General features: G+C 66.5%; 57 protein-coding genes and 1 riboswitch (2 of these 58 only partly in view). Of the genes, 34 read left to right on the top strand and 23 right to left on the bottom strand.

The features are described 5' to 3' along the window. Positions 1-341 carry the end of a pyridoxal phosphate-dependent aminotransferase gene (locus AB0I14_RS00610; protein ID WP_358014368.1) on the top strand. The gene continues 862 nt to the left of window position 1, outside the view, so the window shows 341 of its 1,203 coding nt (coding positions 863-1,203); its start codon lies off the left edge, out of view; its stop codon occupies positions 339-341. A gap of 66 nt (positions 342-407) precedes the next feature. Here the strand turns inward: AB0I14_RS00610 and AB0I14_RS00615 are convergent, their stop codons facing one another. Continuing rightward, on the bottom strand, positions 408-1,460 hold the full coding sequence (locus AB0I14_RS00615) for a hypothetical protein (RefSeq protein WP_358014371.1): 1,053 nt from the start codon (positions 1,458-1,460) through the stop codon (positions 408-410). Positions 1,461-1,789: 329 nt separating this feature from the next. On the opposite strand from AB0I14_RS00615, the gene AB0I14_RS00620 reads away from it, so the two are divergent. From AB0I14_RS00620 to AB0I14_RS00645, 6 genes are all read left to right on the top strand, one after another. Next, complete coding sequence (locus AB0I14_RS00620) at positions 1,790-3,199, top strand: ABC transporter substrate-binding protein (RefSeq protein WP_358014374.1); 1,410 nt, start codon at positions 1,790-1,792, stop codon at positions 3,197-3,199. A 3-nt stretch (positions 3,200-3,202) separates the two neighbouring features. Beyond that, a complete protein-coding gene (locus AB0I14_RS00625; protein ID WP_358014377.1) occupies positions 3,203-4,126 on the top strand; it encodes an ABC transporter permease in 924 nt (307 codons plus the stop codon). After that, positions 4,119-5,006: an ABC transporter permease gene (locus tag AB0I14_RS00630; protein WP_358014380.1), complete on the top strand. Its 888-nt coding sequence runs from the start codon at positions 4,119-4,121 to the stop codon at positions 5,004-5,006. Before AB0I14_RS00625 ends, AB0I14_RS00630 begins: the two co-directional genes overlap by 8 nt. Further along, positions 5,003-6,007: an ABC transporter ATP-binding protein gene (locus AB0I14_RS00635; protein ID WP_358014384.1), complete on the top strand. Its 1,005-nt coding sequence runs from the start codon at positions 5,003-5,005 to the stop codon at positions 6,005-6,007. Before AB0I14_RS00630 ends, AB0I14_RS00635 begins: the two co-directional genes overlap by 4 nt. Beyond that, the gene (locus AB0I14_RS00640; RefSeq protein WP_358014387.1) at positions 5,997-7,031 is read left to right on the top strand and encodes an oligopeptide/dipeptide ABC transporter ATP-binding protein; all 1,035 of its coding nucleotides are present in this window, start codon (positions 5,997-5,999) and stop codon (positions 7,029-7,031) included. Before AB0I14_RS00635 ends, AB0I14_RS00640 begins: the two co-directional genes overlap by 11 nt. Before the next feature lie 71 nt (positions 7,032-7,102). Then, positions 7,103-8,287 (top strand): amidohydrolase family protein, encoded by a 1,185-nt coding sequence (locus AB0I14_RS00645; protein WP_358014390.1) that lies wholly within the window; start codon positions 7,103-7,105, stop codon positions 8,285-8,287. A 189-nt stretch (positions 8,288-8,476) separates the two neighbouring features. Here AB0I14_RS00645 and AB0I14_RS00650 read toward each other — a convergent pair whose 3' ends face one another. The 3 genes from AB0I14_RS00650 to AB0I14_RS00660 are packed head-to-tail and all read right to left on the bottom strand — an operon-like array spanning position 8,477 to position 11,426. After that, positions 8,477-9,943, bottom strand: a complete 1,467-nt coding sequence (locus AB0I14_RS00650; RefSeq protein ID WP_358014393.1) for a PH domain-containing protein — start codon at positions 9,941-9,943, stop codon at positions 8,477-8,479. Next, positions 9,940-10,434 (bottom strand): PH domain-containing protein, encoded by a 495-nt coding sequence (locus tag AB0I14_RS00655; RefSeq protein WP_358014395.1) that lies wholly within the window; start codon positions 10,432-10,434, stop codon positions 9,940-9,942. The genes AB0I14_RS00650 and AB0I14_RS00655 overlap by 4 nt, the downstream gene beginning before the upstream one ends. Further along, positions 10,431-11,426, bottom strand: coding sequence for an HAD family hydrolase (locus AB0I14_RS00660; RefSeq protein ID WP_358014398.1), 996 nt, complete (start codon positions 11,424-11,426; stop codon positions 10,431-10,433). Before AB0I14_RS00660 ends, AB0I14_RS00655 begins: the two co-directional genes overlap by 4 nt. Positions 11,427-11,488: 62 nt before the next feature. On the opposite strand from AB0I14_RS00660, the gene AB0I14_RS00665 reads away from it, so the two are divergent. From AB0I14_RS00665 to AB0I14_RS00685, 5 genes are read left to right on the top strand one after another with little or no spacing between them, the layout of a single operon-like run. Next, positions 11,489-12,412, top strand: coding sequence for an SDR family NAD(P)-dependent oxidoreductase (locus AB0I14_RS00665; protein ID WP_358014400.1), 924 nt, complete (start codon positions 11,489-11,491; stop codon positions 12,410-12,412). A 2-nt stretch (positions 12,413-12,414) separates the two neighbouring features. Next, positions 12,415-13,602 carry a gephyrin-like molybdotransferase Glp gene (glp, locus tag AB0I14_RS00670; RefSeq protein WP_358016654.1) on the top strand — a complete coding sequence of 396 codons (1,188 nt, stop codon included), beginning with the start codon at positions 12,415-12,417 and terminating at the stop codon, positions 13,600-13,602. 35 nt (positions 13,603-13,637) lie between these two features. Then, the gene (locus AB0I14_RS00675; RefSeq protein ID WP_358014403.1) at positions 13,638-14,339 is read left to right on the top strand and encodes a phosphatidylserine decarboxylase; all 702 of its coding nucleotides are present in this window, start codon (positions 13,638-13,640) and stop codon (positions 14,337-14,339) included. After that, a complete protein-coding gene (gene pssA, locus AB0I14_RS00680) occupies positions 14,336-15,217 on the top strand; it encodes a CDP-diacylglycerol--serine O-phosphatidyltransferase (RefSeq protein ID WP_358014405.1) in 882 nt (293 codons plus the stop codon). The genes AB0I14_RS00675 and pssA overlap by 4 nt, the downstream gene beginning before the upstream one ends. Position 15,218: 1 nt before the next feature. Further along, positions 15,219-17,441, top strand: a complete 2,223-nt coding sequence (locus AB0I14_RS00685; RefSeq protein ID WP_358014408.1) for an AAA family ATPase — start codon at positions 15,219-15,221, stop codon at positions 17,439-17,441. A gap of 243 nt (positions 17,442-17,684) precedes the next feature. On the opposite strand, the gene AB0I14_RS00690 is transcribed toward AB0I14_RS00685, so the two are convergent. Both AB0I14_RS00690 and AB0I14_RS00695 read right to left on the bottom strand, forming a co-directional pair. Next, positions 17,685-18,140 (bottom strand): SRPBCC family protein, encoded by a 456-nt coding sequence (locus AB0I14_RS00690; protein WP_358014411.1) that lies wholly within the window; start codon positions 18,138-18,140, stop codon positions 17,685-17,687. 25 nt (positions 18,141-18,165) lie between these two features. Further along, the gene (locus AB0I14_RS00695) at positions 18,166-18,750 is read right to left on the bottom strand and encodes a TetR/AcrR family transcriptional regulator (RefSeq protein WP_358014414.1); all 585 of its coding nucleotides are present in this window, start codon (positions 18,748-18,750) and stop codon (positions 18,166-18,168) included. A gap of 21 nt (positions 18,751-18,771) precedes the next feature. Between AB0I14_RS00695 and AB0I14_RS00700 the strand changes: the two genes are divergently transcribed. Genes AB0I14_RS00700 through AB0I14_RS00710 form a run of 3 tightly spaced genes read left to right on the top strand, consistent with a single transcriptional unit; the run spans position 18,772 to position 20,162 of the window. Beyond that, positions 18,772-19,161, top strand: coding sequence for a hypothetical protein (locus AB0I14_RS00700; RefSeq protein WP_358014417.1), 390 nt, complete (start codon positions 18,772-18,774; stop codon positions 19,159-19,161). Next, entirely contained in the window at positions 19,158-19,652 is a 495-nt protein-coding gene (locus tag AB0I14_RS00705) for a hypothetical protein (protein ID WP_358014420.1), read from the top strand. Before AB0I14_RS00700 ends, AB0I14_RS00705 begins: the two co-directional genes overlap by 4 nt. 60 nt (positions 19,653-19,712) lie before the next feature. After that, positions 19,713-20,162: a DUF1707 domain-containing protein gene (locus AB0I14_RS00710; protein ID WP_358014423.1), complete on the top strand. Its 450-nt coding sequence runs from the start codon at positions 19,713-19,715 to the stop codon at positions 20,160-20,162. Between the two features lie 4 nt (positions 20,163-20,166). Here the strand turns inward: AB0I14_RS00710 and AB0I14_RS00715 are convergent, their stop codons facing one another. After that, the gene (locus AB0I14_RS00715; RefSeq protein ID WP_358014426.1) at positions 20,167-21,591 is read right to left on the bottom strand and encodes an FAD-dependent monooxygenase; all 1,425 of its coding nucleotides are present in this window, start codon (positions 21,589-21,591) and stop codon (positions 20,167-20,169) included. Positions 21,592-21,750: 159 nt separating this feature from the next. On the opposite strand from AB0I14_RS00715, the gene AB0I14_RS00720 reads away from it, so the two are divergent. The 7 genes from AB0I14_RS00720 (at position 21,751) to AB0I14_RS00750 (ending at position 28,883) form a co-directional block, all read left to right on the top strand. Next, positions 21,751-24,633 carry a Na+/H+ antiporter subunit A gene (locus tag AB0I14_RS00720; RefSeq protein ID WP_358014429.1) on the top strand — a complete coding sequence of 961 codons (2,883 nt, stop codon included), beginning with the start codon at positions 21,751-21,753 and terminating at the stop codon, positions 24,631-24,633. Beyond that, positions 24,630-25,109: a Na(+)/H(+) antiporter subunit C gene (locus tag AB0I14_RS00725; protein ID WP_358014431.1), complete on the top strand. Its 480-nt coding sequence runs from the start codon at positions 24,630-24,632 to the stop codon at positions 25,107-25,109. The genes AB0I14_RS00720 and AB0I14_RS00725 overlap by 4 nt, the downstream gene beginning before the upstream one ends. Then, the gene (locus AB0I14_RS00730) at positions 25,106-26,704 is read left to right on the top strand and encodes a Na+/H+ antiporter subunit D (RefSeq protein WP_358014434.1); all 1,599 of its coding nucleotides are present in this window, start codon (positions 25,106-25,108) and stop codon (positions 26,702-26,704) included. The genes AB0I14_RS00725 and AB0I14_RS00730 overlap by 4 nt, the downstream gene beginning before the upstream one ends. Before the next feature lie 101 nt (positions 26,705-26,805). Beyond that, on the top strand, positions 26,806-27,348 hold the full coding sequence (locus AB0I14_RS00735) for a Na+/H+ antiporter subunit E (RefSeq protein ID WP_358016656.1): 543 nt from the start codon (positions 26,806-26,808) through the stop codon (positions 27,346-27,348). Then, on the top strand, positions 27,345-27,644 hold the full coding sequence (locus tag AB0I14_RS00740) for a monovalent cation/H+ antiporter complex subunit F (protein ID WP_358014437.1): 300 nt from the start codon (positions 27,345-27,347) through the stop codon (positions 27,642-27,644). The genes AB0I14_RS00735 and AB0I14_RS00740 overlap by 4 nt, the downstream gene beginning before the upstream one ends. Then, entirely contained in the window at positions 27,641-27,994 is a 354-nt protein-coding gene (gene mnhG, locus AB0I14_RS00745) for a monovalent cation/H(+) antiporter subunit G (protein ID WP_358014440.1), read from the top strand. The genes AB0I14_RS00740 and mnhG overlap by 4 nt, the downstream gene beginning before the upstream one ends. After that, on the top strand, positions 27,981-28,883 hold the full coding sequence (locus AB0I14_RS00750) for an SAM-dependent methyltransferase (RefSeq protein ID WP_358014443.1): 903 nt from the start codon (positions 27,981-27,983) through the stop codon (positions 28,881-28,883). Before mnhG ends, AB0I14_RS00750 begins: the two co-directional genes overlap by 14 nt. A 46-nt stretch (positions 28,884-28,929) precedes the next feature. On the opposite strand, the gene AB0I14_RS00755 is transcribed toward AB0I14_RS00750, so the two are convergent. Both AB0I14_RS00755 and AB0I14_RS00760 read right to left on the bottom strand, forming a co-directional pair. Further along, entirely contained in the window at positions 28,930-29,733 is an 804-nt protein-coding gene (locus AB0I14_RS00755) for an alpha/beta hydrolase (RefSeq protein ID WP_358014446.1), read from the bottom strand. 54 nt (positions 29,734-29,787) lie between these two features. Further along, positions 29,788-30,012 carry a hypothetical protein gene (locus AB0I14_RS00760; protein WP_358014449.1) on the bottom strand — a complete coding sequence of 75 codons (225 nt, stop codon included), beginning with the start codon at positions 30,010-30,012 and terminating at the stop codon, positions 29,788-29,790. 152 nt (positions 30,013-30,164) lie between these two features. Between AB0I14_RS00760 and AB0I14_RS00765 the strand changes: the two genes are divergently transcribed. Together AB0I14_RS00765 and AB0I14_RS00770 are read left to right on the top strand one after the other, a co-directional pair. Next, positions 30,165-30,830, top strand: coding sequence for a phosphatase PAP2 family protein (locus AB0I14_RS00765; protein ID WP_358014451.1), 666 nt, complete (start codon positions 30,165-30,167; stop codon positions 30,828-30,830). After that, positions 30,830-32,245 (top strand): ATP-binding protein, encoded by a 1,416-nt coding sequence (locus tag AB0I14_RS00770; protein ID WP_358016659.1) that lies wholly within the window; start codon positions 30,830-30,832, stop codon positions 32,243-32,245. Before AB0I14_RS00765 ends, AB0I14_RS00770 begins: the two co-directional genes overlap by 1 nt. Here the strand turns inward: AB0I14_RS00770 and AB0I14_RS00775 are convergent. After that, positions 32,206-32,895 carry a response regulator transcription factor gene (locus AB0I14_RS00775; RefSeq protein ID WP_358014454.1) on the bottom strand — a complete coding sequence of 230 codons (690 nt, stop codon included), beginning with the start codon at positions 32,893-32,895 and terminating at the stop codon, positions 32,206-32,208. The two genes, AB0I14_RS00770 and AB0I14_RS00775, sit on opposite strands and share 40 nt — an antisense overlap. A gap of 21 nt (positions 32,896-32,916) precedes the next feature. After that, positions 32,917-33,543, bottom strand: a complete 627-nt coding sequence (locus AB0I14_RS00780; protein ID WP_358014457.1) for an LON peptidase substrate-binding domain-containing protein — start codon at positions 33,541-33,543, stop codon at positions 32,917-32,919. Positions 33,544-33,604: 61 nt separating this feature from the next. On the opposite strand from AB0I14_RS00780, the gene AB0I14_RS00785 reads away from it, so the two are divergent. After that, positions 33,605-34,606 carry an Lrp/AsnC family transcriptional regulator gene (locus AB0I14_RS00785; protein ID WP_358014460.1) on the top strand — a complete coding sequence of 334 codons (1,002 nt, stop codon included), beginning with the start codon at positions 33,605-33,607 and terminating at the stop codon, positions 34,604-34,606. Here AB0I14_RS00785 and AB0I14_RS00790 read toward each other — a convergent pair. Genes AB0I14_RS00790 through AB0I14_RS00810 form a run of 5 tightly spaced genes read right to left on the bottom strand, consistent with a single transcriptional unit; the run spans position 34,584 to position 37,670 of the window. Further along, a complete protein-coding gene (locus AB0I14_RS00790; protein WP_358014462.1) occupies positions 34,584-35,000 on the bottom strand; it encodes a hypothetical protein in 417 nt (138 codons plus the stop codon). The two genes, AB0I14_RS00785 and AB0I14_RS00790, sit on opposite strands and share 23 nt — an antisense overlap. A gap of 11 nt (positions 35,001-35,011) precedes the next feature. Beyond that, positions 35,012-36,139: a glutamate--cysteine ligase gene (locus AB0I14_RS00795; protein WP_358014465.1), complete on the bottom strand. Its 1,128-nt coding sequence runs from the start codon at positions 36,137-36,139 to the stop codon at positions 35,012-35,014. Then, positions 36,120-36,830 carry a superoxide dismutase family protein gene (locus AB0I14_RS00800; protein WP_358014468.1) on the bottom strand — a complete coding sequence of 237 codons (711 nt, stop codon included), beginning with the start codon at positions 36,828-36,830 and terminating at the stop codon, positions 36,120-36,122. The genes AB0I14_RS00795 and AB0I14_RS00800 overlap by 20 nt, the downstream gene beginning before the upstream one ends. 9 nt (positions 36,831-36,839) lie before the next feature. Further along, positions 36,840-37,310 (bottom strand): LytR C-terminal domain-containing protein, encoded by a 471-nt coding sequence (locus AB0I14_RS00805; protein ID WP_358014470.1) that lies wholly within the window; start codon positions 37,308-37,310, stop codon positions 36,840-36,842. A gap of 48 nt (positions 37,311-37,358) precedes the next feature. Continuing rightward, complete coding sequence (locus AB0I14_RS00810; protein WP_217154878.1) at positions 37,359-37,670, bottom strand: DUF3263 domain-containing protein; 312 nt, start codon at positions 37,668-37,670, stop codon at positions 37,359-37,361. 138 nt (positions 37,671-37,808) lie between these two features. Between AB0I14_RS00810 and AB0I14_RS00815 the strand changes: the two genes are divergently transcribed. Continuing rightward, positions 37,809-38,402, top strand: a complete 594-nt coding sequence (locus AB0I14_RS00815; RefSeq protein WP_358014473.1) for a peptide deformylase — start codon at positions 37,809-37,811, stop codon at positions 38,400-38,402. A 12-nt stretch (positions 38,403-38,414) separates the two neighbouring features. Continuing rightward, on the top strand, positions 38,415-39,320 hold the full coding sequence (locus AB0I14_RS00820) for a GNAT family N-acetyltransferase (RefSeq protein ID WP_358014476.1): 906 nt from the start codon (positions 38,415-38,417) through the stop codon (positions 39,318-39,320). On the opposite strand, the gene AB0I14_RS00825 is transcribed toward AB0I14_RS00820, so the two are convergent. From AB0I14_RS00825 to AB0I14_RS00835, 3 genes are all read right to left on the bottom strand, one after another. Next, positions 39,307-40,020 (bottom strand): SDR family oxidoreductase, encoded by a 714-nt coding sequence (locus tag AB0I14_RS00825; protein WP_358014478.1) that lies wholly within the window; start codon positions 40,018-40,020, stop codon positions 39,307-39,309. The genes AB0I14_RS00820 and AB0I14_RS00825 overlap by 14 nt on opposite strands. Positions 40,021-40,241: 221 nt before the next feature. Then, positions 40,242-43,139 (bottom strand): MMPL family transporter, encoded by a 2,898-nt coding sequence (locus AB0I14_RS00830; protein ID WP_358014481.1) that lies wholly within the window; start codon positions 43,137-43,139, stop codon positions 40,242-40,244. Next, positions 43,136-43,561: an MmpS family transport accessory protein gene (locus AB0I14_RS00835; RefSeq protein WP_358016662.1), complete on the bottom strand. Its 426-nt coding sequence runs from the start codon at positions 43,559-43,561 to the stop codon at positions 43,136-43,138. Before AB0I14_RS00835 ends, AB0I14_RS00830 begins: the two co-directional genes overlap by 4 nt. Before the next feature lie 338 nt (positions 43,562-43,899). Here AB0I14_RS00835 and AB0I14_RS00840 point away from each other — a divergent pair, with 338 nt between their 5' ends. The 6 genes from AB0I14_RS00840 to AB0I14_RS00865 are packed head-to-tail and all read left to right on the top strand — an operon-like array spanning position 43,900 to position 50,739. Next, positions 43,900-44,712, top strand: a complete 813-nt coding sequence (locus AB0I14_RS00840; RefSeq protein ID WP_358014484.1) for an exodeoxyribonuclease III — start codon at positions 43,900-43,902, stop codon at positions 44,710-44,712. Between the two features lie 51 nt (positions 44,713-44,763). Then, the gene (locus tag AB0I14_RS00845) at positions 44,764-46,332 is read left to right on the top strand and encodes a MoxR family ATPase (protein ID WP_358014486.1); all 1,569 of its coding nucleotides are present in this window, start codon (positions 44,764-44,766) and stop codon (positions 46,330-46,332) included. Then, positions 46,329-46,943, top strand: coding sequence for a hypothetical protein (locus AB0I14_RS00850; protein ID WP_358014489.1), 615 nt, complete (start codon positions 46,329-46,331; stop codon positions 46,941-46,943). The genes AB0I14_RS00845 and AB0I14_RS00850 overlap by 4 nt, the downstream gene beginning before the upstream one ends. Next, positions 46,940-48,802 (top strand): hypothetical protein, encoded by a 1,863-nt coding sequence (locus AB0I14_RS00855; protein ID WP_358014492.1) that lies wholly within the window; start codon positions 46,940-46,942, stop codon positions 48,800-48,802. The genes AB0I14_RS00850 and AB0I14_RS00855 overlap by 4 nt, the downstream gene beginning before the upstream one ends. Beyond that, positions 48,795-49,433 carry a hypothetical protein gene (locus AB0I14_RS00860; protein WP_358014495.1) on the top strand — a complete coding sequence of 213 codons (639 nt, stop codon included), beginning with the start codon at positions 48,795-48,797 and terminating at the stop codon, positions 49,431-49,433. Before AB0I14_RS00855 ends, AB0I14_RS00860 begins: the two co-directional genes overlap by 8 nt. Next, positions 49,426-50,739, top strand: a complete 1,314-nt coding sequence (locus AB0I14_RS00865; RefSeq protein WP_358014498.1) for a CoF synthetase — start codon at positions 49,426-49,428, stop codon at positions 50,737-50,739. The genes AB0I14_RS00860 and AB0I14_RS00865 overlap by 8 nt, the downstream gene beginning before the upstream one ends. Here the strand turns inward: AB0I14_RS00865 and AB0I14_RS00870 are convergent. From AB0I14_RS00870 to AB0I14_RS00885, 4 genes are read right to left on the bottom strand one after another with little or no spacing between them, the layout of a single operon-like run. Further along, the gene (locus AB0I14_RS00870; protein WP_358014501.1) at positions 50,720-51,457 is read right to left on the bottom strand and encodes a TIGR00730 family Rossman fold protein; all 738 of its coding nucleotides are present in this window, start codon (positions 51,455-51,457) and stop codon (positions 50,720-50,722) included. The two genes, AB0I14_RS00865 and AB0I14_RS00870, sit on opposite strands and share 20 nt — an antisense overlap. After that, positions 51,454-52,095 carry a methyltransferase domain-containing protein gene (locus AB0I14_RS00875; protein ID WP_358014504.1) on the bottom strand — a complete coding sequence of 214 codons (642 nt, stop codon included), beginning with the start codon at positions 52,093-52,095 and terminating at the stop codon, positions 51,454-51,456. Before AB0I14_RS00875 ends, AB0I14_RS00870 begins: the two co-directional genes overlap by 4 nt. Before the next feature lie 19 nt (positions 52,096-52,114). Beyond that, positions 52,115-53,056: a hypothetical protein gene (locus AB0I14_RS00880; protein WP_358014507.1), complete on the bottom strand. Its 942-nt coding sequence runs from the start codon at positions 53,054-53,056 to the stop codon at positions 52,115-52,117. Continuing rightward, positions 53,057-54,820 (bottom strand): MFS transporter, encoded by a 1,764-nt coding sequence (locus AB0I14_RS00885; protein WP_358014510.1) that lies wholly within the window; start codon positions 54,818-54,820, stop codon positions 53,057-53,059. It abuts the gene before it with no gap. 242 nt (positions 54,821-55,062) lie between these two features. Further along, positions 55,063-55,172: riboswitch (TPP riboswitch) on the top strand. Between AB0I14_RS00885 and thiC the strand changes: the two genes are divergently transcribed. Further along, positions 55,161-55,718, top strand: partial view of a phosphomethylpyrimidine synthase ThiC gene (gene thiC, locus AB0I14_RS00890; protein WP_358014513.1) — the 5' end (the start) only. The gene runs 1,074 nt beyond the window's last position; the window shows 558 of its 1,632 coding nt (coding positions 1-558); the start codon lies at positions 55,161-55,163; the stop codon falls past the right edge of the window. It overlaps the preceding riboswitch by 12 nt.

The raw sequence follows: 55,718 nt of genomic DNA on the forward strand, positions 1-55,718 counted from the left end.
CGGTGGCAGCGTTCACTCGTCGCCGGGACCTCATGCTGCAGGTCCTCCAAGGACTGCCGGGCGTCCACACTCCTGAGCCGGCCGGCGCTTTCTACTGTTTCCCGGATATCTCGGAGGTTCTGAGCAGGGGCGTCAATGGGCGTCAGTTCACCGACAGCATCGAGTTCGCCACCTACCTCCTCGACGAACTCGGAATTGCAGTGGTCCCAGGCGAAGCCTTCGGCGCACCCGGTCATATTCGGCTCTCGTTCGCCGCGAGCGACCGTGACGTCGTCGACGCGATGTCCGGCCTCCAGCGGATGCTCGGTGGGTGGAGCGACGAAACAGGCCACACCCACTGAAAGCCGCACCACCACAACAGATGCCGCGGTGCGTGCGTACTGGGCAATGCCCAGCACGCACGCACTCTAGACCGCGTCCTTCAACCATTGCAGGATAAGACCGGCGATCTGATCCGAGTTGTCGTCCCACATGGACATGTGCGTGTTGCCGGTGATGCCGCGGGCGGGCAGGTCGATCCAGGTGACGTCGCCGCCGGCGGCCTGCAGCCGGTCCGTGAACTCACGGGTGGAATTCCATAGGTCTCGCCACCCGGCAGCCGGTTCGTCATCGATCCGGTCACCCCAGATGACAAGGTGCGGAATGTGCTTGATCGTGCGCAGATCGGTGTCGGCCGGGACCGGCGAACCACTCGGTTCGACCGCGATGTGCGCGACCACCCTGTCGGGGTTCGCCACGACGGTAGTGAACGCGTCCGGACCGGATGCACTGTGCGAGAGCAGAATACTGCTACCGATCCGCTCGAAGAGCGCGTCATACGCCGGCAATCGCAGATCATCCGGCAGCTTGTACCGCGGAATCACCTGCTGCATAGCGTGATCGAATGCGGCGACGGGGAAGCGCGCTCCTGGATACGGCCTGCGCTCACCCGGGTCGGTGGCGTACCCGCCACCCGGCCCGATCCGGAAAATGTCCCAGATCTCCGCTTTGGTACGGAACAGCGGCTCGCTCGGATAGACCTCGGGATAGCGGGCCGACGGCGCCCGCCCGCAACCGACCGGGTCGCAGACGACTGTGTCGTACCCATTGCGCAGGAACAGCTGCTGCCATCCCGGACGCCCGTCGGGCGTGCCTTCGTAGCAGACCCCGGACAGTCCGCCCCCGGGCCAGAACACGACCGGGTGCCGGCTGCGCGGGTCATCGAGTCTCACTTCGTGCGCATATAGCTGCCCAATCTCGAAGTCGCCGTTCGGATCTGCTGCCGGGGCCGATAGTCCAGATGCGGCGAACGTCGGCCGGGTCGCCTCGCCGTGGACCGCCAGCGCTCCGCCACCGACGTGGAAGCCCGACAGGCTACGGACACGCAGCGGCTCTGATCCGCTTCCGCAGCCGGTCGCGGCGAGGGTGGACACGCCCACCATGCCCATCCCGGCGCCTTTCAGGAGCGTGCGTCGTTTCATCGGTGCCCTTTCTGCCGGTCTGACTGAAGCTCCGTGTCACGGCCCTCGCGCATCGGAATCCGCTCGCCGACAGGCGATCGAGTTCACCGAATCCCACAGAAAGCCTTGACACGCGCCAGAACGTAGCACACTGTATTCAGAACACAGTATCGGGAAAGAGGGCCATGCGACGACTCATAGGGTTAGCGATCGCGGCGATCGGTATCAGTACGGCTGCATGTGGAGGTGGGGGTACCGGGGCGACATCGAGCGACAAAATGTCGGTAGCGATTCTCGAACCCTCTTCGCTGATGCCGGCGAACTACTCGGAGGTCTACGGATCACAAGTCGTGACGTCGCTGTTCACGCCGCTGGTGACCTTCGACCCGGGAACCAACGAAACGAGACTCGGGGTCGCTTCGGAGATCAACAGCGCTGACAGCCAACACTGGGATGTGAGCATCGCGCCGGGCTGGACGTTCCACAATGGCGAACCGGTGACGGCTTCTTCGTTCGTCGACGCATGGAACTTCAATGCCAGCCGCGATGCGGCGCAACTCAACTCATACGTGTTCGACAACATTCAGGGTTACGACGAGGTCTCCTCAGGTCAAGCGCCCGCGATGAGCGGCCTCCATGTCATCGACGATCATTCGTTCCGGATCGACCTGAAGACGCCCGATTCACAGTTCGAGATCATGCTCGGCTACCCCGCCTTTTCGCCCCTGCCGACAGCGGCGTTCAAGGATCCGAAAGGATTTGAGCGAGCGCCGATCGGCAACGGGCCGTTCAGGATGAACGGGGAATGGATCCACGACCAAGAGATCCAATTGACCCGGTTCGACGAGTACGCCGGCGCTCCGGCCAAGGCCAAGTCGCTGACGTACCGGATCTACCAGAGCTTTGACACTGCCTACAACGACTTGGTCTCCGGCGGCATCGACATTGTTCCGGGCATACCCGCATCAAAGGTCGAGGAAGCCCGGCGCATCCTCGGTCAGAACTATGCGGAGTTCGACAGCGGACGGCTGGAATACCTCGGATTCCCGCTGGCTTCACCGCAATTCGGGTCTGCCGATGTCCGCCACGCCATCTCGATGGCAATTGATCGGCAGGCGGTCAGCAACGTCGTTTTCGCAGGCACCCGTGAACCTGCCACCGGCTACGTACCCAGCCTCGTGCCCGGCGCAGCTACAGACGCATGCGGCCGGAAGTGCACGCATGATCCCGACGCGGCGAGGCAGCTCTTCGATCAAGCGGCAGACGACCGTATCCGTAACGGATTCTCCATCGCGTACAGCACCGACAGCCCCGACAACAAGCCCTGGGTGGAGGCCGTATCCCGGCAACTGTCGGACACACTCGGTATCCAGGTCACACCGAAGCCGTATCCAACCCTGGCGGTGGTGCTCGAGAAGCTGGGCAACGGATCGGTCGACTCGGCGTTCAGAACTGCCTGGACGTTCTACTACCCCAGCATCGGGAACTACCTCGATCCGATCTTCGGCGCCACGTCACCCGAGAACTTCTCCAGATACCAAAACCCGTCATTCGAAATGAAATTGGCGGAGGCCAGGGGCTCCGCATCTACAGATCAAGCCCGCAACCTCTACCTCCAAGCAGAGCAGATCGTGCTCGATGACATGCCCTACGTCCCGTTGTGGACTCAAAGGGTCCCGGTCGGAACCTCCCCACACGTCGGCGATGTGCATATGGATGCCTTCCGCAGGATCCATGTCGAAGACGTCACGCTCCGCTGAACCATGGCCAAATACATCCTCGGTCGCGCCCTTCAAATGCTCGGTGTGGTGTTCGGCGGCACCCTGGTGATCTTCGCCCTGGCCTTCGCGCTGCCGACCAATCCGGCAGCGGCGCTCGCCGGTGAACGAGGCGCAGATCCGGCGTTTGTGGCAGCCATAGAAGCTCGCTACCACCTCGACGAGCCGCTGTGGCGCCAGTACCTGTACTACGTGCAGGGACTTCTGCACGGAGACTTCGGCGAGACCGTCACCGGTCAGCCGATCGCGCCTATGTTGGCCGAACGACTAAGTGTCAGTGCACAACTCGCAGCCGTCGCGGTGCTGATTGCCTGCGTCCTGGGAGTCGGCGCCGGCATGCTCGCAAGCCTCAACCGCCACCGCACCATCGACCACATCGTTCGCGCGGCCACACTCGCCGGATTGTCGATCCCGTTTTTCGTGATCGCATTCGTTCTCCAACTTGTCGTCGGCGTAAAGCTCCAGTGGCTTCCGGTATCTGGTCTAGAGGCTGGTTGGAAGAGCCTGCTCATGCCCGGATTCGTTCTCGCAGTGGCTTCTACGGCCTACATCACACGACTCACGCGATCACAACTCATCGAGCAACTGGACGAGGACTATGTCCGACTCGCGACGGCAAAGGGGCTCGGGCGCTGGCGTGTCGTCCGGCATCACGCACTGCGAAACAGCCTCATCCCGGTGGTCACGTTTGCCGGCATAGAGTTCGGGGCGCTGTTCGGCGGGGCGGTCATCGTCGAACTCATCTTCAACATCCCGGGCTTGGGACAGGCTCTCGCACGCGCGATCTACCTCGGCGACAAACCAGCGGTGGTGGGCATCGTGACCGCGATCATCTTGGTCTACGCACTGATCAACCTGGCAATCGACGCCATTTACCTCCTCCTAGACCCGAGGATTCGTCATGCATAACGTCGACCTCCCTGCTCGCTCCGTCGAAAAGCCGGCCGGCGGACACCGGCAACGGTCCTGGACCCAGCTGCGCCGGTCCCGACAGGCACAGGTAGGAGCAATCCTGCTCCTACTGATGATTGCGCTGGCCCTCATACCAGGATTGTTTGCTCCATACAGCAGCAGCGACTGCGCTCTGAGTCAATCTCTGCTTTCCCCAAGCTCACAACATCTCCTCGGTACCGATCTGCAAGGTTGCGACGTTCTGACGCAATCGATCTACGGCACCAGAGCCAGCCTCACCGTCGGACTACTCGTCGCTCTCTTCACCGGGCTGCTCGGCGGAGCGATCGGAGCCATCGCCGGCTACGCCGGCGGCTGGATCGACACGGTCCTGACCAAGACGACCGAGATTGCTCTCTCGATCCCGCTGCTCCTCAGCGCGAGCGTGCTCCTGACTCTGGTCGGAAGTGGCGGCCTCGCCGCGGTGGTGATCGCCCTGACCCTGAGTGGTTGGCCCCCGGTCGCGCGGATCATGCGCGGGGCCGTGCTCGAGGTCCGTCATCGAGACTTCGTGCTCGCCGCACGCGCCACGGGCGGCACCCACCCCAGGATCCTGCTGCAACATGTCCTGCGAAACAGCCTGGCGCCGTGGTTCGTTGTCGTGACCACGAACCTCGGACTCTTCATCACCTACGAGTCGATCGTCTCGATGCTCGGAGTGGGCCTGCAACCCCCCACCATCTCGTGGGGCCAGCTCATCTACGACGCCCAGAGCCGCTTCCTCGACGCGCCGCTACCTCTACTCGCACCAGCGGGATTCCTCACCGCCGCCGTGTTCGCCTTCATCTTGATCGGCGACTCGATGCGCGACGCCCTCGATCCCAAGGACGCGAAATGAACCCCAAATCGACGAGTACGCCCGTCGTTTCCCCCGAACAACGCACCGAACCGCAACAACCAGCGCTGCGTCTCGAAGATCTACGGGTGTCGCTTCGCGACGGCACTCCCCTACTGCGCGGAGTCGATCTCGAGGTCAACGCCGGCGAGGGGCTTGCTCTGTTGGGTGAGTCCGGTTCAGGAAAGAGCCTCACTGCCCAAGCGATCATGGGGCTGCTGCCCAACACCTGCACCGTCGAAGGCCGCATCGAATCAGACGGCCTCGACCTCCGCAGCCTGACGCCACGTCAAATGCAGTCCGTGCGGGGCGCTCGGATCGGTCTGGTCTTCCAGGATTCACTGTCGGCGTTGAACCCTGTGCACCGCGTCGGTGCACAGATCGGCGAGGCACTTCGCATTCGGGAAGGACTCTCGCGTGCACAGGCCAAAGAACGTGCGCTGGAACTCATGCGACGCGTCCGCATCCCCGACGCAGAGGCGCGGTATCGAAGCTATCCGCATCAGTTCTCCGGCGGTATGCGCCAGCGGGTCGCCATCGCGATCGCCCTGGCGCAATCTCCCCGGATCCTGATCGCCGACGAGCCCACCACCGCCCTCGACGCGACGGTCCAACTGCAGATTCTGCACCTGTTGAAGTCACTCCAACAGCAGCTCTGTATGGGCCTGATCCTCATCACTCACGACCTCAAAGCGGCGGCGGCCATCGCTGACCGGGTGGCCGTCATGTACGCGGGTCGCATCGTCGAGACGGGACCGACCACGTCCCTGCTCGCACACCCGCATCACCCGTACACCTGCGCCTTGCTACGTGCGATTCCCAGCAGGAACCGACGCGCAGGGCATCTCGATGTGCTGCCGGGCGGGCCGCCCGAACTCACAGCCGAGCTCAGTGGGTGCCCGTTCAGGTTCCGCTGCAGCGATGCCATCGAGATCTGCTCCACGACCGATCCCCGATTGACTCCACGAGACACGCAAGGAGCGTGCGCCTGCCATGTCAAGTGAAACCCTGCTCAAACCGGCCGCAGAGCCGATGCTGGTGTTGCGGGCTGTCGAACGGCACTACAAAGTCGCACGCGGATTGGGTCGCCACCAACTGCTCCGCGCGGTCGACGGTGTCGACCTCGAAGTTATGCGGGGTGAGACGCTCGGTCTGGTCGGCGAATCCGGCTGCGGCAAATCGACGCTGAGCCGACTGATCGTCGGTCTCGACCGGCCCACATCGGGTGAGATCCATATCGGCAGTACAGAAGTCGGACAGGCCGATCGACGAACACGACGGCAGCTGACGAAAACTGTCCAGATCGTCCTGCAGGACCCTTACACCTCACTCAATCCCCGGATGACCGTCGGCGCGATCATCGGCGAACCGCTGGTCGTACACAAACTCGGAGACAAGAGATCGATCCGCCGCCGAGTCTCGGAAATGCTTGACCTGGTAGGGCTTTCAGCCAAGGTCTCAAACCGTTATCCACATGAGTTTTCGGGCGGTCAGCTTCAGCGAGTCGGAATTGCGCGCGCGCTTGCCGTCAACCCGTCTGTGCTCGTCTGCGACGAACCGGTGTCCGCATTGGACGTCCTCGTCCAGGCCCAGATACTGAACCTACTTGCCGACGTGCGTGACAAGCTCCATTTGACCTGCATCTTCGTTGCCCACGATCTCGATGTCGTCCGTCAGATCAGCGACCGGATCGCGGTGATGTACCTCGGCAAGATCGTCGAAGCGGGTCCTGTCGACACAGTCTTGACGACGCCGCAGCACCCGTACACACAGGCGTTGCTCGGTTCGGTCCCCACCTTGGACGCTGCCGGCCGCGGCCTGCCGACCCCAACGCTCGTCGGTGACCCCCCGAGTCCGATCCGCCCCCCATCCGGCTGCGCGTTCGAGCCGCGTTGCCCCGTCGCAGTCGACGACTGCCGTGCCCGGGCTCCGTCTCTCGAACGCGTCGACGATCACATCCACCGCGTGTCGTGTCACCTCACGCACGCCGACGCACATCCACGCCCACCAAAGGAAGGTAAGGAATGAAAACCGTAGAAACCAACACCCAATATGCGATAAGGGCGCAGCGGGTTCTCGATCCCGAACGCGACGAATATTTGGAGGATGCCGTCGTCGTCGTCAGCGGCGGCAAGATCGAATCTGTAGTCGACACTCCCCCGCCCGGCGCCGTGGTCGTCGACCTCGGCGACCGCACGCTTCTTCCCGGCCTCATCGACTGCCACACCCACATGCTGCTACGGCCGGAAGACCAAGTCTGGCCTCCGGCAATCCTTTTCAAAACCCAGGTCTACCGGATGATCGAAGGAGTGGCGGCCGCGGCACGGGCGCTGGAGATCGGCATCACCAGCCAGCGTGACACCGACAACGAACAGGTCTGGCACGGGGATACGGCTCTGCGTGATGCGATCGCTGCCGGCACCGTTCCCGGCCCTCGGATGTGGGTTGCCTCCGACGCAATCTCCATCACCGGCGGAGACATGAGGATCGACGACAAGGTCAATCCGGAACTCAAGCTGCCAGATGTCGCGGCGATGGCGGACTCACGCGACGCGTACATCGGCGAGGTTCGCCGGCAGATCAAGATCGGCGCCGACTGGATCAAGATCTACTGCACGAGCACTCGTAAGGACGTAGAGCCGGAGACGATGGAGCCGCTGCATCAGTTCGACGTCGAGGACGTACGGGCAATCGTCAAGGAGGCTAAGCGATTCCGCCGGGATGTGGCGGCACACGCATACGGAGGACACGGCGCGCAGGCGGCCATTCAGGGTGGCGTCCGCACGCTCGAGCACGGTCCACTCTTGCTTGAGGCAGACCTGCAAGCGATGCTCCAGAGTGGCACCTATTGGGTACCGACGATGCAAACGTATTACAAGCGGCAGAACACCGATTTCGAGAAGCGTTTCGTCAAGAGGCACGAAGGCGCCTTCAAACGGGGCCTGGAACTCGGGGTGAAGGTGGCGTTCGGCACCGACATCGGATCCTTCCCGCATGGTGAGCAACTCGACGAGTTCGACTTGATGGTCGAATACGGCATGACGCCACTGCAAGCGATTCAGTCGGCCACCACCGTGGCAGCCGAACTGCTACGTCAGGAAGGCAAGATCGGCTGTCTGCGCGCCGGGGCACATGCAGACCTGATCGCTGTCGATGGGGATCCGCTTCAGAACATCGCCGATCTGAAAGCGACGCGCTTGGTCATGAAGGACGGGAAGGTTCACCGGGACGACGATCGGGTCACGTCCGACGTCAAGGACCTCGCCTGGGTCCCGTCGCGCTAGCGATGTAGTGACGGCAGCCTGCGCTGCCTCCGGTACATCCCTTTCGCGAGTCGGGCACTGTCCCGAATCTCGTGTGCGTGTGTCCGTTTGTTCTTTCAGCGGGTGGAGGTCGTCAAACGTGCCGGCCTCCACCCGCGGCAGAACAGACACGACGGAAGACAGTTGTCGGTGGCGAAGCTTCGTCGCCAATCACCGGTCTGCCCACCCGTTGTCGGCCACCCACGGCGAGGCCGCCGCCGCCACGGACCACGCGTGTGTGGCCGGGATGTCGAGCACGGCGTACGCCTTCTCCCCGGCGGCGGTCGCCGCGATCAGCGTGGCCACGCCGGCGCGGCGCTGAAAGAACGTCTGCCGCACCGTCCATCCGATGATCCCGGCGGCGTCCAGGTGATCGCGGCGCCGCTCCACGCTGCCGGAGCGGGCGACCAGCCAGCCGTCGCGCACCAGATGCCCGAGCGATCGGGCGCGATCGGCAGCCAGAAGGCCGGCAGCTACCACAACACCGGCCCACAGCACCCACACCCAGACCGGTACCGCGACCACCAGCAGCGCCACGCCGGCCACCGCGGGCAGCACCAGGGCGCGGGTCCAGCGTCGCCGCACCGCCGCCGGTCCATGGGTCACCAGTTGCGCGTCGACGGCACCGGGATTGCCGATCAACTCGGCCAGCACTCCCCTGGCAGTGCCGGCCGGGCACGGCGGCAGCAGCAGGGAGGCCTCCCCCTGTCCGCCGACGCCGGTCATCACGGCGTCCAGGCGGGCGCCGCCGAAGGCCCGTACCAGCAGCGGCTCACGCAGAGTGCCGCCGCGCAGCCGCCGCATGTCGTACGTGTGCTCACGCAGACGCAGCAGACCGTGCTCCAGGTGCAGCACTCCCTCCTTTCCGGGAATGTCCCTGCGAGTCAGCACCAGGTTTCCGTAGGTCAGCAACGACCTCAGCACCGACAACACCACCGAAAGCGCGAGGATCAGCAGCACGCCCACCACCAGGGTGGCCAGGACACCGAGGCGTTCTGCCTCCGCGATCCCGGACTGGGCAAGCTCTGAGTTCCGCAGTGCGGCACCGACACCGGCTTGGTAGATCACTCCGGCCGCGGCCGCGATCATGGCCAGGCCGGTGAAACTCAGTGGGCTGTAGCGCAGCCAGGAGGGCTGCCAGCGGGCCAGCTCGCGTCCTGCCGGTGCCTCGGCGACCGGTACGGCATCGGCCAGCAGGATCGCGCGCAGCCGGGGCACCTGCTGCGCCTCGACCGCATCCAAGGCAAATTCGGTGTCGCCCTTGGCTTGCTGGCCGGTGCTGATCCGCAGCACGGTCAACCCGAGCAGCCGGTGCAGCAACCGGGCATCGGTCGATACCGAACGAATCCGGTTGCGCGGCACCGACAACGTCTTGCGTTGCAGCAGCCCGGTGCGCAGTTGCACCTCGTCGGGTTCGATGCGGTAGCTGGTGGTGAACCACCGCGCCAGGCCGACGGCGATGGTGAGCACGATCGCGGCGATCGTCCAGCCCTGGTTCCCGGTCGCCGAGCCCAGCACCACCGCGCCGATGAGCAGCGGAATCTGTTGCAGCACTTCATGTACCGGATGGACCAGCAGCATGCGCGGGCTCAACCGTTGCCACTGCGGCTGGTTGGCCGGCTCAGCCGGCGCGGTCACGTGGCGTCCTGTTCGCCGATCGCCGCGATGTCGGTCAACTGCGCCACCACCCGCTCGGCCACGTCGTCATCGAGTGCCACGATCCGCACGGCCCCGGCCGAGGATGCCGTCGTCACCGTCACGTTGGCCAGACCGAACAGCCGATCCAGCGGCCCCCGGTAGGTGTCCACGGTCTGCACCCGCGAGATCGGCGCGATCCGCCGCTCCTGCACCAACCACCCGGTGCGGGTGTACACCGCGGGCGTCCCCGATGCGACGTTGATGTCCCACCGGTGCACCCGGTAGCGCCACATCGGGACCACCACGATGAAGAGCAGTGCGCCCAGCATCGTGGCGATGGCGGCGGCCGCGTGCAGCCACGCCATCCGCTGGTCGATCGCGAACCAGATCAGCTGTGCCAGCGTCAGAACCACCCACGGGATGGCCGCACTCAACGCCCATACCAGCGGCGCTTTACGGCTGGGCGGATTCGCGGGGTCGATCAGCTTCATTCGGCGAACACCGTCTTCCAGTCGTTCTTCATGTCGACGACGGTCCAACCGTTCGGCCCGGCCTGCTGCAGTGCGGTGACCAATTTCCCGGAAGACGGCGGGTTGGCGTCGTAGGCGTACGCGCGCTCGGCGTCGGTGTGGTGAATCAGGACACCGAGGCTGGGTCGCGGATTGTCGATCGTGGTGTACTCCAGCATGGCCTGGTCGCCATCACTGTTGCCGACGGCCAGAATCGGCCTGCGCCCGATGAACTCGTGGATACCCGACGGCTTGCCCGCCTTGTCGTCGACGAAGACGTAGTCGAGGGTCTTGACAAGCACCGGCTTACCGTCCCGCAACTCGTATTTGGTGGTGCCGGTGGAACCGACCACCTGCTCGGGCGGGATGCCGTACACCCGCTGCGAGAACACCCGCATGAAATCCGCACCGCCACCGGAAACGATGAAGGTACGGAATCCGTTGGCGCGCAGGTAGGACAACAACTGCTGTTGCGGTTGGTAGGTCAGCTGGTCGTAGGGCTTGTTGAACCGAGGATGCTTGGCGGTCGCCATCCAGTCGGTCACCCGTTGGTTGAACTCGTCGGTGGTCATCCCGCTGTGGGTGAGCGCCAGAACGCGCAGCAGCCCTTCGTGCCGGTCACCGGCGAGCAGGGCGGCCACGTCCCCTTTGAGTGCCGCCTGCACCATGGGATCGGCGGCCAGCGCCGGCTCTTGCGGTGCCCGACGCTTGAGCTCGTCGAAGACGAACGCCGCCTGGAACGGCAGCGGCGCTTCGGCCCACAACGTGCCGTCGTTGTCGAATACCGCGACGCGATCCTCCGACGCGACGTATTCGGGGGTGTCCGGGGTGGTCGCCCGCTTGACGAACTCGGTGATCGAGCTCTTCGCCGATGTGTCGTTCCAAGCGGACAACGGATCCGCGGCACCGTCGTTCGACGAACAGCCGGTCAAGCACAACAGCATGGTCAGCAGGATCGCCATCAGGTTGCGCATGGGTCCCAGACTGCTATGGCTCCGGGGTGCCGTCCAGCACCCGCGTTCCGTATGTTCAACCCATGAGCGCCAATTCCAAGTGGACCGAGGCCGACGTCCCCGATCAGTCCGGCCGGATCGCGATCGTCACCGGCTCCAACACCGGGCTGGGCTATGAGACCGCCCGTGTACTAGCCGCCAGGGGCGCACACGTCGTCGTCGCGGTGCGCAACCTGGACAAGGGCCGCGAGGCCGTCGACCGGATCACCGCCGCCGTGCCGAAAGCGGATCTCAAGCTCCAGCACCTCGATGTGGGCTCGCTGGAGTCGGTTCGCACCGCGGCCGACGAACTCAAAGCTGCCTACCCGCGTATCGACCTGCTGATCAACAACGCCGGGGTGATGTACCCGCCCAAGCAGACCACCGTCGACGGTTTCGAATTGCAGTTCGGCACCAACCACCTGGGCGCGTTCGCGCTGACCGGGCTGCTGCTGGACCACCTGCTGCCGGTCGACGGGTCCCGCGTCGTCGCGGTCGCCAGCGTCGCGCACCGCATCCAGGCCGCCATCCACTTCGACGACCTGCAGTGGGAACGCAGCTACAACCGGGTTGCCGCCTACGGGCAGTCGAAGCTGTCGAACCTGCTGTTCACCTACGAGTTGCAGCGGCGTCTGGCCGCCAAGAACGAGCCGACCATCGCGGTGGCCGGCCACCCCGGCCTGTCCAACACCGAACTCATGCGCCACATCCCGGGGACCGGCCTACCCGGCTACAGCCAGCTCGCGAGCCTGTTCACCAACAGCCCGGCCAAGGGCGCGCTGGCCACATTGCGGGCCGCCACCGATCCCGATGTGCGCGGCGGCCAGTACTACGGCCCATCCGGTTTCCGTGAGATGGTCGGCTACCCGAAGCTCGTGACCTCCAGCAAGCAGTCCCATGACGAGGACCTGCAACGCCGGCTCTGGACTGTTTCGGAAGAGCTCACCGGCGTCAGCTTCCCGGTGTGACGATGCGGACCGTCGAAGAACACCAGAAGGTCGTTGCCGGGCTGATCAAATCCCGTGCCCCACAAGATCTTCCACTGAACGACACCCTCGGCCTGGTGTTGGCCGCCGAGGTGGTCGCCCCGCTGTCACTGCCCGGCTTCGACAACTCGGCGATGGACGGCTACGCCGTCGTCGCCGACGAGGTCGCCGCCGCCACCGAGGACAGCCCGGTGCTTCTGCCGGTCGCCGAGGATATCCCGGCCGGCCGCACCGACCTGCTGACGCTGCAGCCCGGGACAGCGCACCGCATCATGACCGGGGCGCCGCTGCCGTCGGGTGCAACCGCGGTGGTTCCGGTCGAGGCCACCGACGGCGCAACGGACACCGTGACGATCCGCGCGGCGGCCCGGGAGGGTCAACACGTCCGCCGCGCCGGCGAGGACGTCACCGCGGGCACTGCCGTACTGCGCGCCGGTCAGGTGATCACCCCGGCCGCGCTCGGGCTGGCCGCAGCACTCGGGCTGGCCACGCTGCCCGTGGTGCCGCCGCAGCGCGTCATGGTGATGTCCACCGGCACCGAACTGGTGGCCCCGGGCACCGAACTGCAGCCCGGGCAGATCTACGAGTCGAATGCGGTGATGCTGGCCGCCGCAGTCCGCGATGCCGGCGCACAGGCGACCATCGCACCGATGTCTGCCGACGACGTCGACGCCTTCCGTGCCGCGTTGGCCACCCATGCCAGAGACGCGGATCTGATCATCACGACCGGCGGGGTCAGCGCAGGCGCGTACGAGGTGGTCAAGGACTCATTGTCGGATCAGGTGGAGTTCGTCAAGGTCGCGATGCAGCCCGGCATGCCGCAGGGTGCGGGCACGGTGGATGGTGTTCCGATCATCACGCTGCCCGGCAACCCGGTCAGCGCGCTGGTGTCCTTCGAGGTGTTCGTCCGCTCGCCGCTGCGTTCCGCGATGGGCCACGCCGAACCGGATCGGCCGCGGCGCACCGCTCAGCTGACCGAGGATCTGACCTCACCGCGCGGAAAACGGCAGTTCCGGCGGGGTGTGCTGACCGGGGACTCGGTCAGCAGCTACGGTCCCCCGGCCTCACATCATCTGCGCTGGCTCGCTTCGGCGAACTGTCTGTTGGAGATCGCCGAGGACGTCACCGAACTTCCGGCCGGGTCGACGGTTCCCGTGTGGGACCTGACCTAGCAATTCCGACACCACCCGCACGTAGAATCCTCCCGATGGCCAGACGCCCCGACCTCCAGCAGTCCGGACCAGAACGCCTCGTGGCGCTGGTGCGATCCAGTGTTCCGCCGATGCATTCGGCGGGATTACCGTTCGTCGGCGCCAGCCTCGCCGTCGCGGCCCTGGGCCGCAAGCACCGCTGGGTACGCCGGGCGGGCCTGCTGGCCGCCGGCGCGAACGCGGCTTTCTTCCGCCACCCGGCCCGGGTGGCGCCCACGCGGCCCGGCGTGGTGGTAGCCCCCGCCGACGGGCTGGTGTGCCTGATCGAAGAAGCTGCGCCGCCGCCGGAACTGGGGTTGCCCGACACCCCGCTGCCTCGGGTCAGCATCTTCCTGTCGGTGCTCGACGCGCACGTGCAGCGCGCCCCGATCGGCGGTGACGTCGTCGCCGTGCAGCACCGCCCCGGGCGTTTCCACTCGGCCGAACTCGAAGCCGCCAGCGAGCACAACGAACGCAACAGCGTCGTCATCCGCACCCCCGAGGGCACCGAGGTGATCGCCGTGCAGATCGCCGGTCTCATCGCCCGGCGCATCGTGTGCAACGCCCGCGTCGGCGACAAACTCGCCATCGGTGAGACGTACGGCCTGATCCGGTACGGCTCCCGGCTGGACACCTACCTTCCTGCTGGTTCCAAATTGCTCGTCACCCGGGGTCAGCGGACGCTGGCCGGAGAAACCGTCCTGGCGGAGTTGCCATGATCAAGCCGCGCATGAGGCCCCCGTCGTTGATCAAGGGCCGCATGAAGCCACCCCCGTTCTCCGTGCGGATGCTGCCGAGTGCGATGACGGTGGCCGCAATCTGTCTGGGCCTGTCGGCGGTCAAGATGGCCCTCGACAACCGGCCCACCGAGTCGATGGCGTTCCTGGCGGTCGCGGCGATCCTCGACGCGCTGGACGGCCGGGTGGCGCGGATGCTCAACGCCACCTCCAAGATGGGCGAGGAGATCGACTCCCTGGCCGATGCGGTGAATTTCGGTGTGGCACCGGCATTCATCATTTACGGCACCATGCTGTCGCATTCGCGGATCGGCTGGATCGTGGTGCTGCTGTACGCGGTGTGCATCGTGTTGCGGCTCGCGCGGTTCAACGCACTGCTCGACGTGGATCAGCCCGCGTACGAGAAGGAGTACTTTGTCGGGATGCCCGCCCCGGCAGGTGCCATCGGCGTGATCGGTCTACTGGCCGCAAAGATGCAGTTCGGCGAAGGTTGGTGGACCAGCGAGTGGGCGGTGTCGATCTGGATGATCGGTGTCTCGCTCCTGGTCGTCAGCCGGATTCCCATGCGCAAGATCCACACGTTCGCGGTGCCGCCGAACATGGTGGCGCCCTTGCTGGCCCTGGTCGCGATCGGTGTGGCGGCATCGGTGTTCTACGGCTACATCGTGATCATGGTGATCATCGTGGCCTACGTGATCCACATCCCCTTTGCGATACGCACCAAGAAGTGGGTGGCCAGCCACCCCGAATCTTGGGACGACAAGCCGCAGCAGCGCCGCGCCACCCGGCGCGCGATTCGCCGGGCCCAGCCGCACCGGCGGTCGATGGCGCGACTGGGGCTGCGGAAGCCGGGCCGCTGACATGTCGCAGCTCGAGGTCGACGAAGAACCAGCGCTCGGGCATCTTCGCCTGACGGCACGACTGAACACCTCGGCACTCGACTCGCGTCGTGGGGTGGTTCGGCTGCATCCCGAGGCGATCGCCGCCCTCGGGATCCGCGAGTGGGACGCAGTGTCGCTGACCGGATCCCGTACCACTGCAGCCGTCGTCGGCCTTGCCCCCGGCGGCACCCCGACCGGTACCGCCCTGCTCGACGACGTGACGCTGTCCAACGCTGGGGTGCGGGAGAACGCCACCGTGATCGTGGCGCCGGTGACGGTGTACGGCGCCCGGGCGGTCACGGTGACCGGGTCCAAGCTGGCGACCGATTCGATCTCGTCGGCGACGCTGCGCCAGGCACTGCTGGGCAAGGTGATGACGGTCGGCGACACGGTGTCGCTGCTGCCCCGTGATCTGGGGCCGGGCACCTCGACGTCGACGGCGACCGCTGCGCTGGGCTCGTCGGTGGGCATCACCTGGACCTCGGAGCTGCTGACGGTGACCGGGGTCGATCCGACCGGACCCGTGAGCATTCAACCGAATTCGGTGGTGTCGTGGGGGTCGGGCCTCGAGGGTGTCGGCCCGGGGCCGTCGGATTCCACCGGCGCGCACACAATCAGCCCCGCCCGTGCCGAACCGGCGGTCAGCTTCGACGATCTCAAGGGCTCACATACTCAGGCCGGCAAGCTCACCGAATGGCTCAAGCTGTCCCTTGATGAACCCCAGCTTCTCGAAACCCTGGGTGCCACACCTAATCTCGGCGTCCTGGTAACGGGTCCCGCCGGTGTCGGCAAGGCCACCATGGTGCGGACCGTGTGTGCCGAGCGGCGGTTGGTGGAGCTCGACGGCCCGGAAGTGGGGGCGCTGGCCGCCGACGACCGGTTCAGCCGGGTATCCGACGCGGTCGCTACCGTGCGCGACGGCGGCGGGGTCCTGCTGATCTCCGACGTCGACGCGCTGCTGCCGGCCGCCGCCAACGACCGGGCTCCCGAGCCGGTCGCCGCCCTGATCATCGGAGAACTGCGTGAGGCCGTCGCCACCCGCGGCGTGGCGTTCGTCGCGACGTCGGCGATGCCCGTCGGGGTGGATCACCGGCTGCGGGCACCGGATCTGTGTGACCGTGAGCTCGCCCTGACGCTGCCCGATGCCGCCACCCGCAAGGCCCTGTTGGAGGTGCTGCTGCGCGGTGTTCCGTCTGCCGAGCTGAACCTCGGCGAAATTGCCGACCGTACACCCGGTTTCGTGGTCGCCGACCTGGCCGCCCTGGTCCGTGAGGGCGCTTTGCGGGCGGCTTCGCGAGCCAGCGCCGACGGCAACGAGCCGGTGCTGTGGCAGGAGGACCTGACGGGGGCGCTGACCGTGATCCGGCCGTTGTCGCGGTCCGCGTCCGAGGAAGTGTCGGTCGGCTCGGTCACGCTCGATGACGTCGGCGACATGGTCGAGACCAAACAGGCACTCACCGAGGCGGTGTTGTGGCCGCTGCAGCATCCGGACACGTTCCAGCGCCTGGGCGTGGAGCCCCCACGCGGCGTGCTGCTGTACGGCCCGCCCGGTTGCGGGAAGACCTTCGTGGTGCGGGCCCTGGCCAGCTCGGGAAAGCTCTCCGTGCACGCGGTCAAAGGTGCTGAGCTGATGGACAAATGGGTCGGCTCGTCAGAGAAGGCCGTGCGTGAACTGTTCGCCCGGGCCAGGGATTCGGCACCGTCACTGGTGTTTCTCGATGAGATCGACGCGCTGGCTCCGCGACGCGGGCAGAGCTTCGATTCTGGGGTGACCGACCGCGTGGTGGCCGCCCTGCTGACCGAACTCGATGGCATCGAACCGATGCGCGACGTGGTCGTGCTTGGTGCGACCAACCGTCCCGACCTGATCGACCCCGCGCTGCTGCGGCCGGGCCGGCTGGAGCGGCTCGTGTTCGTCGAACCGCCCGATACCGACGCGCGACGCGAAATCCTGCGTACCAGCGGCAAATCCATCCCACTGGCCCCTGACGTCGATCTCGATGCCCTGGCTTCCGAGTTGGACGGCTACAGCGCGGCCGACTGTGTGGCGCTGCTGCGGGAGGCGGCCCTGACGGCGATGCGCCGGTCCATCGATGCGGCCGATGTCACTGCCGCTGATGTCGCCAAAGCTCGTGAGACCGTGCGGCCGTCGCTGGATGCGGCACAGGTGGCGTCCTTGCGGGAGTTCGCGGCCGGGCGCTGAGATTTTTGGGCCGGGCGCTGAGATTCTTCGGCTGACCGCCGGGTTTCATGCCCGGTCGCCGACGTTCGCGGCCCCGCCCGGCGGCCGCGAGTCACACCCGCCCCATCAACCACGGCTCCGAGGGCACCACTCGAGCTGCCCACCTACGAGCGACAGTGTCGCTGACAGGCGGGCACAACGGCACCCACTCGCCGAGCCGTGGCCATTGAGACTGCCGTGACAGTGAGACCGCCCTGGCAGCCCCTATGTTTCGGCGAGCGCCGCCATTCGGTCGATCGATGCCTGCAGCTTGTCCGCGGTGGTCGCACGTGCGCGGACCAGCCGCTTCTCATCGGTCAGCTGTGACCAGTCGTAGGTGTGGGTGACCAGAGTTCGGTTGTCGCCCAACGATTCCAGCTCCCAGCGCCAGAGGTGGCCGGGCGGTTCTTTGCCGACCTCCGATGGCAGCCAGGCGATACGCCGGCCTTCCTCGAACTCCACGATGCGGTTCTCGCGGTCACTGCCCTGCTTGATGGTCATGACGAACACATCCCCGACCGCACGCACCCGCTGCCCGGACGGAGCCTGCGCCAGGTTCTCGTTGCCATCCCAGCGGGGTTGTTGGGCCGGGTCGGCGATCAGCTCGAAGATGACCTCTGCCGGTGCGGCGATCTCTCGACTGGCTACGACAACCCGTGAGGCACCGGACTCAGAATCCATACGCCCGACCATACCCAAACCGGATTCACGGCGCGGTCAACAACTTCCGGATGGCGTCGGCCAGGTCTTCCTCCATCCAGGACGGCAGTTCGGCATCGTTGGCGTGGCGCCGCACCATGGCATAGGGCAGGTCGACGACGGCTCGCGACATGGCATCCATCGTGCGGGCGTCGTCGTCGCCGTAGATACCGCGCGCCAACTCGCGCAACCGCTCGATGAGTGGCGCGTTCATCGCGGTCAGCGTCGCGGTGAACTCCGCATCGGGAGCACCGTCGAGCAGGTCGGTGGGCCGGATGGTCAGCAACAACCGGGCGTCGTCGGGGACCTCACGGGCGAAGTCCACCGCAGCGACGCCCATCGCCACCGCCACCGCCACCACGTCCCCACCGGTGGCCGCCATGGCTCGGGATTGGAACCGTTCCAGCGCCCGCAACCAGGCCGCGGTCAGCACTCCGTTGCGATTGCCGAACCGGTGATACAGCGTGCCCGCCGGCGCACCGCTGACCTTGGCAATTGCCGCAACGCTTGCGGCCCTGGGCCCTTCGGCGAGCACCAACGCCCGCGTCGCATCCAGAATCGCGTCGGTTTCATGCTTCCGCGGAGGCGCCATGATCTAGTACAGTCCTTCTATATGGAACACTTACCCTATATCGATGAGCATGCCATAACCCTCGACGCCGACGCTGCCACGACATGGGCCGCCGTCCTGCGCACACTGTGCAGCGACCCTGCCGAGCCTCGTGCCCCGTTCGGGTTCGCCATAGGCGAATGCACGCCGCGCCAACGGCTGGTCCTCAAGGGTCGTCATCCCTTCTCGGTCTACCAGTGGGTCTTCGAGCTGGATGACCTCGGACCCCATCGCACCCGGGTGCGCTCGCAAACCTGGGCAGCCTTCCCGGGCATCCACGGAAAGATCTACCGCGCCCTGGTGATCAGTTCCGGAGCCCACGTGGTGGCGGTGCGCCATGCGCTCAAACGCATTGCGGGACAGTTGCGTCCACGGCCAGGCGTGGCAGCGTGATCCTGAACTGGGGCGCGACCGAAGCCGAAAGCGCCGCGACGCTTCCGTGCGACGCGCTATCCCCCGGCGCTGCAATCTCCGCGGACCGCGCGATCACTGTCAACGCACCGCCGGCGACCGTGTTCGGCTGGCTGTGCCAGCTGCGCGTCGCGCCCTACAGCTACGACCTTCTCGACAATTTCGGCCGGCGCAGTCCGCGCACCCGGGACCCGGAACTCGCCCACCTCAAGGTCGGCCAACGCTTCATGCAGCTGTTCACCTTGCACTCATTCGTCGACGAAGAGCACGTGACGCTGCAGTCGGCGAATGTCGCCGTCACCTATGCCGTGCGGGGCTGCACGAACGGCGCCCGCTTGCACGTGCGGGTGCGCTTCGGCGGCCCACGGATCATCGGCTGGGCACTGGCGCTGGGCGACGTGGTGATGATGCGTAAACAGTTGCTCACCCTGCGCGAGCTGGCCGAGCGGGAAGCGGCGACGATTACATCTTGACGCTGACTAGTCCCGGTGGCATAGTTCAACTTGTCACTGACTAGATTCACGGGAGTCGAGATGGCCGATACCGCCTTACACACCGTTGAAACCGCCCGCGCCGGCGACCGGGAACGTGCACGGACCGCGAATGACCTCGGCCAGGCGCTCACCCAGGGCTATCTGACGATGCCCGAATACGAGGACCGACTGCAGTCGACGTTCCAGGCGCAGACCGCCGACGAACTGCGCCGCCTCGTCGCCGACCTCCCCGTCAACCGGCTGCGGCGTCACGATCCCCGACGCCACGCCGCCCAGCAGCGGGCCGCCCGGATGAGCGTCAGGATCCACCTGGCCGCCTATCTCGCCGGCGCCCTGCTGATGCTCGGCATCTGGCTCGCCGTGGGACTCGGCGGTGGCGGCTGGTACTTCTGGCCGGTCTGGCCGATCATGGGCTGGGGCATCGGCGTTGCGTCACATGCCATTCCGATATGGGCACACACCCAGGCGCACCCCACACCCATCGCATGACGCGTCAGCCGGCGGCCGACGTCCAGTGCGCGATCGCCGCCCGCACCTCCGCGGCATGCGGCAGCCGCTCACTGGCCCAGGCGACATAGCCGTCGGGTCGGATCAGCACCGCGTCGGGCAACTCGGGCCGATTGTCGATCGCCTGCACCGCATCCGCGTCACCGATATCCACCGGAGCAGCGGTGACGAGCACGAACTTCCCGGCGCGCAAAAGTTCATAGAGCCGGGTCCCGCCGCAGTTCACGTCGGCCATGCGGCGCCCCACGAGCCAGTCTTCGTCCTTCGACCGGGGATAGGCGATGCCGATGCCGCTGAGCCGCTCGGCCACAAACCGCCGGGCGCGGGGAATCTGCAACACCGTCCCCAACACGAGCACCCGCAGCCGACGAGTCGCGGCCGAACTCAGCACGATCTGGTTGAACGTGTCGGTCAACCGCAGCACCGCCGCGCCGACTGGATGGCGCTCGCGTTGATAGCTGTCCAACAGCCACTCCGGTGCCTGTCCGCGTACCGCGAGCGCCAACTTCCAGCCCAGGTTGAACGCATCCCCCAGTCCGGTGTTCATGCCCTGCCCACCGAGTGGGGAATGCACGTGCGCGGCGTCGCCGGCCAGAAACACCCGGCCCGACCGGTAGCGCCGGGCCTGGCGCCGCTCGCTGAGGAACCTCGAACTCCACCGCATGTCGCTCATGCCGAAGTCGTCTCCGGCGATGCGGCGAAACCCGTCCCGCATCTCGTCCAACGTCACCGGTTCATCCAGCGGCGCCTGTTCCCGCAGCCGGTCCCATGCGATGGCGCGGAACCAGCCGTCGCCGAACGGGACGAACAGCACCACCCCTTCCGTACCGGTCCGGGCGAACAGCGTCTCCTCGGGAGGTGACGCCAGCCGCACGTCGGCGAGCAGGATGTGCGTCTCGTACTGATTGCCGACGAAGTCGATCCCGACCAGGCGCCGGACCGTGCTGTGGGCCCCATCGCAGCCGACCACGTAGTCGGCGCTCAGGCCCTCGCCACCGGCCAACTCCACGCTCACCCCGTCGCCGTCCTGGCGCAGCCCCAACACTTGAGCACCGCGGCGCACCGTGACACCCAACTGCGCCGCCCGCTCTTCCAGCACGTGTTCGGTGCCGCTCTGCGGAACGATCAGCACCATGCCGAACCGGGTCGGCAGCTCCCGCAGATCCAGCGTGGCGCCGCCGGGCGGTGCCACTTCGTGCACCTCGACTCCCCGGCTCAGCAGCTCATCGACCAGCCCTCGGCCGTCGAGCAGTTCCAGCGTTCGCGCATGCACCGCGAAGGCCCGGGTGATGTTGGGCATCGACGCCCGTTCCTCCACCACCGTCACCGGCGCCCCGCCGAGCGCAAGCTCACAGGCCAGCATCAAACCGGTCGGCCCGGCGCCGACCACCAGAACCCCTTTGGTTGCCAAGAGAATTCACCTCCGTAGCGCTCCGGTGACTCTGCAGGCTGATGTTAGCCACAACGGCCCACGTAGAATGGCTGAAAAGCCATAGCCACTGATGCCGATGCTCGTCGCGCAAGCGCTCATCGGTAGCCGACACCCCGACCCCAACCCGATCGGAGTGCCATGCTCGCCGTTCTGCTCGCCCACGCGGTCGCCACCGCGCTGGCGCCGCTTCTGGTGGCCAAATGGGGGCGGAGGGCGTTCTATCCGCTGGCGCTCGTACCGTTGGGCTCGCTGGTCTGGGTCGCTCTGAACTGGCCCAACGATGAGCGCGTCCCCACCCTGAACATCCCGTGGGTGGACGGGCTGTCGATGGACATCACGCTGCGCTTCGACTCCCTCGCGGCGATCATGAGCGTGCTGGTCCTCGCTATCGGGGCGCTGGTGCTGTTCTACTGCGGCGAGTACTTCCACCACCACGACGGCCGCATCGAGAAACGGCTGCCCAGCTTCGCGGCCGAGCTGGTCGCCTTCTCCGGGTCCATGTTCGGCCTGGTGATCAGCGACAACATGCTCATTCTCTACATCTTCTGGGAAACCACCACGGTGCTGTCGTTCCTGCTGGTGGGTCACTACGCCGAGCGGGCCACCAGTCGCCGGGCCGCCACCCAGGCCCTGTTGGTGACCACGTTCGGCGGCCTGGCCATGCTGGTCGGCATCGTCGTGCTCGGCAACATGGCCGGCACCTACCTGCTGTCGGAGTTGATCGCCGCGCCTCCCACCGGGACGGCCGCCGCGATCGGGGTGGCGCTGATCCTCGTCGGCGCCCTGTCGAAATCGGCCATCGTGCCGCTGCACTTCTGGCTCCCCGGCGCCATGGCCGCCCCCACCCCGGTGAGCGCCTATCTGCACGCCGCGGCCATGGTGAAGGCCGGCGTCTACCTGGTGGCCCGGATGACGCCCGGGTTTGCCGACACGTCGTTCTGGCGTCCCATGGTGGTGGGCCTGGGGCTGGTGACCATGCTGATGGCCGGCTGGCGTGCGGTACGTGAATACGACCTGAAACTGATCCTGGCGTTCGGCACGGTGAGCCAGTTGGGGCTGATCACCGTGATGGTCGGCGCGGGCGGCAGCGACATGATGCTGGCCGGGTTGGCCATGTTGTGCGCGCACGCGATGTTCAAGGCGGCGCTGTTCATGGTGGTCGGCGTGATCGACCACGCCACCGGCACCCGTGACATCCGCCGGCTGGCCGGGCTGGGACGCCACCACAGACCCTTGTTCGTCATCGCCATCGGGGCCACCGCGAGCATGGCGGCCCTGCCCCCGTTCTTCGGGTTCGTCGCCAAGGAAGCCGACCTGGAGACGGTGGCACACAGCCCCGCTCTCGGCGCCGCCGCGCCATATGTGTTGGCCTGCATCGTGATCGGCTCGGTGTTCACCACCATCTACAGCCTGCGGTTCATGTGGGGCGCATTCGCCGCCAAGGGCGCGTCGCAACCCAGCACCCGGGTTGCCGAAATGCACCGTCCCTCAGCCACTTTCCTGACCGCACCCGCGCTCCTCGCCATCGCCGGCCTGGCCTTCGGGTTGTGGCCCGCCGGAATGGACGCGGTGCTCGACGAATACGCCAACACCATGCCGGGCGGGTCGGGCTACCACCTGGCACTGTGGCACGGGCTGGGCCTTCCGCTCCTGCTCTCTGGCCTCGTGCTGGCCGTCGGTACCGCCGTGTTCTTCACGCGGAACCGGTTGCCCCGGGCGCGACTTGCCTACCTGCCGCTGGGCAACGCCGACCGCATGTACGACGCCACCATCCGTGGCCTGGACGTGCTTTCACTGCGGTTGACCGGGTCGACCCAGCGAGGTTCGCTGCCGGCCACCCAGTCGGTGATCCTGTGCACGCTCGTCGCGTTGCCCGTCGCGACGCTGGTCCTCGGCCCTCGCGACCAGCCGGGGTTCGCGTTGTGGGACTCGCCGCTGGTCGTGGTGGTCGGGGTGCTGATGCTGGCCGCCGCGATCGGCGCGACGCTGATGCGCAACCGCCTGGCCGCGGTGCTGTTGGTCGGTGTGACCGGCTACGGGTGCGGCGCGATCTTCGCCTTCCACGGCGCACCTGATCTGGCATTGACCCAATTCCTGGTCGAGACACTGGTTTTGGTGATCTTCGTGCTGGTGTTGCGGACGCTGCCGGCCGAGGCCGACGCCGGCAACATCAACCGCCACCGCATTCCGCGGATCCTGCTGGCCCTGGCGGTCGGCGCCGCCGTCACGTCCCTGGCGGTCTACGCGATGGCCGCCCGCACCGGCGCGGGTATCGCCGAGTTGTTACCGGATGCCGCCTACTACCGCGGGCAGGGCGCCAACACCGTCAACGTGCTGCTGGTCGACATCCGCGCCTGGGACACCATGGGCGAGATCATGGTGCTGCTGGTGGCGGCGACGGGCGTTGCCTCGTTGGTGTTCCGGCACCGCCGGTTCGGCGCGGCTCCGCGGGTCAGCACGGCCGCGGGCCAGCCCGATATCGGCCCGATCGGCGCCTACAGCCCGGCCATAGGTGACGTCACCTGGCTGCGCGGCTCGGAAATGCGCGATCCGAGGTACCGATCGCTGGTGCTGGAAGTGGCCACCCGGGTGATCTTCCCGCTCATCATGGTGCTGTCGGCCTACTTCTTCTTCGCCGGGCACAACACCCCCGGCGGCGGCTTCGCCGGCGGGCTCACCGCAGGCCTGGCACTCGTGCTGCGGTATCTGGCCGGCGGACGTTACGAGCTCGGCGAGACGCTGCCACTGGATGCGGGCAAGATCCTGGGCACCGGGCTGGGGTTGTCCGCCGGCACGGCCGTCGCCTCGATCCTGCTGGGCGCGCCCGCGCTGTCCTCGGCGGTGCTGCAGTTCGACATTCCGGTGTTCGGCCACGTCAAGCTCGTGACCGCGCTGTTCTTCGACCTCGGTGTGTATCTCATCGTGGTCGGCCTCGTGCTCGACGTGCTGCGCAGCCTCGGTGCGCGGGTGGACGTGGAAACCGCCGGCGCTCACGCAAACTCGAAGGCGGTGGCGCGATGACGACCGTCCTGATTCCGTTGATCCTCATCGGCGGCCTGACCAGTGCCGGGGTGTACCTGCTGCTCGAGCGCAATCTGACCCGGATGCTGTTGGGCCTGTTGCTGGTCGGCAATGCGGTCAACCTGCTGATCCTGACCGTCGGCGGGGCGGGCGGCAATCCACCGATCCGCGGACGCACCAGCGACGGCAACACCACCACGGCCGATCCGCTGGCACAGGGCATGATCTTGACGGCGATCGTCATCAGCATGGGCATCGCGGCGTTCGTCCTGGCGCTGGCCTACCGGTCCTACCGGCTGACCACGGTCGAAGAGGTCAGCAACGACCCCGAGGACACCCGCGTCTCGCAGCAGGCAATCACCGACGGTCTGGATGAAACAGTCATCTCCGAGGAGATCCCCCAGCCCGACGTCAGCCGCGACACCGATGCGCCCGACGAGCTCGACGCACTGCCCGGATTCGAGGGTTCGAAATGACGGCCCAGGCGTTGATCCCGCTGCCGGTGCTGATCCCGGCACTGGCCGCGGCGCTCACGCTCGTCGCCGGTCGTCGTCCGCAGTTACAGCGGATCATCACGCAGGTCGCACTGACGGCCGTGGTCGCGGTGTGCGCGGCGCTGGTCTACCTGGCCGACCGCGACGGCACCCTGGTGCTGCACGTCGGCGGTTGGGGGCAGACCGTGCCGGGCATGGGGCCGCTGGGCATCACCCTCGTGGTCGACCGGCTCTCGGCCCTGATGCTGGTGGTGTCGTCGATCGTGCTGCTGGCGGTGGTCGCCTACGCCATCGGGCAGGGTATCCGCGACGGCGACGAACGCCAGCCGGTGTCGATCTTCATGCCCACCTACCTGGTGCTCTCGGCCGGCGTCTGCACGGCGTTCCTGGCCGGCGATCTGTTCAACCTGTTCGTGGGTTTCGAGGTGCTGCTGTCCGCGAGCTTCGTGCTGCTGACCATCGGCGCCAGTGAGGAACGGGTCCGGGCCGGCATCTCGTATGTGATGGTGTCGATGGTGTCGTCGCTGATCTTCCTGATCGGCATCGCCCTGGTGTACGCCGCCACCGGCACGCTGAACCTGGCCGAGCTGGCCGTGCGCCTCGACGATGTGCCCGCCGGTACCCGCAACGCACTGTTCTCGGTGCTGCTGGTGGCGTTCGGCATCAAGGCGGCGGTGTTCCCGCTGTCGACGTGGCTGCCCGACTCGTACCCGACAGCGCCGGCACCGGTGACCGCGGTGTTCGCCGGATTGCTGACGAAAGTCGGTGTGTACGCGATCATCCGGGCCCATGCGTTGTTGTTCCCCGGTGGCAGCCTCGACGCGGTGCTGCTGGTGGCCGGGCTGCTCACGATGGTCATCGGCATCCTGGGCGCCATCGCGCAGAGCGACATCAAGCGGTTGCTGTCATTTACCTTGGTCAGCCACATCGGCTACATGGTGTTCGGTGTCGCGCTGGGCAACCAGTTGGGCATGTCCGGTGCCATCTACTACGTCGCCCACCACATCGTCGTGCAGACCACACTGTTCCTGGTGGTCGGGCTGATCGAGCGTCAGGCCGGGGCATCGACCTTGAACCGGCTCGGTGGTCTGGCCGCGGCCAGCCCGGTGCTGGCGTTCGTGTTCGTCGTCCCCGCACTCAATCTGGGTGGTATCCCGCCGTTCTCGGGCTTCATCGGGAAGGTGGCGCTGATGGAGGCGGGCGCCGAGAACGGGTCGGCGCTGGCGTGGACACTGGTCGCCGGCGGCGTCGTCACCAGCCTGCTGACCCTGTATGTGGTGGCGCGGGTGTGGACGAAGGCGTTCTGGCGGGCCCGGGCCGATGCTCCCGAGGGGCACCTGGCCGGGGCGGCGCCTGCGGTGCTGCTCGACGACATCGAGGACATCGAGTTCGCCGACCGTGACAGCGTGGGACGGATGCCCGCGGGGATGCTGGTGCCGACGGCTGCGCTGATCGCCGTGGGATTGGCGCTGACCGTCGCCGCCGCACCGATCTTCGCCTACACCGAACGCTCGGCCGCCGAGGTGCTCGACCGCGGGCACTATGTCTCGGCGGTCCTGGGAGGTACGGCCCGCTGATGAGCGCTTGCGCGAAGAGGAGACCGCACCGATGAGCGCTTGCGCGAAGAGGAGACCGCACCGATGAGCGCTTGCGCGAAGAGGAGACCGCACCGATGAGCATGAGACACCTCGCGCTGCGGATCTGGCTGTTGTGCTTCCTGATGTTGGTCTGGGTTCTGTTGTGGGGCCATGTCACGGTCGCCAATGTGGCGAGCGGGCTGATCGTCGCGGCGGTCATCACGGTGCTGCTGCCGTTGCCCTCGGTGCCCGTCGAAGGCAAGCTGCATCCGCTGTCGTTACTGAAACTCGTTGTGCTGGTGGGCTATTACCTGGTGCTGTCGTCGTTCCAGGTGGCCTGGATGGCAATCCGGCCGGGCCCACCGCCGCTGGTGGCCGTGCTGCGCGCGAACCTGCCCGCGCTGAAATCGGATCTGGTGCTGGCCCTGGCGGTCAACATCTTCAACCTGATCCCGGGATCGATCGTGCTGGAGATCGACCAGACCCGACGCATTCTCTACGTCCACCTCATCGACGTCGGCTCGGAGGCCACCGTGCAGCGGTTCTACCGTCAGGTCGAGCAGGTCCAGCGGCTGCTGGTGGCTGCCTTCGAGCGGGAGAGCGATTGGCAGCCGTCAGCTGAGCGGGAGGCCGGGCGCTCATGACGATTGTCTGGATCATTGCGGCAGTCATGTTGACCGCGGCCGCCACGATCACCATGTTCCGGGTGCTGGCCGGGCCGAGCACCCTGGACCGGCTGGTTTCCCTGGACACCCTGATCGCGGTGACGATGTGCGGCATCGGTACGTGGGCGGCGTTCAGTCTCGACACCACGGTCACCTACAGCCTGACGGCGCTGGCGTTGATCAGCTTCGTCGGATCAGTGAGCGTGGCTCGGTTCCGCGTGCCCGACACCGACGATCCGCGGCCGAGGCGGCGGCCACGGCGGGAGCAGACATGAACATTCCCGACATCCTGACCGCGGTACTGGTTCTGAGCGGGTCGACGCTGGCGTTGACCGCGGCGATCGGCGTGGTCCGATTTCCCGACACGTTGTCGCGTATGCACGCCGCCACCAAGCCGCAGGTGCTCGGTCTGCTGCTGGTGCTGGCGGGTGCGGCGATCCGCCTGCGTGGGAACGCCGATGTCGGCATGGTGATCCTCACCGGGTTGTTCACGTTGATCACCGCACCGGTGGTCGCCAACCGTGTCGGGCAGCTGGCTTATCGCGAGCAGAACATCCGCGATGATCTGCTGACCCGCGACGAGATGGCCGAGTTCGAGGAGACTGGAAACGATGGCCAGAACTGACGACGACAGCTGGGAAATCACCGAGAGCGTGGGTGCCACCGCGCTAGGGGTGGCGATGGCCCGCGCCAACGAGACCGCGGCGGAATCCCCGTTGTTCACCGACTCGTATGCGCAGATGTTTCTCGATGCCGCGGCCGCACGGGGCTGGCGTCCGCCCACCGGCGCGATGGCCCAGCGGATCCGCGCCATCGGCAATTACGCCGCCTCCCGGACCAAATGGTTCGATGAGTTCTTCGTCGCCGCAGGCGCAGCGGGTATCCGTCAGTCGGTGATCCTGGCGTCCGGGCTGGATGCCCGGGCCTGGCGGTTGCCCTGGATCCACGACAGCGTGGTGTTCGAGATCGACCAGCCGCAGGTGCTGCAGTTCAAGGAGGACGTCCTGGCTGCGCATCGCGTGACACCGAAGGCCCGGCATGTCGCGGTCCCGGTCGACCTGCGCCAGGATTGGCCGAAGGCCTTGCGGGATGCGGGTTTCGACGCCACCCAGCCGACGGCGTGGTCGGTGGAAGGCCTGCTGCCATACCTACCCGCCGATGCGCAGGATCTGTTGTTCGAGCGCATCACCGAACTGTCGGCACGGGACAGCCGGATCGGGGTCGAGGCGTTCGGCCCCGAGTTCTTCTCCGCAGATCACCTGGCACGCCGCCGTGAGAGCATCGAGAAGATGCGCGCCGAGGCCGAGACGGGCGACGAGATCCCGGATCCGGAACAATTGTGGTTCATCGAGGACCGCGCCTACGTCCCCGATTGGCTCAGCGAACACTACTGGGATGTGGCGGCGCTACCTGCCGACGATCTGATGGCGCGCTACCACCGTTCTCTGCCCGCCGACACCACCGAGGGCACCATGGCCACCGAGTTCGTCGAAGGCGTTCTGACCGAGAAATAGTCTGGATGACGGAGATTCGGCAGCCGACCCCCGACGGTGTTCGCGTTCACACCGCTGCAAGGAAACGCTGAAGCGCCTCGGCAACACGGTCGGGCGCCAGGGCGGTCGCGAAGTGCGACTGATCAGACCACACGACTCGCTCAGCATGCGGGAGCACCGCCGCCAGGCTGTCCATCCCCTCAGGAAGGGGCGGCCAACTCAGGCCTCCTTGCATGAGCAGCACCGGCACGGTGATGGCCGCCCACCGGTCAATGTCACGTCCGTCGTTGGCCATCGCTTCCAGATCTGCACCTGCGGAAAGTGTGGTGATCCGGCCGAGTTCTGCGCTTTCGGGCTCGAACGACGCCGTCTCCACCAATTCAGAGGGAACGCAGGCAACCTCGCGGGCGAAAAGTTCCAGCGCCTCCGCATAGCGGGCTTCGGCGCACAACGGCCGATAGCGGTCCAGTACCGGCAACAGGTGCGCGCCGGACAACAACAAGGGCGGCTCGAACAGCGCCAGGGAAGCGATGCGATCGGCGTCGGCGACCGCGGCATGAAGCGCGACCGTCGCCCCGTAGGAACCACCGACGACGTGCGCGCCCGTTCCGGACGCATCGGTCACGAACCTCAGCACGCACTCCAGATCTGCGGCCTCCACAGCAAAGCTGTTGGGCGACAAGCCAACTGCGCTCGGTGGGTGGTTTCGGCGCGCATATCGCACGACCTGGTGACCGGTCAGACGTCGACCGATGTCGGCCCAGGAATCCAGACCGCCGTTGGACCCGTGCACGAAGACCACGGGAACTCCGGTTCCGGTCGTCTCCAATTCCAGTTCGGTGCCGTCTGAAGCTCTCAGTTGCACAGCCATGCCCTGAGTATTCAGGGCCTATCCGAAAGGTGGAACGCCACCATCGCGGTGACGCTACTTGTGCGGCGCCTTCACCGCCGGCGAGGCGAAGGACGTCTCGGGCGCTGTCGGCGGCGCCTTCACGGTCGTGGTGCTGCTGAACTTCGTCGCCACGGACTCGGTGGAGCCCGGCGTGGCTGCGTCGATGACGGCCACCGCGCCCAGCACCGCCATGGCACCTATTCCGGTTACGGCTGCCAGCGTCTTCAGCCGGTGGCGCGGCATTTCCTGCTGGTGCATCGAACTTCTCCTCAACTCTTCCGCGGCGTGATCGCCCCGGCGATGCCACAGAGTGACAGGGGGTCGATGAGAAATCGCTGATAAAGATCGTCGTGATCGCGGTTCTCAGCGCCCCCTCAGCAACGTCTGGCCAGGCTGGAACGGTGATTGTGATGCGGCGTGCGACCTGGCAGGTCCCGATGGCGGTTGTTCTGTTGAGCGGGTTCATCGGAGTGGGGTTCATCGCGTATATGGCCCGGACCGGTACGCCTGTCGACCATCGGGCCCTCGACTGGTTCGTGGCACGGCGCGGTGCGGGGCTGACGGGCATCGCCACCTTCATCACCGATCTGGGCAGCCCCGCAGTCATCGCGCTGATCGCGGTCGGCGCCGCCGCGCTGATCTGGGTCCGGACGCGCGCAGCCCGCCCCGCGATCGTGGTGGTGGCCACGGTTGGGCTCGCGTCTGTGGTGAGCACCTTGGGCAAGTGGGTCGTCGGATCGCACCGACCGCCGGCGGCAGTCCAGCTATTGGCCGAGACCGACCACTCGTTCCCGTCTGGGCACGTCACGGGAACGGCGGCGTTGCTCGGAATCCTCGCGGTCATCGTCGGTGCCCGCAGTGGGCAAACGGTCGGGCTGCTCGTCGGCGCCGCGGTGGCGACATTCGTCGTCGCGGCGACACGGCTCTATCTGGGCGTGCACTGGCTCACCGATGTGAGCGGCGGGTTCCTGCTGGGTTCGGCGGCGGTACTGCTCGGATGGGCGTTCCTGGCGAAACCGGCCGGCGACACCCCGGAGATCACCGAGGACGCGGCGGAGCCCACACTGTCGACATGATGTCGCCGGCCGCTACGCGCCGTCAGCGGTTGCGGATGCGACCGCGGCCACGGCATTGGGGGATCGCGACCCGGTCCGCCATCGTGGCGGCCACGGTGGTGCTGGTGGCGCTCATCGTCGCGGGTGCGGGCCTGACGGGGCTGCTGAACCACTACCTGATCTCCGGGATCGACGAGGCGGCGGCAACGCGGCTGCACGACATCACCATGGCACTGCGGGCCGAGCCGCCTACCGACTTCGACGGCGCCCTCCTCGACACCGATCAACGGGTGGTGGCGATCCAGATACTCACCGGCGACAACACCGTCGCCTTCAGCTCCACCGACGCGCCGAGCACGCCTCTGGTACCGGTCGCCGCGGTCGGCACCGAACCCACTCGGTTGAGCGACGATTCCGCGCCCGACGACGACCTCAGGATCGTCGGCCGCCAGATCGACACGCCTCACGGGCATTACACCGTCTTGGTCGCCGGTAGCAGTGAGCTCGCCGAGAACACCGTCCAGACGGTCGCGCTTCTGCTGTGCGCTTCGGCTCCACTGGTCATCGCCGTCGTCGCAGTGGCCACCTATCTCCTGGTGAAGCGGTCTCTGCGCTCGGTCGATGCAATTCGCGCGCGCGTCGCCGAGATCAGCACATCCGACCTGGCCGAGCGGGTGCCGCGGCCCGACAGTCACGACGAGATCGCGGCGCTGGCCGACACGATGAATGCGATGCTGGCCCGCCTCGAAACCGGTCACAACGCGCAGCGTCAATTCGTCGGGGATGCCTCCCATGAGCTCCGCAGCCCGTTGGCCACGATCATCTCCGCCCTGGACGTCGCCCAGGTACACCCTGAGTTGCTCGACGAGGACCTGCTCGACACGACGCTGATCCCTGAGGCTCAGCGGATGCAATCACTGATCGACGACCTGCTGCTACTGGCCCGCGCCGACGAGCGGGGCCTGAAACTACGGGTGGAAGATCTGGACCTCCGGCCGGTCATCGAGGCCGAGGCCGACCGGTTGCGACGACGCGGGGAGCTCCTGACGGTGCACACCGACGTTGTCGAGGCCCGGCTGTCCGGTGACGCCCGGTCCCTGTCCCGCGTGTTGCGAAACTTGACCGAAAACGCCGCACGTCACGCGCAGTCGCGCATCGACATCAGCTCGCGCGAGCAGGATGGCGCGGTGGTGCTGATCATCTCCGATGACGGGCCGGGCATACCGGAGGCCGACCGGCTGCGGGTGTTCGACCGGTTCGTCCGGCTGGATTCCGACCGTTCCCGAAACGGTGGCGGGACGGGACTCGGTCTGGCGATCGTCGCCGAAATCATTGCAGCGCACGGCGGTACCGTCACCATGTCCGAACGTCCCGGCGGCGGGACCTCCGTCAGGGTTCAATTGCCGGTGCGGCGCTCGTCCGATTCGAGCCGGTAGCCGACTCCCCGAACCGTGTGAATGCTGTTGGTGCCGAACGGTGCATCGATCTTCAGCCGAACGTATCGGACATAGACCTCGACGACATTGTGCGGACCGTCGTAGTGGGCATCCCACACGTTCCGCAGGATGTCAGCCTTGGTCACCACGGTGTCCTTGTTTCGCATCAGGTACTGCAGCAGACTGAATTCCTTGGGCGTCAGTTTGATTGGCGTCTCACCGCGGGTGACAGTCTTGCGGGCCGGATCCAGCGACAGCGATCCGGCGGTGATGACGACCGGCCTCCGCGGCGCACCCCGACGCAGCAACGCCCGCATCCTGGCCGCCAGTACGTTGAACTTGAACGGTTTGGTGAGGTAGTCGTCGGCGCCCAGGTCAAATGCGTCGGTCTCGTCGAACTCACCATCTTTGGCGGTCAGCATGAGTACCGGAGTCCACACCTGCTCGGCCCGGATCCGCCGCAACACCTCATAGCCGCTCATGCCCGGCAGCATGATGTCGAGCAGGATCACGTCGAAGTCGTCCTCCACCGCCAGGTGCGCCCCGTCCACGCCGTTGTCGGCCACGACCACCACGCAACCCTCGGCACGCAGCCCCAGGCTCAGCGTCTTGGTCAGACCCGGCTCGTCATCGACGATCAGCACCCTCATCGCGTGTCCAATTGTGCTCCGCTACTCCGAAAGCTGGAACTCAACCATCGCGGTGACGGAGTCCACGGCCTCGCTGAGCACCTCGACTCGGGCCGCCTCCGATGGCGCGGCCAACAGTGAATAGCGGTCGGCCTGCCCCATGGGTAGCCGAGTCGCCAAGGCGTACAAGCGGTTCTCCGGATCGACGCCGGCGGACTCCACGATCTCGCGGCTGCGGATCGGCGTGCCGCGGGCCTCCCCGATCCGGTCGAGCAACGCCACCATCCGGTCTTCGACGTCGCTGATGCGGGCCGCGTCCGCCGGGTCGCCCGGTTCGTCGGGCCAGAGTTCGATCTCGGCGCGCGGATATGGATCGTCGTCGAGCCAGCGCTGCACCCGAATTCGCTCACCCATCACACACAACAGCCGGTACTTGCCGGCCCCGAACTCCTGGCAGTCCACGATCAAGGCCCGCGCCCCGACGTCGCACCGGCGGTCACCGCCGCCCACCTCACGACCGGCCGAGATCAGCACCGCCCCGAAAGACGGCTCCGACATGGCCATACAGTCGCCCACCATCGCCACGTAGCGAGGTTCGAAGATCCGCAGCGGCAGTTCCTGACCGGGCAGCATCGCCACTTCGAGTGGAAACATCGGTGAGACCGTCATGGGGCCAGAATCGTCCTCGCCTCCGGTTTGGTCAATGCACACGAGCCGGTAACCTCGGGTGATGCCACCGTCAGCGGAGCTTGAAACAGCCCGCACGCTGCTGTCCGATCCGGGCTACACCGACCTCGACGCGGTCGACCGCCAGTTGATCGAACTGCTGCAGGCCGACGGCCGCATTCCCTACGCAGAGCTGGGGCGCCGGGCCGATATCACGGAAAAGACTGCGCGCCGCCGTGTTTCGCGATTATTGGGCGAGGGGTACATCACCATCGCCGCCGTCACCGATCCAGCTGTGCTCGGGTTCGGCGCGCTGGGCCTGGCCCTGCTGACCGTCGACGGATCGCGTACACCGGTCGAGCTCGCCGCGGAGATCGCCCAGTTACCCGAAGCGGATTACGTGACGGCCACGACGGGGCCGTACGGGGTGGTGCTGGAGCTGGTCTGCACCGACGCCCGGGAACTTCACGATGTGGCCTTCGGCCGGATCGCGACGCTGCCGGGGGTGCGCACGGTGGAGCTGCTCCCCTACCTGCGGCTGCACTATCAGCAGGCCCGGCTGTCCGGTGCGCTCGCGGACGGCGCGGTGCGGCCGCGTCCGCTCGATGACATCGACCGGGCGATCCTCACCCGGCTCGCGGTCGACGGCCGTGCCGCCTTCCGCGACTTCGCTTCAGCCCTGGGCTTATCCGAGACCACCATCCGTTCGCGTTACAGCCGGATGGTGGACACCGGCGCGGCCCGGGTGATGTGCATCGCCAACCCGCTGCGCCTCGGTTACCGGCATAGCAGCTGGGTGGCGATCCGCACCGACGGCCGGGCGGGCGCCCAGAAGGTCGCCGAGGCGCTGACCCGCGTGGAGACGGTGTCGTATGTGGCGCTGACCGCCGGGCGTTGGGATGTCCTGGCCGAGGTGGTGACCGCCCGTGACGAGGACCTGCTCAACGTGCTCGATGAGAGCATCCGCGGCTTGGACGGTGTCACCGCGATGCAGGCCTGGCCTTATATCGCGGTGCACTACAAGGCAATTCATCCCAGGGATGTCAGCCCGGCACCTTTTTGTTGATCGCCTCGACCACGGTCGCGTCCCGGTCGGCCAGCGTGCACATGGCTCCCACGAACGAGGTCCACAGGAGTGGGTTCTTCTTCATTCCCACATAGCCGTTTTCCGCGAGCAGCTCGACCATGCCGCGCTGGGCCGCCTCGTCCATCGACACATATTCCCGGCAAGTGGTCGACATCCCGTTGGGCGGTGGGGTGCTGGCCCCGCCACTGGCCCCGGGACGCGGGATGACCGGGCTTGAGGGCGCCGCCGTGTTGGTGGGCCGGCGCTTGGTGGTCGTCGTTGTCGAGATGCCGGTCTGGTCGGGATCGCCCATCGGCGTTCCGGCGGTGACGGTGCTGCAGCCCGAGAGGGCGAAGCCCGCCACGACAATCCCCACCACGATCCGTCGCCGCATAGCCCTCATCCTCACAGTTGGAGTTCGCCGACCAGGGCGTCGACGACTTCGCGCAGATCGCCGTCGCTCTCCTCGGCCACGCGGCGCTGCCGCTGATAGGAGCCGCCGCGGTAGATGTCGGTCACCGAGGCCAGCTCGTCTGCGCATCCCAATGACTTGGCCACCGGTTCAAGGTGATTCAGCAGTTCGTCGAGGTCTTCGGTGACAAGTCGCTCATTGCTGTCGGCGTCCAGGATTATCACCGCGTCCAGGCCGTAGCGGGCGGCACGCCACTTGTTCTCCTGCACATGCCACGGCGGCATGGTCGGCAACTGTTCACCCGCGTCGAGCCTGCGGTCCAGATCGACGATCAGGCAGTGGGTCAGCGCGACCAGCGCGCCGAGCTCACGCACATTCGACACCCCGTCGAAGATCCGCACCTCGATGGTGCCCAGGTGCGGCGACGGCCTGATGTCCCAACGAATCTCGTTGAGGTGGTCGATGATGCCGGTCTTCTTCTGATCGTGGACGAAGCCCTCGAACTCCGACCAGGCCTGAAACTGGAACGGCAGGCCGGCGGTGGGCAATTGCTGGAACATCATCGCCCGGTTGCTCGCGTATCCGGTGTCCTCACCGTCCCAGAACGGCGAGGACGCCGAGAGTGCCAGCAGATGCGGGTACTGGTTGAGCAGCGAGGAGATGATCGGCATCACCTTGTGCGCCGAGGAGATCCCGACGTGCACGTGCACACCCCAGATCAGCATCTGCCGGCCCCACCACTGGGTGCGCTTGATCAGCTCGGCGTAACGCGGCGCATCGGTGAGCTGTTGCGCCGACCATTTCGCGAACGGGTGGGTGCCCGCGCAGAACAACTCCATGCCGCGGTCGTGCACGATCTTGCGTACGGGGCCAAGGGTGCCGCGCAGGTCATCCATCGCCTCACCGGTGTTCTCACAGATTCCGGTGACGATCTCGATGGTGTTGCGCAGCAACTCCTTGTGCACGTGCGGGCTCTCGCCGACCTCGGCGATCACCTCGGCGGCTCCGTTGCTCAAGTCACGAGTGTCGGCGTCGACGAGAGCGAACTCCCATTCGACGCCGACGGTGGGCCGGGGCGACCCGGCGAAATCGATGCGGCTGTCAGCCTGCGCCGATGACACCGCACGCCACCCGGCTTCCGGCGTCGCCGGTGGCCATGGTCGCCTGATCGGGGCCGGGGGCGCCGCCGACGACCTGCTGGTACTTCTCGGGCGGGATGTTGGCGAAGTTGTCCGCCTTCTCGTGGATCATGATCGCGGTCTTGGCGCCGGCCAACAGATCCTCGGCGGTGAACGCGTCGGTGGTGGTCACCAGCTTGCCCGAGCCGTCGGCGCGGATCTGCAGCGAGCTCAGGTCACCGCTGGAGGGATGTCCGCTGTGTCCGGGCACCTGGAAATGGCCGCCGGCGGAGTTGAAGTCGCCGGGTGCACCGCCGGTCGGGGCCACCGAGTTGGCCTCACATTTACCGACGGAGTGGATGTGCAGACCGTGGAATCCGGGAGCCAGCTTGCCCGGGGTGGTGGTCTCGACGGTCACGGTCGCGAAGCCGTCGGCGAACTGGAAGTCGGCGGTTGCCACGGCCGTGCCGTCGGCGGTCTTGAGCTCCGCGGTCAGGGTCTCGCCGCCGGTGGTCCCCTGCGCACCGGGTCCGCTGCCGTGCTCACCGGGAGCGGCCGAGGGCGACGGCGATCCGGTCCAGATCGCCGGGGTGGTACCGGGCGTGTCGGAGGGCACCTGACCGGGAGGGCTGCAGGCGCTCAGCGCAACAACCGGGGCAGCGAACAGGACGGCAACACTGACGGACTTCAGCATGCACAAAGCCTAGCCGGTGACTACCACGATCACGCCCGGTGGTTGCTCGAGAAGTTCGGGGCGGCGGGGTTCGACAGGCGCCTGGATTGACTTGCCCACGGCTTCGGCGGCTTCCTTCTCACCCGGCGTCTCACCGAAGAACACCGTGGTGCCGGCGACACCTTCCAGTGTCAGGTTGCCGGTCTCGGTGACATTCCAGTGCGTCTCACGTAGACGGTTGGCCGTGGTCTCGGCCGCACCTGGGACATCGGAGATGTTGTACACCCGCACGTCGGCCTTGACCTCGGGGGCGGGTTCGGCCTTTGCCGATGTCTTCGTGGTGGTCGTCGCGGTCGTGGTGGCCACGGACGACGACTGATCCGTTGAGTCGTCGCCGGAGCCGAGCGCCTGGAAACCGACCAGCAGGAACACGACCCCGAGGAACAACAGCACCATCACCATGGCGCGCAGGGGCAGCCCGGAGGAGTCTCGCTGATTCATCGCCACCACTGTATCGAGCGAACCGCCCGATGCCTCACCGCGTGACCTTTAGGTGGTGATATCGAAGCCGAGCCGCCGCGCGGCACGAGCCTTCTGCCGGGTAGCGCGCATCCGCCGCAGCCGCTTGACCAGCATCGGGTCGGCGGCCAGCGCCTCGGGGCGGTCCACCAACGCGTTGAGCACCTGGTAGTACCGCGTGGCCGACATCGAGAAGAGCTCTTTGATCGCGTCTTCCTTGCTGCCGGCGTACTTCCACCACTGGCGTTCGAAGGCCAAAATATCGTGCTCGCGCCGGGTGAGCCCATCACCCAGGTCAGAGTCGTCCCCGGATTGCTCAGTCCGCGCCATGGCGCCGTCCATATTGCTCCTTGGACCCTTCCGACACGTGAGAAATAACATCGCTGTGGTTCGGCGATTATTCAACCACGGCTTGCTGGGTTGAGCTGACACATAAACCCGCGAGTCGGGTGAGAAGGATTGCCACCTTAAGCTTCCACAATGTCCGTAGTACCGATTTGCATCGTCGGAGATCCCGTTCTGCACACACCTACCGAGCCGGTGCCCATCGGCCCGGACGGCTCGCTGCCCGCAGACCTGCCCGAGCTCATCCAGACCATGTTCGACACGATGGACGCCGCGAACGGCGTTGGCTTGGCCGCCAACCAGATCGGCGTGGCCAAGCGGTTGTTCGTCTACGACTGCGCCCCGACGCGCGGCCAGACCACGCGGCGCCGCGGGGTCGTCATCAACCCGGTACTCGAGACCTCCGAGGTGCCCGAGACGATGCCCGACCCCGACGACGACGAGGAAGGCTGCCTGTCCGTGCCGGGCGAGAATTTCCCGACCGGTCGGGCCGACTGGGCACGGGTCACGGGCCTGGATGCCGACGGTTCGCCGGTCACTCTCGAGGGCACCGACTTGTTTGCCCGGATGCTGCAGCACGAGACCGGGCACCTCGACGGATTCCTCTACATCGACCGCCTCGTGGGCCGGCACGCGCGGGCCGCGAAGAAGACCGTCAAGCGCAACGGCTGGGGCGTTCCCGGGCTGTCCTGGATGCCCGGCGAGGATCCCGATCCCTTCGGCCACTGATGTCGCTCACTGATGCCTGAGTTACCCGCGCTCGGGTCCCGGGTCAGCCTGCGTTATCAGCTGCCCATCGGGTCGGCCAAGCCGCTCACCGACGTCATCGGGCACCTCGAACAGCTGGAGCCGACGGTGCTGATCCGCACCAAGGACGGTGAACTCGTCGACGTCGCGCCGGCCGACATCGTCAGCGTGCGCGAGTTGTCGCATGCCCCGGTGCGGGCCTCGGAGATCCGCGCGCTCGAGCATGCGTCGGCACTGGCGTGGCCGGGTGTCGAGCAGCACTGGCTGGGCGGCTGGCTGCTGCGCGCCGGGCACGGAGTCACCAGCCGCGCCAATTCGGCGATCCCGTTGGGCATGTCGGCGCAGATCGCCGATCTTTCGGCGGTGCGCGACTGGTACCGGGAACGTGATCTGCCGGCCTGGCTGGCCCTGCCCGAACGGCTGCTGCCGATTCGCACGCCGGGTGTCAAGCCGGCCCGGGTCATGGTGCGCCCCCTGGATTCCCGGTCCGGGCCACCGCCGAGCGTCACGCTGGCGCAGCAACCGGACGCACAGTGGTTCCAGCTCTACGAACGCGAGGTCCCCGCCGATGTCCTGACCGCCGTGGTCGACGGGCGCCTGACCTTCGCTTCGGTGCCCGGTTGCGCGGTCGGCCGCGGTGCGGTGACGACGGCTCCGGACGGGTCTGCCTGGCTGGGTATCTCATCGGTTCGGGTCTCCCCCGGCCATCGCAGGCAGGGCCACGCCCGGGCGGTGTGCGAGGCGTTGTCGGCCTGGGGCGCAGAGGCGGGTGCCCGGCAGGCCTATGTCCAGGTGGAGGTCGACAACCACGCGGCGATCGCGCTGTACACCTCGCTGGGTTTCCGACTGCATCACCAAACCCGTTATGTCGCAGTGGAAGACGTCCTCACGCCGCACTGATGCTGCCCCCGCCGTCGACCCGGATGATCTGGCCGGTGAGGTAACCCGCATCCTCGTCCAGCAACGCGCAGATCGCGTGCGCGATCTCGCCGGGCTTGCCGACCCGCCGCATCGGGATGGTGTCCAGCATGCGCTGCTCACGCGGCGATCCCTCTGGGCTGCGGGCCCGGTACATCTCGGTTTCGATAGGTCCCGGCGCGACGGCATTGACCGTGATGCCGGTCGTTGCGAGCTCGCCGGCCCAGATCCGGGTGGCGGCCTCCAGCGCCGCCTTGGCCGCGGCATACGGCGTGCGCTCGGCGGCGCCCAGGGTGGTCAGGCTGGTCACGTTGACGATCCGGCCCCACCCCGAGGCCAGCATTCCCGGCAGCGCCGCCTGCACGACCTGGACGGCGGTCCTCACGTTCAGGTCATAGGTCTCGGCCAACGTGTCCAGATCGATGCTGCCGATGCGGGCGAATCGGGCCAGCCCGACGTTGTTCACCACTGCCTCGATCGGCCCCTCGGTCAGGGCCGCGGCCAGCGCTTCATCGGTGGCCATCCGGTCGCCGAGATCGACTTCGATCATCTTTCCGGGAAAGCCCGGGGCCGCAGTCCTGGCGAAGCCGATCGGTTCGTGCCCGGCAGCGGCCAATCGCTCGGCGACCGCACGCCCGATACCCTTCGAGGCCCCGGTGATCAGAACTCGTCGTGACGGCATGTGCGTTTCCTTTCACTCGCTGTACTACAGAAACGCTTTAAAGACGCAGATAGTCCATGCCACTTTTGATATGCACACATGTCAGGCGGTAATGCGCGAGCTGGTTGGCCAGTTCCTGGGCGTAGGCGAGTTGTTGGATCAGTTTGATGCACGAATCTTGCGTTCGGGTGTGCCCACAGCCCTGCCACCACCGGCATAGATCCCAGCGGTGAGCATCGAAATCACGACAGCACCTCCTGAGGTTCACGCTGGACGGGCTTGGGCCACGGCGAGCGGGGCGGGCGCGGACGCACCCGCTGCGGCCACCAGAACCACCGCCCGAGCAGGGTGGCGATGGAAGGCGTCATCAGCGCCCGGATCACGAACGTGTCGAACAGCAAGCCGACGCCGATCGTGGTGCCGACCTGGCCGATGACGATCAGTTTGCTGACCGCCATCGACGCCATCGTGAAGGCGAATACCAGACCCGCCGCGGTGACCACAGGGCCGCTGCCGCCCATGGCGCGAATGGTGCCGGTCTTCAACCCGGCGTGGATTTCCTCTTTCATCCGCGACACCAGCAACAGGTTGTAGTCCGCGCCGACGGCCACCAGCACGATGACCGACATCGGTAGGACCATCCAGTGCAGCGGTATCCCGACAATGTGCTGCCATATCACCACGGAGAGCCCGAAGGCGGTGGCCAAGCTGACGACCACGGTGCCGACGATGACCGCCGCGGCCACCAGAGCCCGGGTGAGGATCATCATGATGATGAGGATCAACATCAGCGCGGCCGTTGCCGCGATCAACAGGTCGTAGTCGGCACCCTGCTGCATGTCCTTGAACATCGCCGCGGTACCGCCGAGGTAGATCGAGGATCCCTCCCACGGTGTTCCCCTGATGGCCGCGGCAGCTGCGTTCTTGAGGAGATCGGAACGGGCCGTGCCTTCGGGCGTCAGCGGGTCGCCTTCATGAATGATGGTTAACCGCACGGCTTTTCCATCCGGCGACATCATCAGCTTCATACCACGCTGAAAATCGTCGGTTTGGAAGGCTTCCGGGGGAATGTAGAACGAATCATCGTTCTGGGCTTTGTCGAACGCCTCTCCCATCGCGGTGCTGTCCTTCTGCTGCGCCATGGTTTGGTCCTGCTGCGTCTTCTGAACCTGATACTGATTGAGCATCATCTGCTTCTGGTTCTTCATCGACTGGATCATCGACGGCATCAATGCGACCAACTGCGGCATCAGGGCGTCCAGGCGCTCCAGGTCGGGTACGAGATCCTGAATGTCGTCAGACAACGTGCTGATTCCGTCGAGAGTGTCGAATATCGACCGCAACGCCCAGCACGCCGGGATATCGAAACAGTGTGGCTCCCAATAGAAGTAGTTTCGGATCGGCCGGAAGAAGTCATCAAAGTCGGCAATGTGGTCGCGAATCTCATTGGTATCCGTCGACGTCTTCTTCGTCTTCTGCACCATGCTGTGGGTGACCGCAGCCATCTGCTGGGTGATGGACTGCATCTTCTGCATCGTGTCGATGGAGGTCTGCATCTCGTTCGCCTGAGCCAGGATGTTGGCGATGACGCCCTGCTGGTAGTCGTTGCCCATGATCTGGCCGGTACCGCTCTGGCTGAGTGTGTACGGGATCGTCGAGTGCTCAATGGGTTTGCCATCGGGGCGGGTGATGGTCTGCACCTGGGCGATACCCGGCACCTGCGCCAGCGCCTTCGCGATCTTGTTGATCACCAGGAAGTCAGCCGGATTCCGCAGATCGTGGTCGGTCTCGATCATCATCACGTCGGGATTCATCCTGGCCTCGGAGAAGTGTCTGGTCGCGGCCGCGTAACCGACATTCGCCGATACATCAGGGGGCAGATATCTGCGATCGTTGTAGATGGTGTGATAACCGGGCAGCGCGAGCAGGCCGAGCAGGCACGCCGACACCGCGAACACCAGCAGTGGGCCAGGCCAGCGGACGGCCGCGGTGCCGACCCGGCGCCATCCTCTGGCCTTCGACTTCCCCCGCGGCTCCAGGAACCGGCCCCAGCGACTGGCTATCGAGATGAGCGCGGTTCCGAACGTCAGGGCTGTCGCGACAACGAATGCCATACCGACGGCCAAGGGGTAGCCCATCGTCTGGAAGTAGGGCAACCGGGTGAAGTGTAGGCAGAAGGTGGCGCCCGCGATAGTAAGGCCCGAGGCCAGTACGACGTGGGCAGTCCCTTCAAACATGGTGTAGTACGCCGATTCTCGATCCTCGCCGGCCCGGCGCGCCTCGTGATATCGACCGACCAGAAAGATCCCGTAGTCGGTTACCGCAGCGATGGCCAGGGTCACCACCATGTTGGTCGCGAAAGTCGTCAGGCCAAAGACGTTGTAGTAGCCCAGAAATGCGACCAGCCCACTGGCACCCGTCAGTCCGGCAATGAGCAGTACGCACAGGAGGAGCGTGGTGGTCACGGACCGGTAGATCACCAACAGCATGACGATGATGACCCCGAAGGTGACCATCTCGATCATCCGCATGCTTTCGTCGCCGACCCTGTTCTGATCCGAGCTCGTCGCCGCCGCACCCGTCACATACGCCTTGACCCCCGGCGGTGCCGGGCTCTCCTCGGCGATCTGACGAACGGCGTCCACCGATTCATTGGCCAATGCCTCGCCTTGATCGCCCGCGAGGTAGACCTGGACATACGCGGCCTTGCCGTCGACGCTCTGGGCTCCCGCTGCCGTGAACGAGTCACCCCACAGGTCCTGCACGTGCTCTACGTGTTTGGTGTCGGCGCGCAAGTCGCGGATCATCTTGTCGTAGTAGGCGTGCGCGTCGGCACCCAACTTGTCCTGTCCCTCGATCACGATCATCACCGAGCTGCTGCTGCGGTATTCCTCGAATTTCGTGCCGATACGTTTGATGGCGATCATCGACGGCGCATCGTTGGGACTCATCGACACCGACCGCATCTTGCCCACTTCCTCAAGTTGGGGCACGACGGTGTTGAGTATTGCGATCAAGGCGATCCAGACCACGATGATCGGGACAGCGAAAACCCGGATGAACCGGGGGATGACCGGGCGCGACTTGTGAGCAGGGCCCGGAACGGGAGCGGTCGGGGCGTCGTCCACGGGCGCGCTCATGCTGCCTTCACCAGGCAGAAGGTTTGTGCGTTCACTCCGGAACCCGTCCTCTCGTCCTTGACGACGTCATCGACGGTGATCCGGCAACCGATGGTGTCGCCGTCGGTCTGGGCCAGGATGTTCGGTGACGCCGAGGGGGCCGTGGTCGTCAACGTCAAGCTCCAGGGCAACCCCACGGTTCCGGCACGCTGTGGATTTCCGTCAAGATCCTTGTAGTTGATCACCGCCGTCTCGCCCGAGCCGTACACCTCATAGGTGACGACCTTGGGATTGAACTTCTCCGCGGTGTCAGCGCCGATCGGTGTCACCAGCACCGGATGCGCGCCGAAGATGGTCCTCAGGTGCGACACCGTGAGAAAGCCGACGGACAGAGCAACCACGATCGCGATCGGCAGCCAGACGTTCCGGAACATTTTTGTCAGCATCGCTGCCTCCCGAAGTTGACCAATGCAACCTTCGGCCACCTGCTGACCCGACCCATTTCCCAAGGCCATCGAACACGTGACCGCGGCGCACGTGTCGGAAACCTATTGGCAGCTGTCATCGTCCAGGCCTTTCGAAATATCGAATGGCCACAGGATTTGGTGGTCGTCGTCAGCTTAAGGAGCAAAGCTCACATTCCGGGGGGAAACGCAATCATTCGGGCGGACGGCGGCGATCAACCTAGTCTGCGGCCGGCCCCCGCTCAGCCAGGCGAGTGCGCCGGTCCACCCCGCCCGGGCGTTCCTGCGTCAGACCGTCACCCGTACCCTCTAAGCCCATGCGCCTGGCCACCTGGAACGTCAACTCGATCCGCACCCGAGTGGACCGCGTGGTCGACTGGCTGGAGCGCGCCGATGTCGACGTGCTGGCCATGCAGGAAACCAAGTGCACCGACGTGCAGTTCCCGATGATGCCGTTCGCGGCGCTGGGCTACGAGGTGGCCCACGTCGGGCTCAACCAGTGGAACGGCGTGGCCATCGCGTCACGGGTCGGCCTCGATGACGTCGAGATCGGGTTCTCGGGTCAACCGACCTGGAGCAGCAAACCCGAGGAGGAGGCCACCGCCGAGGCCCGCGCACTGGGAGCCACCTGTGGCGGGGTTCGGGTGTGGAGCCTGTACGTGCCCAACGGCCGCACACTCGCCGACCCGCATTATGCCTACAAGCTGGATTGGCTTGCCGCCCTGCGGGATACCGCCGCCGGCTGGCTCAAGGAAGATCCGGAGAAGCCCATCGCGCTGGTGGGTGACTGGAACATCGCGCCCACCGACGAGGACGTCTGGGACATGGCGGCCTTTGACGGCAGCACCCATGTGTCCGAGCCCGAGCGGGCCGCCTTCCAGGCCATGAACGACGCCCAATTCACCGATGTGGTGCGGTCTTTCACGCCTGGTCCGGGGATCTACACCTACTGGGATTACACCCAGCTGGCGTTCCAGAAGCGTCGCGGTATGCGCATCGATTTCATCCTGGGCTCCCCCGGTCTGGCCGCACGGGTCACAAACGCCGAGATCGTGAAGGACGAACGGCGCCCCAAGAAGGGCACCACCGCGCCCAGTGACCATGCCCCGGTCGTGGTCGAGCTCGGCTGACACGTCCGGCCCGGGCCGGACGATTAGCATTGGCCCGACGGGAGGGGGCAGATGACGACCAGGTGGAGTGCGGTATCCAAATCGCCGACCTTGCCCGTGGGCCACGCGCCGGCTGCCGGCCTCACCGCCGCCGACCTGTTCACCCCACCGACAGAACCGACGGTCACTCTCGACGAGAAGCTGCGCCGCGCCTACTTCTGGCTGATCAACAAGGCCGTCATCTCCCCGTTCTACGACGTCGAATTCGGTTCGGACACCACGGTCAGCTACCCGCTCGGTGATGCGGGCGCATCCTTGAGCCTGCCCAAACAACCCGCCTACTCCTCCAATGTTCTTGTCCCGCTGCTGACTTTCGCCGTCGGCGGAAGGTGCCTGCTGATCGGCGGTCCGGGCCGCGGCAAGACCACCCTGGCGGTACTGATGGGAGTGCTGGCCGGGTCCACCCCCGCCGACGTGCGTCGCCATGTCCAGCAGGGCCAGCCGCAGCTGACCGTGGGTGATCTGGTCGGGATCCCGTTGCCGCGCGATCTGGTGCAGGCCGGCAGCCTGGCCGAGATCACCATCGCCTGGAAGAGTTGGCTGACCGCGCCGGTCAAGATCATCGACGAGTACAACCGGATTCCCACCAAGACCCAGTCCGCGCTGCTGACCATGGTCGCCGAGGGCTACGTCGAAAGCCACGACCAGATGCACGTCACCGCACCCGAAAATGGGGTGCAGAGCTGGTTTTTCACCGCCAACGACGACGGTGGCGGCGGCACCTTCCCGGTGATCCAGGCGCTGCGCGACCGCATCGACGTGACGGTGCAGGCGTTCGGGTTCAACAGCAGATTCCTCGACGAGCTGGTGAGCCGGGTGGAGGCCGGCGACCGCCCGGAGGACAACGTGCCCGCCGAGTTGGTGTTCGGCGCCGCCGAACAGGCGGCGATGGTCGACGCGATCCGCGCGATTCCGGTGCCCACCGACGTGCGCCGCCGGTTGGAGTTCTTCGTCAGCCACTTCGAGTTCGTCCAGCACGGTGGCCGCCGCTTCGAGTACCGGACCAAGGACGTGGTGGCCACTGCCGGTCTCGAGGTCGAGCAGATCATCGACGCCAACTCGGGTGCCGATCTTCAGGTCGATCTCGGCGCACAGACGGTCAATGGGGTGTCGGTCCGCTCGCTGCAGAATCTGGTGCTCTACGCCAAGGCCCTGGCCTGGTTCCGCGGCAACGACACCGTCACGCTGGAGGATGTACGGGCGATGGTTCCGTTTGCCTTGCGCGGCAAGCTGTTACCGAATACCGACCATCCCCGGTTCGACACCGGAGCAGACCGGGAACTGGCGTCGGACCCGACGAGTTGGCTGACCGACCTGTTCGACACCTCGTGCCGGGAGTTCGTCGCGCTGGCACGTGAGGGCGAGGATCCGGTGGCTGAGCTGCTCGACGAGTTCGGCCACGGCCTGGACGGTCTGGACGCGCTCGAGGTGTCGCGACGCCTCACCACCATCGAGGCCCGCATCTCGTCTGTCTCCGGTGTCGGCAAGATCTACGGCCGGGATTTCGATGATCTGGTCGCGTTGAAGTATCTCTACCAACGGTATTCGAACTATCTGCACTGGCTGGAGAGCGGCCGGTGATTGCTCGGACGTATCACCAGGTCAACCTCGACCTGCCCGCGCCCGCCGACCTTCCGTCGGCGCCCGGTCTCGATCTGGCGCTCTCGGCCGACAACGTGGCCCGCTTCGGCGGTGATCCGCGGCGTTACCGCCATGCCCTGAGCGGCATCTCCGCGGCGCCGGACGCGATGTTCAGCGTCGCGGCGGTGGCCGCCTGGCGGTCCGGGGTGCTGGGGATCCGCGACGACGCGCTGTCCCGTTTGCAGCTGTTACCAATCGATCTCGCGGCCTCGGTGCTGGGCCTGCCGGTCGACGCGGTTGTCCCTTTCACCGACGGGCAGGCGGTCGACCGGTTCTACTGGCCGTTGCGCCGGCCCGGCCAGTTGATCGCGCGGATCGGCGGTTTCACCGGCCTCGGTGGCAGGTGGGACCGGCCGCCCACCGACCCCACCCCTTGTGGGCCGGGCGGGTGGACGGTGCATGTCGGTGCGCAGCGCTGGCAGATCGATGCCGACGTATTCGGCCACGTGATCTCCGATGCGCCCGCGGCCGGCCCGCAGGCCGACGGACCAGGTACGGCGCAACTGGTGGTGCGCCCGACCTCCTACCTGGCCGAGATCTGGCCGGCATGACCGGACGGGCACCCACCGACCCCGAGCTGGCGGCCTGGCGGGCCGCACTCGACCTGTGGGGTGTACAGCTTCATCCACCGAACATGGTGCGCGACAGTGCAACTGGCACGTTCGCCTGGTTCTCGTTCCCGCCGTCGATCTCGATCGATGTCGACGAGTTGACGCGCCAGGGCGCCCAGCACCACCTGGTGAGCGTTTTCGCTCACGAGATCGGCCATCACGTGCTGTCTCCGAGCACCCGCATCGTCTCGTTCAAGCTGCTACAACAGATGGCCCGGGCGACCGTGGCCAGCGATCCGCGACGGGCCATTCCCGTCACGGCCACGGCCCGGCACCTGTCCAATCTGTGGTCGGATCTGCTCATCAACGACCGGGTGGTCCGCATGCAACGCAGGCTGCACCCGGGCACCGAACCGGACATGATCACCTTGTGGCGCACCCTGACCGCCCGGGAGCCGGGGTCGAACGCAGCCTGGTGGGTACTGATGCGCGCCTACGAGCTGCTGTGGTCACTGCCGTCGAACACGTTGTGCCCCAAAGATCCTCCCTCGGTTCCGCAGACGGTTCGAGACGAGGTACGAGCCCGCCAGCACGTCGACCCGGCCACGCTCGACGTGTCGATGGTCCGCGAGGATCTACAGGAGAAGGAACGCATCCACCGGGCCGCGGCCATGCGGGTACGCGCTCTCCAGGACGAGCTGCTGCTGAGCCAGCCGGTGCAACCCGTCGCCGACGCCGAGTATGTGGCACAGGCGATCCGCACCTTCGGGGCGGACCCGGTGGGGGGCGCGCTGACGTTCGGCATGGTGCTGGTGCCCTACCTGGTACTGGAATCCATGATTTCCGACGGCGCCGCCCTGCCCGGTGGCGGATGCGCCGAGCAGGGCGGAGCACCGGCCACCACAGCCGAACTGGGCCAGGTGCTGGCCGATCCGCGGCTCAACGAGCCTGCGGTGCACCCGGCGGCGGCCGCCGTCGGTGCCTCCCCGCCGGGTGCCGCACCGGGCCAAAGTTACGGTGTCTCACAAACATTGGACCTCTTCGCCGGATCCGATCCCGGCGCCGTGATGCTGGCCTGGTACGAGGCACAGGCCCGGCCCTGGATACGCCCGCTGCTGCAGTCCGGTCGCGGCGTCGCCGCCCACGGGATCCCCGGGCCGTTGGAGACGTGGGAGCTCGGTGACGATGCCACCGAGCTGGACTGGCCTGCCACCCTCGCCGTGAACCCGGTGGTGGTGCCCGGGGTGACGACGCGTCGTCGCACCCAACTGCCCGACGATCCGATCGCCACCACCGAAGCGGTGACCCTGGATCTCTATATCGACTCGTCCGGCTCGATGACGCGCCCCGAGCGGGGCTCCTCGGCCGTGCTGGCCGGCATGATCCTCGTGCTGTCGGTGCTCAAAGGCGGTGGGCGGGTTCGGGTCACGTCATGGTCGGGCCCGGGTCAGGTGGCCGGGGACAGCGTGTTCACCCGCGACCGGTTGGAGATCATGCGTCAACTCACCACGTTCTTCGGCGGTAGCACCGTGTTTCCCCTCGATCTGCTGGCGCACCGGTATCCACCCGGCGACTACGGCCATGATGAGCTGCGCCACCTGGTGGTGTTGTCCGACGACGGTTTGATGTCGCTGTTCGGCGCCGGGCAGGATGAGTACACCGGGGTGGCGGCCGCGGTGCGGCGGCAACTCGACACCGCCACCCTGCTGGTGCAGAACCGGTCCCGTTCGGTGGCCGCCCCGGCCGCCGAGGCGGGTTACGACGTCGACTATCTGGACAACATGTCCGACGCCCCGGCGGTCTGCGCGAGGTTGGCCGCGCACATCGCCGGGTATCGGCGGGCGGTGTCGCATGGCTGATGAAGCAAGCCGGGAAACCGGCCGGGAACTGGCGAACTGGTTCGCCGAGGGGTTGGACGAGCAGGCGGCGTGGTCGACGCTGAAGCCCGGCCCCACGGTCGACGAGGTGGCCGCGCGGATGGCGAGCACGCCGCAACCGTTTCTGGCCGACACCGTCGACGTGGTGGCGCTGGCCTGCGACGTGTTCAACCACACCGGTTGCGCCGCAGCGGCCCAGCGCATCGCCGAGCGGGGCACGCCGGCCTCGCGACGCGGCGCCGCCATCGGGTTGTGGTTGTTCGCCAGTACCGAGCTCATCGGCCCGCTCACCGCACCGCTCGATGACCGCAAAGCTGTGACGGCGTTGCTGGCGTTGGCATTTCGGGTGGCGCCACTGGTCGACCCCGGCCGCTGGCTCAGCGACGCGGAACGCCGCGACGAGGCCGTCCGCACTCTTCTGTTGTGGAACGGTCTGCTTCCGCACGGCGAGGACGCAACGCAGGCCCGCTCGCTGTTCGAGATGCGCGATTCGGTGCGACGCGAGGGTGCGCTGGCTCAGGCATTGGCCGATCACGAGCATCGCATGGCCGTACAACGCCGCCTGGCCGACGCCCAGGCGAAAGAAGCTGCGGCACGGTACAACAGTGAGTGACGATCCGCTGTCGCTCGACGACTATGTTCCGTTCGGCCAGGTGGCGTTGACCGACGAGCAGCGCTGGCCGGGTCTGTCGACAGCGGGGCGGGACCGGCTGGCCGCCCTCGAACAGCACCCCCTGGCGCCGGCCTGGTGCCACCGCGTCGGGCACCGGCTCACCCCCGGCCAGCAGCAGACGGCCAGCCGACAACTGCCGCTTGATGATTGGCTGCCGCAGCATCTCGCGCTGGCCCGCACCCTGCCCGCCTATCGACACCAAACGGGTCCGCTGGACAGCCTCACCGACTTCCCATTGATCGGGCGCGAAGACCTGGTCGATGACATCGCGGCGTTCGTCCCGCCGGGCGCCGACCTGAGCCGGATGCTGCACGGCACGAGCTCGGGGAGCACTGGCGCCGCGCTGGTGATGCCCGACGACCCGGACGAGTTGGCTCGCGGATTTCACTGGCTGCGCGGGCTGGTGGGTGCCGACTGGGAGCCGATGATCCATCGGGTGGCGTTGGCGCAGACGGTGTTTCAGCGGCAGGCGTTCACCTATACCTCGGTGGTCCCCGGTTTCGACGAGGCGTTGATGGCCCGGCTGAACCTGCATCCGGCCGCGTGGGCGGGTGGCGGCACGCAGCGCGATGCATATCTGCGGCACACCGATCCACAGGTGATCAGCGGGACGCCCACCTCGCTGGAGGTGCTGCTGGAACCCGGGCTGGCCGCAGCATTGCGGCCGCTGGCGCTGATCTCGGGGGCGATGACGCTGACCACCCCGTTGCGCCGGGCGCTCGAAGCGGCCTACGACTGCCCGGTCCTGGATGTCTACGGCCTGCACGAGACCCGGCCCATCGCGGTCAGCGACGACGGCGGACCTTTCGTGGTGGCCGAACGCCGCGTACACGTCGAGGTGCTGGCCGGTGAGGTCGTGGTGACGTGCGGAGAGAACCAGTTTCTGCCGCTGGTGCGCTACCGCACCGGCGACTACGCGCGGTTGATCACCCATCGCGGCCGACCCGCACTGGCCGAGCTGGAGGGCAGGGAGGCAACGGTTTTCGTGTCGGCGACGGGCGTCGCGGTGCCCTGCGTCGACCTCACCCAGCAGCTGCAGGCCGCCGGCGCCCGCGGGTGGAGCGTGAATCAGGACGCGGAGGGCCGCGTCTCGGCGGTGATCGCGTCCGGCGACCGGCACCGGGTGACCGAGGCACTGGCTCTTCTGCTGGGGTGCCCGGTCGAGGTGACCCGGGTGGCGACGCTGGCAGAGCTTGGGCCCGGCAAGCCGCGCCGCTACTCCTCGGCTACCGCGCCGACGCCGTGATGAGTTCGACGGCTTCGGCCACGCTGTCAGTGCAGTGGATCAGGGCCAGGTCGGGTTCGGAGATCTTTCCTTCGCGTAGCACCGTGTTACGGATCCAGTCGATCAGGCCCGACCAGTAGTCGACGCCCAGCAGGACGATCGGAAACTCGGTGACCTTGCGGGTCTGCACGAGGGTCAGGGCCTCGAACAGCTCGTCGAGGGTGCCGAATCCGCCCGGCAGGCACACGAATGCCTGCGCGTATTTGACGAACATGGTTTTGCGGACGAAGAAGTACCGGAAGTTGATACCGAGATCGACCCAGTGGTTGAGGCGCTGCTCGAAGGGCAGTTCGATGCCGAGTCCGACGGAGTAGCCGCCCGACTCGCTGGCCCCGCGGTTGACCGCCTCCATCGAGCCCGGGCCGCCCCCGGTGATCACGGCATAGCCCGCCTGCACGAGCGCGATGCCCAGTTCCTCACCCAACCGGTACTCGGGCGAGTGCGGAACCGTGCGGGCCGATCCGAAAACGGTGACAGCCCTCGGCATTTCAGCGAGGGCATCGAAACCGTCGACGAACTCGCCCTGGATGCGCATCACCCGCCACGGATCGGTGTGCATCCAATCGGTGGGGCCACGCCGGTCCAGCAGGCGCTGATCGGCGGTCGTAGTGGCACAGCGATCGCGGCGCAGTTGCACCGAGCCGCTGATCTGAGGCTGGCTGTCGTCGTTCTCGGTCATGCGGGCTTCACGCCCACGGTGATGACGTCGGAGATCGGCGTCCACACCGGCCGACTCACCCGGTGCTGTTCGGCGACGGTGAATCCGGCCGCTTCGAACAGCGCGCGCATCTCCTTCTCGGTGGGGCTGTGCGCGGGTGCGCCCAGGTCGGCCGACAGCGCGTGCAGCGGCAGGAAGGTACGACGGGGGCTCATCGTCGTCACCGCCACCATGCCACCGGGCGCCAGCACCCGGTAGAACTCCGCGAGCGCGGCGGGCTGGTCGAAGAAGTGGAATGCCGAGGTCGTCACCACTGCGTCGAGGAACCCGTCCTGGAAGGGCAGTTCCTCGGCCGGGGCCGACTTCCACCGCACCCGGTCGGAACGCTTGCCGGCCTGGGCGAGCATGCCTTCGGACATGTCCAGGCCGTAGACCTCGTCGGGGAGTAGTTCGCGCTGGATACGGTCGGCCAGGATGCCGGTACCGCACGCGATATCGGCAATCTGACGGGCACCGCGCTGCTGCAGTTGGGCGATCACCTCATCCTGGGCGGGTCGGTACACCCACCGCTGGAGGCAGCCCTGGTCGTAGGCCGGTGCGGCGAAACTCCAGAAGCGCGTGATGGCGTCGTTGAATCCGCGGCGCTGTGTGGTGGTCACCGGCCCGAGTGTAGGTCCGCTACGACGGTGCCTCCACGCAGTAGACCCGCGCCGGCTCGGGGAAGGCCGCCACCTTCGCACCGGAATCACACACGGAGGTGTCCGTTGATCCGTCGACCCGCTTGACGATCTTCGTGACAGCGTTCGGGTCGGAGCATTCCACCGGGGTGACGCGCTTGCTCGCTTCGTCGATGTCGAAGCACTCGCCCTCCGCGACATCCAGGATGAAGCAGTAGGTCAGGGACTCGGTGGTGAGCACCGCATAGTTCGAGTCGTCGCGTTCGCCGTCCGGGCAGGTCGCGGATCCGCCCCCTTTGGAAGCCAACTCGTAGACGGCCTCCGCGTCGCTGCAGCTGACCGGCGTGGGGTTCATGTCCGCCTTGTCGTACTGATCGCCGGTGATGCAATCTCCCACCGTCAGACCACCCGACCCCGAGGACCTGGAACCTGAGCTCGAGCTCGACTCCGACGCGCGTGACGCCATCCGCCCAGCGATTCCCAACAGACCGAGCACCAGCAGAATCACACCGATCACGATCATTGCCGTACCGGACTTCTTGGGTGGCGCGCCGTAGGCCGGTGGGTAGCCGGGCTGTTGCGGATATCCCGGCTGCGGGAAGCCGGGCTGTTGCGGGTAACCCGGCTGTGGGTAGCCCTGCTGTGGGTAACCCGGCTGCGGATAGCCCTGCGGGTACCCGGGTTGCGGGTAGGCGCCCGGCGGGTACCCCGGCTGGCCGCTCGGCTTCGACCGGGACGACGAACGCCGAACCAGACCGAGGATGAGCAGCAACAGCCCCAAACCGGGGATCAGCAGCGTGCCAAGGACAGCGCCCGCGGAATACGCGGCGCTACCGGCGGCGGCCAATGTGTGCACGACCATGGCGGCGAGTATTTCATGACGGGCGCGCAAAAAAGGTTTGCCGACCGGACCGCTCAGGGCCTCGTTGTCGGCTCCCGCCACTCAGGCCTCGTTGTCGGCTCCCTGCTCCGTCCCATAGCGGCCCGCGCTGAACATCGACGCCACCGCGCCGATCACCATCATTACCGCTGCGGCGGCGAACACCACCGTCAGACCGGAATGGAACGGCTCGGTGATCAGCTGGGGGAAGAACGTCTGTCCGGTGATCACGTCCGCGTTCACACCCGGCTGGTGCAGCGCGTCGTAGGGTGCGAGCAACTCCGCCATCGGGTTGTAGCCCAGGAAGGCCGCGAACAGGCTGCCGACCGGGGGCAGGTTCGCCACGTCGTGGGCCACCGAGGCCGAAACACCTTGCTGCGTCAGGCCGGTGGTCAACGCCGCGGGCAACGTGTTGGCCAGCCCGACGATCATCAGCGAGAAGAAGATGCCGATCGACAGCGAGTTGCCGGCGTTGAAGAAGGTGGACCGCACGCCGGAGGCCGCCCCACGTTGACCGGCCGGCACGCTCGACATGATGGCCGCGGTGTTGGGGGCGGTGAAGATGCCGCCGCCCAGGCCGTTGAGGAACACCAGGATTGCGAACACCCAGTAATCGAAGTTGACCGGGATGAGCAGGAGCGCCACGAAGGTGGCCGCCATCAGCAGCATGCCGCCCACGGTCAGCGGCCGCGCGCCGATGCGATCGGAGAGCGATCCGGCGATCGGCGCGGCGACCAGGAATCCGATGGTGACCGGCAACAGGTAGATGCCGGCCCACAGCGGGGTGGACTCGAAGCTGTAGCCGTGCAGCGGCAGCCAGATGCCCTGCAACCAGATGATGAGCATGAACTGCAGCCCGCCGCGGCCCACCGAGGACATCAGCCCGGCCAGGTTGCCCATCCCGAACGCGGCCGATTTGAACAATCGGATGTCGACCATCGGCGACGACACCTTCAACTCGACGACGCAGAACGCCACCAGTAGCAGCAGGCCGACGGCGATGGAGCCCAGAACCCACGGGCTGGTCCAGCCGGTGGTCGAGTCTCCATAGGGCTGGATGCCGTAGGTGATGCCGATCAGCAGCACCGTCAGTCCCAGCCCGAAGGTCAGCGTGCCGGCCCAGTCGAGCCGTCCGGCGGTGCGGACACCGAGTTCCTTGAGTGAGCGATAGCTCCAGATGGTGCCGATGATGCCGATCGGCACGCCCACCCAGAAGATGGCCTTCCAGTGCCACTCGGACAGGAAGCCGCCGATCAGCAATCCGAGGAATGAGCCGGCAACGGCGGCCACCATGTTCGTGCCCAGCGCCATCCCGCGCTGGTTGGCGGGGAAGGCGTCGGTGAGGATCGCCGACGACGAGGCCATCAGCATGGCGCCGCCGACGCCCTGGATCACGCGCCAGCCGATCAGCCAGACCGCGCCGCCACCGAGTTGGAACGGGTCGAAGGACAGCGCGATCGCGGCCAGGGTGAAGACCACGAAGCCGAGGTTGTAGATGCGGACCCGGCCGTACATGTCGCCGAGACGTCCGAACGGCACGACGAGCACCGCGGTCACCACCAGGTAGCCCATCAGCATCCACAGCAGGTAGCTGACGTTGCCGGGGGCCAGCGGGTTCAGCCCGATGCCTCGGAAGATCGCCGGCAGCGAGATCAACACGATCGAGGCATTGATGGAGGCCAGCAGGATGCCCAGCGTGGTGTTGGACAGCACCACCCACTTGTAGAACGGGTGGTCGTGGTCCATCCGTTTGCGGCGGTCGGCGGTCTCGGCCTCGGCGGCGTCGACGCCTCCCGGCGGGTTCGTCACTTCTGCGTCAGTCGTCATTTGGTGTTCGCATCTCATATCGCTTCAAGGGCCATATCCAGGGCCGTAGCGGCCCAAAACGTGCAAAACACATATATTAGCTATGCAAATCAAGCCGAGGCAACTCGAATGAGCGGTTTCGCTGCGACGGCGCCGCCGGTTTCCACGTCAGGGTCGTGCCACCTCGCTCAACACATCCCAGGCGTAGAAAGCGGCGACATCCGGTTCCCCCGACCCCCGGCTCTGCGCTAGGTTGGGGCCTGCAAACCACACGCGGGAGTGCGCACGAGCGCACTGAGAGGACGGGTACGCCCGTCGACCGTACGAACCTGACCGGGTAATGCCGGCGTAGGGAGATGAAATGAGTAGTGCTCTTGTTGACCCATCCGTGACCACCGGGCCCATCACCGGAAGCACCAAGGTCTATCGCGAGATCAACCATGACGACACGGCCCTGCGCGTGCCGTTTCGCCGGGTGAACCTCACCAACGGGGAACATCTGGACCTGTACGACACCTCGGGCCCGTACACCGACGACGGTGCGGCGATCGACCTGAACACCGGCCTGCCGGGTCGGCCCGGGGTACACAAAGATCGCGGCACCCAGCTGCAGCGGGCCCGCGCCGGGGAGATCACCGCCGAGATGGCGTACATCGCTGAGCGCGAAGGTGTTTCGCCCGAGTTGGTGCGTGACGAGGTGGCCCGGGGCCGCGCGGTCATCCCGGCCAACCACAACCACCCCGAGAGCGAGCCGATGATCATCGGCAAGGCATTCGGGGTGAAAGTCAATGCCAATATCGGCAATTCGGCCGTCACGTCGTCGATCGGCGAGGAGGTCGACAAGATGGTGTGGGCCACCCGATGGGGTGCCGACACCATCATGGACCTGTCCACGGGTAAGGACATCCACCTGACCCGG

This window comes from Mycobacterium sp. NPDC050441, assembly GCF_040655355.1.
GTDB lineage: Bacteria > Actinomycetota > Actinomycetes > Mycobacteriales > Mycobacteriaceae > Mycobacterium.

Excerpts from the sequence above, each read along its gene's own strand:
- AB0I14_RS00615 (WP_358014371.1), bottom strand. The coding sequence starts at position 1,460 with ATGAAACGACGCACGCTCCTGAAAGGCGCCGGGATGGGCATGGTGGGC.
- AB0I14_RS00625 (WP_358014377.1), top strand. The coding sequence starts at position 3,203 with ATGGCCAAATACATCCTCGGTCGCGCCCTTCAAATGCTCGGTGTGGTG.
- AB0I14_RS00630 (WP_358014380.1), top strand. The coding sequence starts at position 4,119 with ATGCATAACGTCGACCTCCCTGCTCGCTCCGTCGAAAAGCCGGCCGGC.
- AB0I14_RS00635 (WP_358014384.1), top strand. The coding sequence starts at position 5,003 with ATGAACCCCAAATCGACGAGTACGCCCGTCGTTTCCCCCGAACAACGC.
- AB0I14_RS00640 (WP_358014387.1), top strand. The coding sequence starts at position 5,997 with ATGTCAAGTGAAACCCTGCTCAAACCGGCCGCAGAGCCGATGCTGGTG.
- AB0I14_RS00655 (WP_358014395.1), bottom strand. The coding sequence starts at position 10,434 with ATGAAGCTGATCGACCCCGCGAATCCGCCCAGCCGTAAAGCGCCGCTG.
- AB0I14_RS00660 (WP_358014398.1), bottom strand. The coding sequence starts at position 11,426 with ATGCGCAACCTGATGGCGATCCTGCTGACCATGCTGTTGTGCTTGACC.
- AB0I14_RS00665 (WP_358014400.1), top strand. The coding sequence starts at position 11,489 with ATGAGCGCCAATTCCAAGTGGACCGAGGCCGACGTCCCCGATCAGTCC.
- glp (WP_358016654.1), top strand. The coding sequence starts at position 12,415 with ATGCGGACCGTCGAAGAACACCAGAAGGTCGTTGCCGGGCTGATCAAA.
- AB0I14_RS00675 (WP_358014403.1), top strand. The coding sequence starts at position 13,638 with ATGGCCAGACGCCCCGACCTCCAGCAGTCCGGACCAGAACGCCTCGTG.
- pssA (WP_358014405.1), top strand. The coding sequence starts at position 14,336 with ATGATCAAGCCGCGCATGAGGCCCCCGTCGTTGATCAAGGGCCGCATG.
- AB0I14_RS00685 (WP_358014408.1), top strand. The coding sequence starts at position 15,219 with ATGTCGCAGCTCGAGGTCGACGAAGAACCAGCGCTCGGGCATCTTCGC.
- AB0I14_RS00690 (WP_358014411.1), bottom strand. The coding sequence starts at position 18,140 with ATGGATTCTGAGTCCGGTGCCTCACGGGTTGTCGTAGCCAGTCGAGAG.
- AB0I14_RS00695 (WP_358014414.1), bottom strand. The coding sequence starts at position 18,750 with ATGGCGCCTCCGCGGAAGCATGAAACCGACGCGATTCTGGATGCGACG.
- AB0I14_RS00700 (WP_358014417.1), top strand. The coding sequence starts at position 18,772 with ATGGAACACTTACCCTATATCGATGAGCATGCCATAACCCTCGACGCC.
- AB0I14_RS00710 (WP_358014423.1), top strand. The coding sequence starts at position 19,713 with ATGGCCGATACCGCCTTACACACCGTTGAAACCGCCCGCGCCGGCGAC.
- AB0I14_RS00720 (WP_358014429.1), top strand. The coding sequence starts at position 21,751 with ATGCTCGCCGTTCTGCTCGCCCACGCGGTCGCCACCGCGCTGGCGCCG.
- AB0I14_RS00725 (WP_358014431.1), top strand. The coding sequence starts at position 24,630 with ATGACGACCGTCCTGATTCCGTTGATCCTCATCGGCGGCCTGACCAGT.
- AB0I14_RS00730 (WP_358014434.1), top strand. The coding sequence starts at position 25,106 with ATGACGGCCCAGGCGTTGATCCCGCTGCCGGTGCTGATCCCGGCACTG.
- AB0I14_RS00735 (WP_358016656.1), top strand. The coding sequence starts at position 26,806 with ATGAGACACCTCGCGCTGCGGATCTGGCTGTTGTGCTTCCTGATGTTG.
- AB0I14_RS00740 (WP_358014437.1), top strand. The coding sequence starts at position 27,345 with ATGACGATTGTCTGGATCATTGCGGCAGTCATGTTGACCGCGGCCGCC.
- mnhG (WP_358014440.1), top strand. The coding sequence starts at position 27,641 with ATGAACATTCCCGACATCCTGACCGCGGTACTGGTTCTGAGCGGGTCG.
- AB0I14_RS00750 (WP_358014443.1), top strand. The coding sequence starts at position 27,981 with ATGGCCAGAACTGACGACGACAGCTGGGAAATCACCGAGAGCGTGGGT.
- AB0I14_RS00755 (WP_358014446.1), bottom strand. The coding sequence starts at position 29,733 with ATGGCTGTGCAACTGAGAGCTTCAGACGGCACCGAACTGGAATTGGAG.
- AB0I14_RS00760 (WP_358014449.1), bottom strand. The coding sequence starts at position 30,012 with ATGCACCAGCAGGAAATGCCGCGCCACCGGCTGAAGACGCTGGCAGCC.
- AB0I14_RS00765 (WP_358014451.1), top strand. The coding sequence starts at position 30,165 with ATGCGGCGTGCGACCTGGCAGGTCCCGATGGCGGTTGTTCTGTTGAGC.
- AB0I14_RS00770 (WP_358016659.1), top strand. The coding sequence starts at position 30,830 with ATGTCGCCGGCCGCTACGCGCCGTCAGCGGTTGCGGATGCGACCGCGG.
- AB0I14_RS00775 (WP_358014454.1), bottom strand. The coding sequence starts at position 32,895 with ATGAGGGTGCTGATCGTCGATGACGAGCCGGGTCTGACCAAGACGCTG.
- AB0I14_RS00780 (WP_358014457.1), bottom strand. The coding sequence starts at position 33,543 with ATGACGGTCTCACCGATGTTTCCACTCGAAGTGGCGATGCTGCCCGGT.
- AB0I14_RS00785 (WP_358014460.1), top strand. The coding sequence starts at position 33,605 with ATGCCACCGTCAGCGGAGCTTGAAACAGCCCGCACGCTGCTGTCCGAT.
- AB0I14_RS00790 (WP_358014462.1), bottom strand. The coding sequence starts at position 35,000 with ATGCGGCGACGGATCGTGGTGGGGATTGTCGTGGCGGGCTTCGCCCTC.
- AB0I14_RS00800 (WP_358014468.1), bottom strand. The coding sequence starts at position 36,830 with ATGCTGAAGTCCGTCAGTGTTGCCGTCCTGTTCGCTGCCCCGGTTGTT.
- AB0I14_RS00805 (WP_358014470.1), bottom strand. The coding sequence starts at position 37,310 with ATGAATCAGCGAGACTCCTCCGGGCTGCCCCTGCGCGCCATGGTGATG.
- AB0I14_RS00810 (WP_217154878.1), bottom strand. The coding sequence starts at position 37,670 with ATGGACGGCGCCATGGCGCGGACTGAGCAATCCGGGGACGACTCTGAC.
- AB0I14_RS00815 (WP_358014473.1), top strand. The coding sequence starts at position 37,809 with ATGTCCGTAGTACCGATTTGCATCGTCGGAGATCCCGTTCTGCACACA.
- AB0I14_RS00820 (WP_358014476.1), top strand. The coding sequence starts at position 38,415 with ATGCCTGAGTTACCCGCGCTCGGGTCCCGGGTCAGCCTGCGTTATCAG.
- AB0I14_RS00825 (WP_358014478.1), bottom strand. The coding sequence starts at position 40,020 with ATGCCGTCACGACGAGTTCTGATCACCGGGGCCTCGAAGGGTATCGGG.
- AB0I14_RS00830 (WP_358014481.1), bottom strand. The coding sequence starts at position 43,139 with ATGAGCGCGCCCGTGGACGACGCCCCGACCGCTCCCGTTCCGGGCCCT.
- AB0I14_RS00840 (WP_358014484.1), top strand. The coding sequence starts at position 43,900 with ATGCGCCTGGCCACCTGGAACGTCAACTCGATCCGCACCCGAGTGGAC.
- AB0I14_RS00845 (WP_358014486.1), top strand. The coding sequence starts at position 44,764 with ATGACGACCAGGTGGAGTGCGGTATCCAAATCGCCGACCTTGCCCGTG.
- AB0I14_RS00855 (WP_358014492.1), top strand. The coding sequence starts at position 46,940 with ATGACCGGACGGGCACCCACCGACCCCGAGCTGGCGGCCTGGCGGGCC.
- AB0I14_RS00860 (WP_358014495.1), top strand. The coding sequence starts at position 48,795 with ATGGCTGATGAAGCAAGCCGGGAAACCGGCCGGGAACTGGCGAACTGG.
- AB0I14_RS00870 (WP_358014501.1), bottom strand. The coding sequence starts at position 51,457 with ATGACCGAGAACGACGACAGCCAGCCTCAGATCAGCGGCTCGGTGCAA.
- AB0I14_RS00885 (WP_358014510.1), bottom strand. The coding sequence starts at position 54,820 with ATGACGACTGACGCAGAAGTGACGAACCCGCCGGGAGGCGTCGACGCC.